50 protein-coding genes (1 of these 50 only partly in view) are annotated in these 57,087 nt (G+C 68.1%); 27 read left to right on the top strand and 23 right to left on the bottom strand.

The annotated features are described in order from the left end of the window. Together ACIBTM_RS34660 and ACIBTM_RS34655 are read left to right on the top strand one after the other, a co-directional pair. Positions 1-335, top strand: partial view of a winged helix-turn-helix transcriptional regulator gene (locus ACIBTM_RS34660; RefSeq protein ID WP_395881365.1) — the 3' portion only. It extends 55 nt beyond the left edge of the window; 335 of the gene's 390 nt are visible here — the last part of the coding sequence; its start codon lies off the left edge, out of view; it ends in the stop codon at positions 333-335. Between the two features lie 598 nt (positions 336-933). After that, a complete protein-coding gene (locus tag ACIBTM_RS34655; RefSeq protein WP_395881364.1) occupies positions 934-1,737 on the top strand; it encodes a DUF3050 domain-containing protein in 804 nt (267 codons plus the stop codon). Between the two features lie 54 nt (positions 1,738-1,791). Here ACIBTM_RS34655 and ACIBTM_RS34650 read toward each other — a convergent pair whose 3' ends face one another. The 3 genes from ACIBTM_RS34650 to ACIBTM_RS34640 form a co-directional block, all read right to left on the bottom strand. Then, a complete protein-coding gene (locus ACIBTM_RS34650) occupies positions 1,792-2,589 on the bottom strand; it encodes a hypothetical protein (RefSeq protein WP_395881363.1) in 798 nt (265 codons plus the stop codon). Positions 2,590-2,817: 228 nt separating this feature from the next. Next, complete coding sequence (locus ACIBTM_RS34645) at positions 2,818-3,243, bottom strand: hypothetical protein (RefSeq protein ID WP_395881362.1); 426 nt, start codon at positions 3,241-3,243, stop codon at positions 2,818-2,820. A 93-nt stretch (positions 3,244-3,336) separates the two neighbouring features. Next, positions 3,337-4,209 carry an aldo/keto reductase gene (locus ACIBTM_RS34640; RefSeq protein ID WP_395881361.1) on the bottom strand — a complete coding sequence of 291 codons (873 nt, stop codon included), beginning with the start codon at positions 4,207-4,209 and terminating at the stop codon, positions 3,337-3,339. 85 nt (positions 4,210-4,294) lie between these two features. On the opposite strand from ACIBTM_RS34640, the gene ACIBTM_RS34635 reads away from it, so the two are divergent. Together ACIBTM_RS34635 and ACIBTM_RS34630 are read left to right on the top strand one after the other, a co-directional pair. Further along, entirely contained in the window at positions 4,295-4,900 is a 606-nt protein-coding gene (locus ACIBTM_RS34635) for a TetR/AcrR family transcriptional regulator (protein ID WP_395881360.1), read from the top strand. 288 nt (positions 4,901-5,188) lie between these two features. Continuing rightward, complete coding sequence (locus ACIBTM_RS34630) at positions 5,189-6,250, top strand: family 43 glycosylhydrolase (protein ID WP_395881359.1); 1,062 nt, start codon at positions 5,189-5,191, stop codon at positions 6,248-6,250. 65 nt (positions 6,251-6,315) lie between these two features. Here ACIBTM_RS34630 and ACIBTM_RS34625 read toward each other — a convergent pair whose 3' ends face one another. Together ACIBTM_RS34625 and ACIBTM_RS34620 are read right to left on the bottom strand one after the other, a co-directional pair. Then, positions 6,316-6,774 (bottom strand): hypothetical protein, encoded by a 459-nt coding sequence (locus tag ACIBTM_RS34625; RefSeq protein WP_395881358.1) that lies wholly within the window; start codon positions 6,772-6,774, stop codon positions 6,316-6,318. A 29-nt stretch (positions 6,775-6,803) separates the two neighbouring features. Then, positions 6,804-7,427 (bottom strand): TetR/AcrR family transcriptional regulator, encoded by a 624-nt coding sequence (locus ACIBTM_RS34620; protein ID WP_395881357.1) that lies wholly within the window; start codon positions 7,425-7,427, stop codon positions 6,804-6,806. A 217-nt stretch (positions 7,428-7,644) separates the two neighbouring features. Here ACIBTM_RS34620 and ACIBTM_RS34615 point away from each other — a divergent pair, with 217 nt between their 5' ends. From ACIBTM_RS34615 to ACIBTM_RS34605, 3 genes are all read left to right on the top strand, one after another. Next, the gene (locus ACIBTM_RS34615; RefSeq protein ID WP_395881356.1) at positions 7,645-9,609 is read left to right on the top strand and encodes a vanadium-dependent haloperoxidase; all 1,965 of its coding nucleotides are present in this window, start codon (positions 7,645-7,647) and stop codon (positions 9,607-9,609) included. Between the two features lie 41 nt (positions 9,610-9,650). Then, entirely contained in the window at positions 9,651-10,256 is a 606-nt protein-coding gene (locus tag ACIBTM_RS34610; protein ID WP_395881355.1) for an SMI1/KNR4 family protein, read from the top strand. 97 nt (positions 10,257-10,353) lie between these two features. Further along, positions 10,354-11,142: a class I SAM-dependent methyltransferase gene (locus ACIBTM_RS34605; RefSeq protein ID WP_395881354.1), complete on the top strand. Its 789-nt coding sequence runs from the start codon at positions 10,354-10,356 to the stop codon at positions 11,140-11,142. A gap of 28 nt (positions 11,143-11,170) precedes the next feature. Here the strand turns inward: ACIBTM_RS34605 and ACIBTM_RS34600 are convergent, their stop codons facing one another. Further along, complete coding sequence (locus tag ACIBTM_RS34600) at positions 11,171-11,482, bottom strand: EthD family reductase (RefSeq protein ID WP_395881353.1); 312 nt, start codon at positions 11,480-11,482, stop codon at positions 11,171-11,173. Between the two features lie 132 nt (positions 11,483-11,614). Here ACIBTM_RS34600 and ACIBTM_RS34595 point away from each other — a divergent pair, with 132 nt between their 5' ends. The 4 genes from ACIBTM_RS34595 to ACIBTM_RS34580 all read left to right on the top strand — a co-directional run bounded on the left by ACIBTM_RS34595 (position 11,615) and on the right by ACIBTM_RS34580 (position 13,605). Continuing rightward, positions 11,615-11,854: a hypothetical protein gene (locus ACIBTM_RS34595; RefSeq protein ID WP_395881352.1), complete on the top strand. Its 240-nt coding sequence runs from the start codon at positions 11,615-11,617 to the stop codon at positions 11,852-11,854. 122 nt (positions 11,855-11,976) lie between these two features. After that, positions 11,977-12,147 (top strand): hypothetical protein, encoded by a 171-nt coding sequence (locus tag ACIBTM_RS34590; protein WP_395881351.1) that lies wholly within the window; start codon positions 11,977-11,979, stop codon positions 12,145-12,147. Next, positions 12,123-12,476 carry a permease-like cell division protein FtsX gene (locus ACIBTM_RS34585; protein ID WP_395881350.1) on the top strand — a complete coding sequence of 118 codons (354 nt, stop codon included), beginning with the start codon at positions 12,123-12,125 and terminating at the stop codon, positions 12,474-12,476. The genes ACIBTM_RS34590 and ACIBTM_RS34585 overlap by 25 nt, the downstream gene beginning before the upstream one ends. A gap of 454 nt (positions 12,477-12,930) precedes the next feature. Further along, a complete protein-coding gene (locus ACIBTM_RS34580; RefSeq protein WP_395881349.1) occupies positions 12,931-13,605 on the top strand; it encodes a hypothetical protein in 675 nt (224 codons plus the stop codon). Between the two features lie 332 nt (positions 13,606-13,937). Here the strand turns inward: ACIBTM_RS34580 and ACIBTM_RS34575 are convergent, their stop codons facing one another. After that, positions 13,938-14,495, bottom strand: a complete 558-nt coding sequence (locus tag ACIBTM_RS34575) for a hypothetical protein (protein WP_395881348.1) — start codon at positions 14,493-14,495, stop codon at positions 13,938-13,940. 124 nt (positions 14,496-14,619) lie between these two features. Further along, positions 14,620-15,084, bottom strand: a complete 465-nt coding sequence (locus tag ACIBTM_RS34570; RefSeq protein ID WP_395881347.1) for a VOC family protein — start codon at positions 15,082-15,084, stop codon at positions 14,620-14,622. Between the two features lie 324 nt (positions 15,085-15,408). Here ACIBTM_RS34570 and ACIBTM_RS34565 point away from each other — a divergent pair, with 324 nt between their 5' ends. Both ACIBTM_RS34565 and ACIBTM_RS34560 read left to right on the top strand, forming a co-directional pair. Continuing rightward, positions 15,409-19,512: a hypothetical protein gene (locus ACIBTM_RS34565; protein ID WP_395881346.1), complete on the top strand. Its 4,104-nt coding sequence runs from the start codon at positions 15,409-15,411 to the stop codon at positions 19,510-19,512. A gap of 122 nt (positions 19,513-19,634) precedes the next feature. Then, positions 19,635-20,237: a dihydrofolate reductase family protein gene (locus ACIBTM_RS34560; RefSeq protein WP_395881345.1), complete on the top strand. Its 603-nt coding sequence runs from the start codon at positions 19,635-19,637 to the stop codon at positions 20,235-20,237. A gap of 4 nt (positions 20,238-20,241) precedes the next feature. On the opposite strand, the gene ACIBTM_RS34555 is transcribed toward ACIBTM_RS34560, so the two are convergent. Beyond that, positions 20,242-21,327: a DUF5937 family protein gene (locus tag ACIBTM_RS34555; protein ID WP_395881344.1), complete on the bottom strand. Its 1,086-nt coding sequence runs from the start codon at positions 21,325-21,327 to the stop codon at positions 20,242-20,244. A 99-nt stretch (positions 21,328-21,426) separates the two neighbouring features. Between ACIBTM_RS34555 and ACIBTM_RS34550 the strand changes: the two genes are divergently transcribed. Then, complete coding sequence (locus ACIBTM_RS34550; RefSeq protein WP_395881343.1) at positions 21,427-22,629, top strand: MFS transporter; 1,203 nt, start codon at positions 21,427-21,429, stop codon at positions 22,627-22,629. Positions 22,630-22,783: 154 nt separating this feature from the next. Further along, on the top strand, positions 22,784-23,386 hold the full coding sequence (locus ACIBTM_RS34545) for a VOC family protein (RefSeq protein WP_395881342.1): 603 nt from the start codon (positions 22,784-22,786) through the stop codon (positions 23,384-23,386). Between the two features lie 296 nt (positions 23,387-23,682). On the opposite strand, the gene ACIBTM_RS34540 is transcribed toward ACIBTM_RS34545, so the two are convergent. Further along, positions 23,683-25,095 carry an MFS transporter gene (locus tag ACIBTM_RS34540; RefSeq protein WP_395881341.1) on the bottom strand — a complete coding sequence of 471 codons (1,413 nt, stop codon included), beginning with the start codon at positions 25,093-25,095 and terminating at the stop codon, positions 23,683-23,685. Between the two features lie 131 nt (positions 25,096-25,226). Here ACIBTM_RS34540 and ACIBTM_RS34535 point away from each other — a divergent pair, with 131 nt between their 5' ends. Next, positions 25,227-25,709 (top strand): SRPBCC family protein, encoded by a 483-nt coding sequence (locus tag ACIBTM_RS34535; RefSeq protein WP_395881340.1) that lies wholly within the window; start codon positions 25,227-25,229, stop codon positions 25,707-25,709. A gap of 16 nt (positions 25,710-25,725) precedes the next feature. Here the strand turns inward: ACIBTM_RS34535 and ACIBTM_RS34530 are convergent, their stop codons facing one another. Continuing rightward, complete coding sequence (locus ACIBTM_RS34530) at positions 25,726-26,187, bottom strand: DUF6292 family protein (protein WP_395881339.1); 462 nt, start codon at positions 26,185-26,187, stop codon at positions 25,726-25,728. Positions 26,188-26,446: 259 nt separating this feature from the next. Between ACIBTM_RS34530 and ACIBTM_RS34525 the strand changes: the two genes are divergently transcribed. From ACIBTM_RS34525 to ACIBTM_RS34510, 4 genes are all read left to right on the top strand, one after another. Beyond that, positions 26,447-27,841 (top strand): cytochrome ubiquinol oxidase subunit I, encoded by a 1,395-nt coding sequence (locus ACIBTM_RS34525; protein WP_395881338.1) that lies wholly within the window; start codon positions 26,447-26,449, stop codon positions 27,839-27,841. Positions 27,842-27,867: 26 nt separating this feature from the next. After that, on the top strand, positions 27,868-28,887 hold the full coding sequence (gene cydB, locus ACIBTM_RS34520; protein WP_395881337.1) for a cytochrome d ubiquinol oxidase subunit II: 1,020 nt from the start codon (positions 27,868-27,870) through the stop codon (positions 28,885-28,887). Next, positions 28,884-32,255 carry a thiol reductant ABC exporter subunit CydD gene (gene cydD / locus ACIBTM_RS34515; protein WP_395881336.1) on the top strand — a complete coding sequence of 1,124 codons (3,372 nt, stop codon included), beginning with the start codon at positions 28,884-28,886 and terminating at the stop codon, positions 32,253-32,255. Before cydB ends, cydD begins: the two co-directional genes overlap by 4 nt. A 104-nt stretch (positions 32,256-32,359) precedes the next feature. Continuing rightward, positions 32,360-32,740: a hypothetical protein gene (locus ACIBTM_RS34510; RefSeq protein ID WP_395881335.1), complete on the top strand. Its 381-nt coding sequence runs from the start codon at positions 32,360-32,362 to the stop codon at positions 32,738-32,740. Between the two features lie 59 nt (positions 32,741-32,799). Here ACIBTM_RS34510 and ACIBTM_RS34505 read toward each other — a convergent pair whose 3' ends face one another. Both ACIBTM_RS34505 and ACIBTM_RS34500 read right to left on the bottom strand, forming a co-directional pair. Beyond that, on the bottom strand, positions 32,800-33,429 hold the full coding sequence (locus tag ACIBTM_RS34505; RefSeq protein ID WP_395881334.1) for a DUF4291 domain-containing protein: 630 nt from the start codon (positions 33,427-33,429) through the stop codon (positions 32,800-32,802). Positions 33,430-33,491: 62 nt separating this feature from the next. Continuing rightward, positions 33,492-34,208: a gamma carbonic anhydrase family protein gene (locus ACIBTM_RS34500; protein ID WP_395881333.1), complete on the bottom strand. Its 717-nt coding sequence runs from the start codon at positions 34,206-34,208 to the stop codon at positions 33,492-33,494. A gap of 189 nt (positions 34,209-34,397) precedes the next feature. Between ACIBTM_RS34500 and ACIBTM_RS34495 the strand changes: the two genes are divergently transcribed. The 5 genes from ACIBTM_RS34495 to ACIBTM_RS34475 are packed head-to-tail and all read left to right on the top strand — an operon-like array spanning position 34,398 to position 38,390. Next, entirely contained in the window at positions 34,398-35,348 is a 951-nt protein-coding gene (locus ACIBTM_RS34495) for an ABC transporter ATP-binding protein (protein WP_395881332.1), read from the top strand. Beyond that, entirely contained in the window at positions 35,345-36,136 is a 792-nt protein-coding gene (locus tag ACIBTM_RS34490) for an ABC transporter permease (RefSeq protein WP_395881331.1), read from the top strand. The genes ACIBTM_RS34495 and ACIBTM_RS34490 overlap by 4 nt, the downstream gene beginning before the upstream one ends. Beyond that, on the top strand, positions 36,136-36,642 hold the full coding sequence (locus tag ACIBTM_RS34485; protein ID WP_395881330.1) for a hypothetical protein: 507 nt from the start codon (positions 36,136-36,138) through the stop codon (positions 36,640-36,642). The genes ACIBTM_RS34490 and ACIBTM_RS34485 overlap by 1 nt, the downstream gene beginning before the upstream one ends. Positions 36,643-36,646: 4 nt before the next feature. Continuing rightward, positions 36,647-37,336, top strand: a complete 690-nt coding sequence (locus tag ACIBTM_RS34480; RefSeq protein WP_395881329.1) for a response regulator transcription factor — start codon at positions 36,647-36,649, stop codon at positions 37,334-37,336. Further along, the gene (locus ACIBTM_RS34475) at positions 37,326-38,390 is read left to right on the top strand and encodes an ATP-binding protein (RefSeq protein ID WP_395881327.1); all 1,065 of its coding nucleotides are present in this window, start codon (positions 37,326-37,328) and stop codon (positions 38,388-38,390) included. The genes ACIBTM_RS34480 and ACIBTM_RS34475 overlap by 11 nt, the downstream gene beginning before the upstream one ends. Here ACIBTM_RS34475 and ACIBTM_RS34470 read toward each other — a convergent pair. The 3 genes from ACIBTM_RS34470 to ACIBTM_RS34460 are packed head-to-tail and all read right to left on the bottom strand — an operon-like array spanning position 38,377 to position 45,068. Continuing rightward, entirely contained in the window at positions 38,377-41,502 is a 3,126-nt protein-coding gene (locus tag ACIBTM_RS34470; protein ID WP_395881326.1) for an efflux RND transporter permease subunit, read from the bottom strand. The two genes, ACIBTM_RS34475 and ACIBTM_RS34470, sit on opposite strands and share 14 nt — an antisense overlap. A 19-nt stretch (positions 41,503-41,521) precedes the next feature. Further along, the gene (locus tag ACIBTM_RS34465; RefSeq protein ID WP_395881325.1) at positions 41,522-41,965 is read right to left on the bottom strand and encodes a hypothetical protein; all 444 of its coding nucleotides are present in this window, start codon (positions 41,963-41,965) and stop codon (positions 41,522-41,524) included. After that, entirely contained in the window at positions 41,949-45,068 is a 3,120-nt protein-coding gene (locus tag ACIBTM_RS34460; protein ID WP_395881324.1) for an efflux RND transporter permease subunit, read from the bottom strand. Before ACIBTM_RS34460 ends, ACIBTM_RS34465 begins: the two co-directional genes overlap by 17 nt. A 257-nt stretch (positions 45,069-45,325) precedes the next feature. Here ACIBTM_RS34460 and ACIBTM_RS34455 point away from each other — a divergent pair, with 257 nt between their 5' ends. Continuing rightward, the gene (locus tag ACIBTM_RS34455; RefSeq protein WP_395881323.1) at positions 45,326-48,202 is read left to right on the top strand and encodes a helix-turn-helix transcriptional regulator; all 2,877 of its coding nucleotides are present in this window, start codon (positions 45,326-45,328) and stop codon (positions 48,200-48,202) included. A gap of 21 nt (positions 48,203-48,223) precedes the next feature. On the opposite strand, the gene ACIBTM_RS34450 is transcribed toward ACIBTM_RS34455, so the two are convergent. Beyond that, positions 48,224-48,856 carry an MBL fold metallo-hydrolase gene (locus ACIBTM_RS34450; protein WP_395881322.1) on the bottom strand — a complete coding sequence of 211 codons (633 nt, stop codon included), beginning with the start codon at positions 48,854-48,856 and terminating at the stop codon, positions 48,224-48,226. Further along, the gene (locus ACIBTM_RS34445) at positions 48,853-49,938 is read right to left on the bottom strand and encodes an S-(hydroxymethyl)mycothiol dehydrogenase (protein ID WP_395881321.1); all 1,086 of its coding nucleotides are present in this window, start codon (positions 49,936-49,938) and stop codon (positions 48,853-48,855) included. The genes ACIBTM_RS34450 and ACIBTM_RS34445 overlap by 4 nt, the downstream gene beginning before the upstream one ends. Positions 49,939-50,082: 144 nt before the next feature. On the opposite strand from ACIBTM_RS34445, the gene ACIBTM_RS34440 reads away from it, so the two are divergent. Then, positions 50,083-51,348 carry a LuxR C-terminal-related transcriptional regulator gene (locus ACIBTM_RS34440; protein WP_395881320.1) on the top strand — a complete coding sequence of 422 codons (1,266 nt, stop codon included), beginning with the start codon at positions 50,083-50,085 and terminating at the stop codon, positions 51,346-51,348. A gap of 12 nt (positions 51,349-51,360) precedes the next feature. Here the strand turns inward: ACIBTM_RS34440 and ACIBTM_RS34435 are convergent, their stop codons facing one another. From ACIBTM_RS34435 to tkt, 5 genes are all read right to left on the bottom strand, one after another. Further along, complete coding sequence (locus ACIBTM_RS34435; RefSeq protein WP_395881319.1) at positions 51,361-51,591, bottom strand: hypothetical protein; 231 nt, start codon at positions 51,589-51,591, stop codon at positions 51,361-51,363. Between the two features lie 45 nt (positions 51,592-51,636). Beyond that, complete coding sequence (locus ACIBTM_RS34430; RefSeq protein WP_395881318.1) at positions 51,637-53,019, bottom strand: ATP-dependent 6-phosphofructokinase; 1,383 nt, start codon at positions 53,017-53,019, stop codon at positions 51,637-51,639. 35 nt (positions 53,020-53,054) lie between these two features. Next, entirely contained in the window at positions 53,055-54,023 is a 969-nt protein-coding gene (locus ACIBTM_RS34425; RefSeq protein WP_395881317.1) for a fructose-bisphosphatase class II family protein, read from the bottom strand. Between the two features lie 50 nt (positions 54,024-54,073). Next, the gene (gene hxlB, locus ACIBTM_RS34420; protein WP_395881316.1) at positions 54,074-54,661 is read right to left on the bottom strand and encodes a 6-phospho-3-hexuloisomerase; all 588 of its coding nucleotides are present in this window, start codon (positions 54,659-54,661) and stop codon (positions 54,074-54,076) included. 185 nt (positions 54,662-54,846) lie between these two features. Then, positions 54,847-56,952: a transketolase gene (gene tkt, locus ACIBTM_RS34415; protein ID WP_395881315.1), complete on the bottom strand. Its 2,106-nt coding sequence runs from the start codon at positions 56,950-56,952 to the stop codon at positions 54,847-54,849. Positions 56,953-57,087: the final 135 nt, after the last annotated feature.

Raw genomic sequence — 57,087 nt, 5'->3', positions numbered from 1 at the left:
AGGTCCTTCAGATCCTCGCGCTCATCGGCGACAAGTGGACCATCCTGGTCATCGGCCAACTACGCGACCGCACCCTCCGCTTCGGCGAGCTCCACCGCGCCGTCACCGGCATTTCCCAGCGCATGCTCACCCGAACGCTGCGGCAGCTCGAACGCGACGGCCTGCTGACCCGCGCCATCCACCCCAGCGTCCCCCCACGCGTCGAGTACACACTCACCGAACTCGGCGTCACGCTGCTGGACTCCCTCACCTACCTCGGCGACTGGGCCACCACACACCGGAAACGGATCACCACCAACCGCCGCGACTACGACACGGCCCATCAAGCCGACTGACCGGCGCCCGGGTCAGCTCGACCCAGTCACGGTGATTCGCCGCCGAGACGGAACGCACGGATCTAGTGTCCTGCGTCAGAGGTTCGCGTCGTTGTTTCTTCTGGTCTCGGGGTGGATGAAGGGACTTGCCACGAAATCTACGATTTGCCAACCCCCATACAGAACCAGGCAAAATGCCCAACTCGGGCGCGACTGTCTCGGGATCGGCCTTTAAGGGCAGTCAAGGACCCCACCTTCACCTCACGACCCGCCGTACCTGTCGACGCCGGGTTCTTGCTCTGACTGCCGCGAACCGACCAGGGAGAAAACGACTTGGACGGTGACGCGATGTTCAGTGGAGAACCGGTGCTCGGAAACTCCACCGTGCGTGTCCGGGAAACCCACCAGCGGCGCCGAATCCCTTGCGCCCGATCACACACCGCTCATCAGCGATGCCTGCATTCAGACGAGATCGGCACCCAGGCGGGTACTAACGTCGAACAGCTATTTCGGCAGGTTGCGTACGACACTACGTTCGGATTGGAATCGACCACGAATTACCTCGGTGCGATCTCGCACATACCACTGGACCACTACCACTCTTCAGACAGGAACCGCGATGTCGCGCTACGAATGGGAAGTCACCCACCCTGGAATCGACCTGGTCCGCGCCAAGAGCGAGCCCGAACGTGAAAAGGTGACCACTCACCGAATATATGACAGCTTCACGTCGACCTTCGACATCGCTGTCTTCATGGAACACCACGTGTTCGCCGTCTGGGATTTCATGTCCCTGCTCAAAACCCTCCAACGTCAGCTGACCTGCGTCGAAGTTCCCTGGATTCCGCAGGGGCACCCGACCAGCAGGCGACTCATCAACGACATCGTCCTGGTCGAAGAAAGCGACGAGCTCGATTCGGGATTCAGCAGCCATTTCGAACTCTACCGGGCGGCCATGGCCCAGGTCGGCGCGAACACCAGGGCCATCGACGAGTTCCTCGACGCCCTGCGGGTGGGGAAAACCGTGCCGGACGCGCTGGTCATCGCCGCCGTACCGCGGCCGTCGGCCGAATTCGTTTCGGCGACCTGGCGCATCATCACCGACGCTCCTGTGCATTGCCAAGCCGCCGCGTTCGCCTTCAGCCGGGAAGACCTCATCCCGGAAATGTTCGACAAGGTGATCACCGCCGAGCCGGCGGACGGCCGGCTCCAGCTGTTCCGCGGCTACCTCGAACGGCATATCGAGGTCGATGCCGACGAGCACACGCCGATGGCGATGCAAATGCTCGCCGATCTCTGCGGCGACGACGAGGTCAAATGGAATCAGAGTGTCGACACCGTCCGCACGGCGATGCACGCCAGGATCCGCTTTTGGGACGGCATCGTCTCGGCGATGGACACCGCACTGAGCGGTGCCCGGTGATGCCAGGCCCTGCCTTTCTCAAGCCGCGGCGATTTCGGCCAGAACTTTGACCACTCATGCCTTGCCGAACAGGTTTTGCTGCAGACGTTCGAATGGTTGCGGGGGGACGCTGAACTCGCCGAGGAACGGGTTGTCCATCGCGGCGATGAGGAAAATCATCATGGCGATGAAGACGGCGAACAGTCCGGAGATGACCAGATGTGGCGCGAGCCGCTCGACGGCGAGCATCGACGTGAGAAGCAGGTTGATCAGGGCACCGCCGACGAGCACCCACCAGAGCGCGCCGGGCAGGCTGGCCGACACCGAGTTGAGCACTTTCCGCCTGGCCTCGACGAACGAGTTGAACTGGCTGTATGCCTCGGCGTGCAGCACTTCCTGGCCGGGTGTCGTGGGCTCGAAGGTGGTCATCCTGCGCTGAATGACGTCGACCTGATCGGTTCCCTCGGTCGGTATCTCGCCTTGCTGCTGTTTCGGCCAGCTGACCTTGACGAGGTTGTCGACGTAGAACTCGATGTCAGCGCGGAGCTGGCTGCGAAACGGCTCCGGGTAGCCGGAGACGTCCCGGTAGAGCGCGGCGACCGCGGTGGCTTCGTTGGCGACGCTCGCCTCCGCTTCGGAATAGGTGGTGTAGGTGGCGGCCGCGATGAGCCCGAGCAGCAGGCCATAGAACAGCCCGGTTCCGCTGAGCACCAGATCCAGCAACGAGTTGCGCTGCTCGCGGTCTTCGCCGCCGAACAACCGATCCATGGCGGGGCGGAGAAGGATGACCGCACTCCAGCAGATGGCCAGTGCCACCGCCACGAACAGGAGAAACATGCCCCAGTTCGGCAAATCGTAGAGCCACGAGAACATGGGATTCCTTCACTTGTGAACGAGGAACTCACGTCAGTGAACCGCGTGTTCCGCACACAACGAAGGCCGGGCAAACGATCGAGGGACCGCCGACGACGAAACTCATGCTTCCAGGTGATGTGCGCATTGTATTTCGCGGAACACCGTGGCTATGTGCTCAGGCGTTGAAATCGACTGATTGTCGAGTCGACCGGGCCTTCCAGCCGACCGCGGTCTTGTAATCGCTGATCACGCCGCCGATCGCTCCTCCACTGGCCGGTGAAAGATCGCCACGAGGGCGAACCAGAACAAGATGCAGATGCCGGCCGGGGCCAGGAACGACTCGGGAAGCACGTCTCCCACGAAGGAGTACGAGGCGAGCCAGAGCCCCGTGATCGTGCCGACCACCATGACCGGCCAAGCCCTGCTGACCAAGGAACTCGACACGATCCACACACCGGCGAGCACATGGCCGCCGAGCCGGACCGCCCAAGCCGTGTCGTGCGGGACGTCGTTGATCATCAGAATGCCGGCGAGCACGTCCAAGGCCACCCATCCGTAGCCGGCGGCCTTGGCCCACGGTGCCGCCTCCAGGCGCGAGACGAGGAAGAACAGCACGAGGGGAAGAAGTGCCACCGCGCGCAGGCTGAGGTAGTGCCGTCGAGAATCGAGCATTGAGGAAGTCCTTACTCGCAGGTCTCGTCGCCCGGGATGAACCGATCCACGGCACAGCTGGGTTCCGTGCCGCCGGCCGCGGGCAGGGGCCGGTCAGCGGGTCGCGTCGAGGGTGGCGAGGGTCTGCGCGTCGAGGGTGATCGCGCCCGCTGCCAGGTTCGCTTCGAGGTGGGCGGCGGTGGCGGTGCCGGGGATGAGGAAGGTCTGGGGGCTGTGGTGCAGGAGCCAGGCCAGGCCGACCTGGGCCGGGCTGCACTCCAGTCGTTCGGCGGCGGCGATCACGGCGGGTACGTCGGTCACCTTGGCCATACCCGGGATCGCACCACCCAGCGGGAAGTAGGGCACCCAGGCGATCTGCTCCTCGGCGCAGAGCTTGAGCAGGTCCTCGTCGTCGCGGGCCACGAGGCTGTAGGAGTTCTGCACGCACACGATGCCCGCCGGCAGCGCCCGGCGCGTCACATCCGGGGAGACACTGCTCAGGCCGATAGCCCCGATCTTGCCCGCGTCGCGCAGTGCGGTCAGTTCCGCGAGCTGGTCGTCGAGGTCGACCTTCTGCTCGTCGGGGAAGGGGATGGTCATCCCGGCGTCCATACGGCGCAGGTTGACCACCGGGACCTGCTCCATCCCGAGCGAGGTGAGTTCCGCTTCGACACTGGCCCGCAGTTCCTCGGGGCGCTGGGCCATCCGCATCGGGAACGGTCCGTTGTGGTCGGTGACGGCGCCGACCTTGGTGACGACCAGCACGTCGTCCTCGGGCCGCAGCGCCTCGCGGATGAGGCCGTTGACGAAGCCGTCGCCGTAGAAGTGGGCGGTGTCCACGTGGTCGACACCGAGGTCGAACGCGTGACGCAGCAAAGCGATGGCCGCCGGACGGTCGTCATGCAGGCGCTCCAGCTGCATCGCGCCGTATCCGATGCGGGACACCGAGCGGCCGGCCAGCCGACCGGGAGTGGTTTCGAGGGGCATGGCTTCCTGCTCCTGTGAGAGACTGGGCGTATACGGAGGACCCTCCGTTACTTCTGACCATAGCACTAACGGAGGGCCCTCCGCTTTGCCTTCGTCGTCACACCCCCGAACCCCGGACCCTGCCGAGCCCGCCGGCCGGCCGGTCCGCCGTGATGCGCGGCGCAACCGCGAGAAGCTCATCGCCGTCGCCCAAGCCGCCTTCGCCGCCGCCGAGGGGCCGGTCTCCCTGGAAGGCATCGCCCGCCAGGCCGGCGTCGGCATCGGCACCCTCTACCGCCACTTCCCCACCCGCGAGGATCTCGTCGACGCCGTCTACGCCAGCGAACTCGACGCCGTGACCGCGAGCGCCCCCGACCTACTCGACCAGCACCCGGCCGACATCGCCCTCCGCGCCTGGATCGGCCGCTACGCCACCTTCGTCGCGACCAAACGCGGCATGATGGACACGCTGCGCACCGCCGTCGCCTCCGGGCGCATCGCGGCTCCCTCGCGCGAACGTGTCGCCGCCACCATCGCCACGATCCTCGGCCAGGGCGCCGCGACCGGCACTCTCCGCACGGACGTCGACCCCGATGACGTCGCCACACTGCTCGTCGGCGTGTTCGCGGCCATCATCGACGGCGCATCTCAAGAGCGGACCGATCGCCTGCTCGATCTCCTTGTCGATGCGGTGCGCCCGAAAACCGGTTAACTGATCACGATGTCCGATGTGGACGCGGCGGCTCCGAACGGCATCGCCGGATAGGCCGTACGGATGCATCGACCGGCAGTTTCCGCGCATTCGGTCGCGTCGGCGACTGGTGGCACATAGTTTGCAACTGGCGCACTTGTCCGTCCATAAGTAACCGGGGAGAGCGGCCGCTCACCCCGGCGAATCGTGCTCGGCAGGGGCTTGCCGCCTCGACCGTGGATGGCCAGGTGCTCCTTCTGACCGACGCCACTCTCCTTGCCCAGTAAGGGATTCAGCATGCGCAAGTGGATGACCAGATTACTCGTGGCGGGCGTGCTCGCCACGACCGCCGCGACCGCCGTCTCGGCGGTCGGCACGGCCGGTGCGGCCGACGGTGTCTCAACCGCGGCCGCCGAGTCGACGTTCCCGCTGGCCGACCCGGACACCGTCCAGGCGAAGGACGGCTCGTACGTCACTTACGGCACCACGGTCGGCGCCGGTGTCGGCGCCCGGTGCGGTGTGACCGGCAAGCTGTTCGTGCCGGTGCTCGTGCACGGCTCCGGCAATACCGTCGGTGTGGGTACCTGCGCGTCGGCCGACGCACTGCCCAACGGGCCGGGCAGCTGGGCGGAGGGCAACATCTGGGCACCCGGCGTCGTCCGCTTCGGCGACACCTACTTCATGTACTACACCGCGTCCAAGCGGGGCAGCGGCCAGAAATGTCTCGGCCGCGCCGTCTCGGGCAGCGCACGGGGGCCGTTCACCAACCCCGTCGAGTGGGCTTGCCCGGACAACGGCCGCTGGGCCATCGACGCGAACCCGTTCGTCGCGGGCGGCGCCATGTACGTCGCCTACCGGGACGACGCGATCACCTCGTACCCGGAGACCGGCATCTCGGTCGTGCGCACCCAGTCCAACGGCATGGCGGACTGGGCCACCCGTCGGGACGCGTTGAAGAGCACCGACATCGGCTGGGAGACCATCCGGATGAGCGGCGGCACGCACGTGATCGAGAACCCGTCGATGTTCAAGTCCGCCGACGGTTACTGGTACCTGGCCTATTCCGGCAACAACTGGGACAGCGCACGATATGCGACCGGCATCGCCAGGTGCGGCACCGGCCCGATCCCGTCGACGCGCTGCACACCGCGGCAGAACGGGGTCGAGCGGCCGTACTTCGGGTACACCGGCACCGGGGGCCTCAACCCCTACCGCGGCCTGCCCGGTAACCACCCCGGCCCGGGCGGGATGGACTTCTTCCAGGCAGCCGACGGCCAATATCACGCGGTCTACCACTGGTGGAACGGCACCAGCCGGTTCCCGATCGTGGCGGTGGTCCTCCGCAACGACGGCGGTTTCTACCTCAGTTAGCTGAAAGGGTTTTCCTTGTGGGTGAACGGCGCGTTCATGAACGCGCCGTTCACCCATGCCTGCGTTCACGGAGTCGCAGTTGCCGTTGGCTTCGGGGTGGTCGGTTTGGTGAACCATCCGGCGTAGGTGAGCAGCAGTCCCATCACGGCCAGAAGGCCGAAGAAGACGCGGGCCAGGATCACTCCGGTTGGCGAGAGCATGGTGGCTTCGGCGCCCGACTCGATCGTCGAGGGGACGACGATCAAAAGGAATCCTCGTAGGGCGACGAACCAGCCGAACAGTGACACGGTGACCGCGAGCGGTCCGCGCCAGCTGCGGTGGCCGCCGATGATGACCAGCCCGGCACCGAGCATGAGGGCGCCGAGCAGCAGAACCAAGGCGGGCTGGGCGAACAGGTTGTCGACGATGTCCAGCCCTTCGGGCAGACGGATCGCGTAGACGGTGGTGAAGGTTGCGACATAGGGCCCGATGACCCGGGCGAAGGTCCGCGTGCGTTGTTGCGCTTCGACGGTGGCGGTGGACACGGGTGCTCCTTGTCTTCGGGTACGCGGGGTTACCGGGTGCGGTCGACGGGCCGTCGCCGATCCGCGTCGGGGCGGTAGCCGATCTGGTGAAGCACGGCGCGCAGGAACTGCTCGACCTCGTCGGCCGTGCCGGTGTCCGGCCGGACGGCGAGGTGTTGCCAAACCGCGCCGGTGAGCAGGTCCAGCAGGACGTCCGGATCGCTGTCGGCAGGCAGTTGCCCGCGGTCGCGAGCGCGTTCGAGCACGTCCCGGCGGGCGTGGTCGCGGTGCCGGCCGAACTGGTCGTGGTACGCGCAGGCGAGCTCCGGATGGTCCTCGATCGCCCCGTAGAGACGGCGCAGGAGGCGGCGTTGTCGCGGGTCGGTGAGGACGAGAACCCACCCGGCCACCAACTGCTCCACGTCGCGGATCTCCGGGCTCTGCGGAGGATTGCCGTAAGCGGCCTCCACCGTGGCGATCAGGAGCCGGGTCTTGTCCGGGAACCGCCGGTAGACGGTGGCCCGGGTGACCCCGGCTCGTCGAGCGACCTGCTCGATGCTGGTCGCCTCCGCGCCGCGCTCGATCAACAGCTCCAGCGCGGCGCCCAGGATCGCCGCGTCGGCTTCCTTGCTCCGCGGACGGCCAGGTGCACGGTCTTCGGCTTCCACTCTCATTACAATACAGTACTGATCCGTATTGAAAAAGCCGGGACTTCCTGATGGCGAACGGACGCAAGACCGTCGTCTGTTCGGGTCTTGCCGGTGAGTGTGCGGTCAGCGACTGTGAGTACTGGTTGTTTCGGGTCGTGTGGTGTCGGGGACACGCGCTGACCTTCAGGGGGGCTCGTCGACGATGCGTCGCGTCACGGTGGTTTTCTGTCTTGCCCTGCTCATGAGCGTTTCCGCACCGTTCGCCGCGGCGAACGCGACTCCGCGCGATGTGGCGGCGCCGAGCATCGACCACGTCTTGTACTGGAACGAAGTACTGCTCGACGTCTTCCGGCGTCAGACCGGTGAGAGCGCGGCGCCGACACGGCTGGCCAGGTCGGCGGCCATGATGCACGGCGCCGTCTACGACGGGGCCAACTCGGCGCGGTGCGCGACCGCGACCGGATGCCTCGGGCAGCCGTATCTGACGCGGGTGCCCGTGCCGTCCGGTGCCGCTCCCGATCCGAGCAGCGCGATCGACCGCGCCGCCTACAAGATCCTCACCGGCCTCTACCCCGGCAGTCCGGTCGACTTCACCGCGAAGCTGGCGACGGCGCAGTCGACGATTCCCGACAGCGTCAGCCAAGAGCAGCGAGACCAAGGCGCCGCGATCGGCGAGCGGGCGGCGGCGGTCATGGTCGTGACCCGGGCGAACGACCACTCGAACGAAACCGTCCCCTACACCCCGGGCACCCGGCCCGGCGACTGGCGGCCGACCGGCTCCGGTGACGCGCTCAACCCGAACTGGGGTCTGGTCCGGCCGTTCACCATGGACACACCGAACCACTTCCGCCCATCACATCCCGAAGGGGCACAAGACATCGGCGAGCTGCTCGCCTCCCCGACCTACCAGGCGCACGTGGCTGAAGTCCGCGAAGTCGGCAAGCTGAACTCACCCTCACGCAGCGCTGACAAAACCCAGGCCGCACACTTCTGGGCCAACGATCTCGACGGCACCTACAAGCCACCTGGCCAGCTGCTCGAGCACACCGCGATCATCGCGCGGCTCCTGCCGGGACAGGATCAGTTCGGCAATGCCAAGCTGTTCGCCTTGGTGTCACTCGCCCTCGCCGACGCCGCGATCGCCGCCTGGGACGCGAAGTTCCGGACCGACATCGACCTCTGGCGTCCGGAAACCGCGATCAAGCTGGCCACGACCGATCCCGACCCGAACTGGCAGCCCGAGTCACGGCGGACCGACGGCACCACCTTCTCGCCACCGTTCCCCGCGTTCCTCTCGGGCCACGCCACCTTCGCCGGAGCGTGGGCCGGGGTCATGAAACGCTACGTCGGCACCGACAACTTCGGCTGGACGGCGACCACGGACGACCCGTTCGCGCAGGGCATCACCCGGTCCTTCGGCACGTTCAGCGACGCGGCCAGGGAGAACCAGCTCAGCCGGGTATGGCTGGGAGTCCACTACCGCTTCGACGGCGAGTACTCGTTGCCCACTGGCGACAAGATCGCCGACTGGGTGACGCGGAACTTCCTCGGCACTGATTCGACGCTCGGCCTGGACTCGTTCGCGCGGACGGTGACCGCCGGATTCGGCCCGGCCGAGGCCGGCGGCGATTGGTGGGTCGGCGGCCCCGCGACCGACTACGCCGTACGCGGCGGAGCCGGCCGGATCACGATGCCCTCGGCCGGCGCGGGACGCAGCGCGTACCTGAACCGGATCCGCTCGACCGACACCGACTTCGCCGCCAGGATCAGCACCGACAAGATCGCCACCGGTAACGGGACCTACATTTCCGCCGTGGGGCGGAAAGTGAATGACGCGGGCACCTATCGGGCCACGGTCGTCCTGCGCCCGGACGGCAGCGTCCGGCTCGGACTCCGCCGTTCCGACGGGACGGGCGCGGAAACACCACTCACCACCGACCAGCAGATCGCCGGGCTCACCTACCAACCCGACAGCATGCTGCGGATCAGGCTCCAGGTCACCGGCACCTCGCCGACCACCTTGCGTGCCAAGGTGTGGGCGAACGGAACGGCCGAACCCGGCTGGCAGGCAACCGTGACAGACCAGACCGCCGCGCTTCAGGGCGCCGGAAACGCCGGCCTGCTCACCAACCTTTCCGGCTCGGCCACCAACGCGCCGCTCACCGTCTCCGTGGACGACGTCTCCATCTTCCGCACGACCGGGTAAGTCCGGATACGATGCGGCTGCCGCGGAAACCAGGGGGAAAGATGTCAGGTCGCTCCGACATCGACGTGCTGCTGCGCATCATGCCCGACGATCACGGTGCCGACGAGCGCGTCGACTGGGCAGCGGCCGAGGCTCACCTGGGTACCTCCCTGCCCAGTGACTACCAGGCCTTCATGGCTGTCTACGGCGGTGGAGCCGTCGAGAACCTGGTCATCCTTCCGCCACTGTCCACAGGCGACAGCTGGTCGGGATCGATCGCCGAGCACACCAAGCAGTTGCGCGATCTATGGGACATCGAGGGAGGCGTCCCTGGTGCTCCCCCGGGCGCGGACCGGGTGCTGCCCTGGGGAACCGGATGCAACGGCGACGAGCTGGGGTGGCTGATGACCGACCCGAACCCGGACCGGTGGCCGGTGGCGGTCTGGCGCCGTCACGAATCACCGGCTTGGGCACTGTTCGAGTGCGGCATGGCCGGGTTCATCCGCAGGCTCATGACGGCCGATTTCGACAAGTGCCCGCTCAGCGATCTGTCGCTGTGGGGACGCGTGAGTTCCTTCGTCCACCATCAAGAGCAGCACCGGCGATTCCAAGCGGGCCTGGACCCGATGACCGGCGAGCCCGATCCCTACGCCGGCATGTTCGCTTGAACGGACATCGGCCGAAAACGTCGCTCGCGGGTTCTTTGTTTCACGCTGTGAGCTGAACCTCTGTCGCCGTAAGGTCCGCGGTGAGCAGACTGGAGAGATGGACCTGGGTTTTCGTGGTGAGGTGGCCGACTTCTATCACCGGTTTCGGCGTGGTTATCCGCCGGCCGTGATCGACTCACTGGTCGAGATGTTCGCGTTGACAACCGATGACGTTGTGGTGGATCTGGGGTGCGGAACCGGCCAGTTGACCCTGCCGATCGCCGAGCGGGTGCGGTCCGTGGTCGCCGTGGACCCGGAGCCGGACATGCTTCTCCGCGCTCGGCGCGCCGCGAGTGAGCATGAGGTGACCAACGTGAGCTGGATGGTCGGGTCGGACACCGATATTCCCACGCTGGGCACCCTGATCGGCGATGGACGCCTGGGGGCGGTGACCATCGGACAGGCACTGCACTGGATGCGCCACGAGGAGTTGTTCCGCGCGGTGGTTCCGTTTGCCCGGTCCGGTGGCGGTGTGGCCGTGGTGACCAACGGGACACCGTTGTGGCTGCAGGACACGGCGTGGTCCCGCGCTCTGTGTGGCTATCTGGAGGACTGGCTCGGCAGCAAACCGACCCGCACCTGCGGTACCGACGACGCCAGCCAGCGGCGATATCGCGACAGCTTGATCGCCGCAGGCTATGACACGGCGGTCGTCAGCGTCGACTACTCCGACGAGCTCAGCGCGGAACAGATCGTCGGTGGCGTTTATTCGGCGTTGCCCGTCGCCCGCATTCCTCCCGCGGAACAACGCCCGCGCTTCGCTGAGCGACTCGGCGAAGTACTCCAGCCCCACCAACCGTTTGTCGAGCAGATACAGGTGACGATCCTGATCGGCCGGATCCCGTGAGACAAGCGCGCCCACCTCAGTGCCAGGCTCAGCAGGCGCCGTTCTGCACCGGATAGTGGATGACTACCGCACCACCGGTGGCGTAGTTGGCGACATCGGCGGCCACCTGCCTGCCCTGCGGGGATTCCCTCGCCGCGGTCATTGCCGCGGCGTCAGCGAACTCGGCCTCGAAAACCGCGAAGTACGGCGCCTGTCCCTGCGTCGCCGCCACCTCGAAGCTGTAGCGCCACGCGAGCAGGCCGGGCATGCGCGTGACCAACGGGAGGTGGTTGTTCACGTAGTAGTCGCGGAAGTGGTCGGGATCGGCGGGCTCGGGATACAGGACCACCAACTTGTGCACAACAGCCTCCGTTCAGCAGCACCCCCAGGAGCGCGCGATCAACGCGAGGCGGACAGTAGATCAGACGCCACGCCAAGATCAAGTGCGATGCGGATGAGCCGATCGCCGGACCGGTGACCCCGCTCCGCCGGAATGGCCGCTGTCCAGGTGGCCGGTGGCGCACTCAAGAAGCTCCTCGCCGCAGAACGAGCGACCAAGGTCTCGCGCGCGATCGAACTCGCGGCGAAAAACGCCAAAGGTTGGCGTGCTTCGTTCGACGCGCTGCGCCAAGGCAAGAACAGCGGCGTCAAAACTGTGTCGACCGTCGCCGACCTGCGGACACTGTTCGACCATTGGACCGCAGGTGCGCAGCGGCTTCCGGGCCGGGGATAAGATTCCCGACGTGTTCACGCTGCAAGACGGCACGACGATGCAGTGGCGCCCGACGTCCAAGACTGGTGGCGAGACAATCGACATCTTCCCAAGCGGCAAGAATGCGTTGAGGGTGCGTCTCGATGGATGACCCGCGGGCGCGGGAGATGCGTGAGATCGAACGAGCCGTGGCGCCGACGCTCGACAGGGGGCTCGACGACTGGGTCCCGGTCGACACCCTGATCTGGAACTCGGCGACCGCGAACTCTGCGCCACCACCGTCACCGTTATGGCCAGAACCGATGACGACATGATGACCATCGCCGAGGCGCTGCGCGGCGATCTCCGGGTGATGCGGGTCTACACCGAGACCAAGCAGGAAGCCTATAAGCGCTTCAGCGCGCTATTCGCGAGTCAGCCGGAACTTCTGGAGCTGACAGGGCCGGAGGCCCTGCCGGCCGTGGTGACCGTCATACCGATGGACCAGACCGAGCCGGACGCTCTCGCCGACCAATTCCGCACTCAGTTCCCCGCCGCGCAGTCCGTCAAATCCAGTACTGAGTACCTCAGCAGACTTGGAGTGTCGCAGATCCCCGACCAGACCTGCCCGTCCAGCGGGGAGCGCCCCTGGCCGACCATCTGACCGATCACCCCGACAACCCGCACGTTGCCATCCACCGCTTACCGGGACGGGTCGTACCGGCTGTTCTGGGCGTCCCACCGCAGCGCCAGACGCACCTTGCTGAGCACATCCGCCCAGTACTGGACCTCTGACCACAGGTGTCGGGTTGCGGAGGAAGCTTGGTCGCGCCGTCGAGAACTTCGGTACCCGTCAGGCTGTCGTCGTAGAGCGTGAGCCCCGCCTCGCCTCCGCGGTCATCGAGGATGTCGGCGACATGGCTGCTGACCAGACGCGCGACAGCATCCGCTCAGCTCCATCGAGCGGGCGGTCGCGATAGTGACGCAGGTTGCCGAACAAGAAGCGCCCGCCATTCAGCGTTGCCGAAACCCCGCCGAAAGTCGACCCGGTACACCCCCCACCCCCGGAAAGCCCGGCTCACCGCCATGCGCGGCAAGACATGCGCGACACTTCCTGAGTGATCACGATGCAGCCCGTTCTGGAGGTTTACGCGACAGATGGCTTCGCCCTCTGGCCTGTCGCCGAGGTCGAATCGTTCGGCTATCTGGCGCTCAGCGGAGAGCTCACGCCCCTTGAGGTTGGGACAGCGGTGATGCACATCGCCGGCTGCAACGACATCGACCCTGAGGTCGACGGCCGCCCGCCCCGCCCCGCCGACCCGCTGAGGTCGTTCCTGCACGGTCTGCTCACCTATGACGCGCTCTTCGCGGCCGGCGGCTTGAAGGTGACAGATAGCGTGACGGGCGTGGCGTTCCTGCCGGGCTGCTGTAACGGTCTGGAGGATTGGCGCGAGTGGTACCAGGTTCTCGAGGGCGACGGGCTGGTCGGGTTCGGGCACGATCCTGATCCTTGTGCCGAGCGCCACGGCGAGACTGTCCGGCTGACCGTCGACGCTGAGCTGAGTGGCAGCCCGGTGATCGATTTGCCTGCCGCTGATGTCCGGCGTCTTCTCGCCGGAGTCGAGCACGACCTCGCCGGTTTCCTCGCGCTGGCAGCCGTCTGGGCCGGCCAGAACTTGCCCCGCCACGCCGTCCCGGTCATCGCGGCCCTCGCCCGTGCACTGGACCTCCCGCTACCCGCCGATGTGTCGGCCAGGAACCTGGAAGCGCACACCGACACTCACTTGACTTGACGCAGAGATATCGAGGCGCAAGACCGCTTCGGGGGCCCGTCCATCCCTTTCGGCGCCCCTGCCGAGCAGTACCTGACCTACCGGTCCCGTCTCGACTCACCTGCGGCCGGTTCGAACCCGCTTCTGGCCAGGGTCGATCCCGGTCACGAGCCCCGCGGCTCGGCAGAACGAGCGCGACGGACCGCACTGGAAGACCAGAGCACTCGTCGACTGGGCAGCGGGACGCCCGTTCGCCCCACGACAGGGCCTTGCCCCGCCCGAAGAGCCAGACCGAATGCGACGGCCATCTGCCAGTCGGCCGGGCGCCGTTCTCTCATGCCGCTGATCGGTCGTCACGGTGTGGTGGGGCGGTCAGGCGGGGGTTGGAGGGATTTCCATGTGAGTTCGGGGAGCGGGCCGCTGGTGATGTCGAGGTCCGCGCGGGCGTGGGCGTAGAACTCGTTGCGTAGTCGCATGGCGTTCCGGTAGGCGTTCGTGAACGTGGCTGTGTCGGGGTGTTCCTCGCGCAGGATGTGTTCCAGTTGCCACACCTGCTCGCTCCATGCTCGTGCGGCGGAGATCGTCGCCGGTTCGCCGAGGAGCAGGACGGTCTCCCATCGTGCGGCTCGTTCGGTCTCGCCCTCGGCGAGGTCGGTGAATGCGGAGTCGAGGTCGATGGGCTGGCCTGTGGGCAGCAGCTCTTGGGTCTCCGCGATCCGGCGGCACAGCCGGACCATGTGCTTGACCGCGTTGGCGTACTCCGAATATGCGAGCAGGCGCTTGTCGTCCCACCGGGCGGACTGCGTGCGCCGCCAACGGGCTCGCTCGGTGAGGGAGGTGACGACGAACGTGGCGGCTGAGCCGAGCAGGACACCGGCGATGGTCAACACCTGCGCAACGATCGGGTTCACAGATCACAGCCTGCCATCTCCCAGGACGTCCTACCTACCCATTCGGAGATGGCGACAACAGAGGCTCGCAGCCCCGCCGACCGGGCAGCGCACGCTCATGCCGGGCAGATGTTCGACGTGACCGTCACGGTCCGGCGGTTGGATCGTCGAGGTCGAGCGCCGGCATCGCCGCTATGTCCGGAGCCCAGGTGCCGCAGAACCCCGGCTGGACCGCGAGGTCCACCAACTCGATCCGGGCTCCGATGCTGTCGAGACGGTGGTAGGTGAAGGAACGACCGTAAGGGCAGGAGTCGAACTCGATCGGTGCGCCTCCAGCCACCAGGCGCTGGCTGTCCGCCGTGACGTCCTTGGACCAGTAGCCGATGTGGTCGAAGCGGGAACCGTCGGTCGCATCCCACGGACTACCGGCTGAGCCCTGGATAACCTCGAAGAACGGCGGCCCCTTGACGGAGAACACGATGCTGTAGTCCCAGTCCCCGAGAGTGCCCGCGCGGATTGGACTCCAAGCCACGCCCAGAGTGCGGGTGAGGTCTTCGGTCGCCCGTCCGATGTCCTGAACGACGAAGCACAGGTGGTAGAAGGAGTTCACCCGCCCTGTCTACCAACTCCGCGATGTACGTGACCGCCTCACCGAGACGCCGCCACATGTCCCGGTCATGCCGCTGATCGCACGCTCATCCCGATGAGTGCGCTACTGCTGGGGCGGGTTTCGCACTGAAGCGTTGTCGGTCGGATTCGAGGCGCTCGGCCAGTCGAAGGGTGTCTTCGATAGCGCTCGAAGGGGCGCTTCGATGCGGATCCGGCAGTGAACGTCAATCAGTTCACGCGAACGAGTGAAAGCTCTTCAGGCTCTGTGCGGCTGCCGGGACTATGGCGGCACCTTTGGCCGAGTGACGTGATCTGGGGAGTTTTCGTGTCGTCTGACGCACTGCACCGCACTGTTCTGGTGGTGGACGTGGAGCAATTCAGCGGCCGGAAGAATCCGGAACAGAGGAATGTACGCGACGCCGTCTATGCGGCCTTGGCTCATGCGCTCGGCTCGTACTGGAGCGCCTGTCGTCACGAAGACCGCGGTGACGGTGTGTTTCTTCTGGCGCCGGCGGATGTTCCGAAGCGGCTGTTCGTCGAGCAGGTGCCCGGTCGCCTGGTGAAAGCGTTGAACAGGCACAACCGGGCGCACGGGACCGGCGAGCGGATCCGGTTGAGGATGGCGGTACACGCCGGGGAAGTTCTGCTCGACGCGCACGGCGCGACCGGCGTCGCGATCAACCACACGTTCCGGTTGCTCGACGCGTCGCCGTTGAAGGAGGCCCTCGCCGGGTCGGCCGGTGTGCTCGCGGTGATCACCTCCGACTGGTTTTTCCGTGAAGTGGTCTGGCACAGCGCTGCTGATGAGACCCGCTATCGGCCCAAACGCATCCGGGTCAAGGAAACGGGGACGGTGGGGTGGATCTGCCTGCCGGACGACCCTTACCCGCCCGACGTCAGCCAGGCGGAGTGGCCGGAGGACGTCTGCCCCTATCCGGGTCTGCGTGCGTTTCAACCAGACCAAGCGCGGTGGTTCTTCGGCCGCGAGGCGACCTTGTCGGTGTTGATGGACAAGATCGATCACCGCAGCGGGCCGGTCTTCGTCGTCGCGCCGTCCGGTGTCGGCAAGTCGTCGCTGCTTCGGGCAGGCGTGATCACCGCGGTGGCCGACAGCGGGCGCCCGTGGTTGTTGCTCACCCCGGCAAAGGAGCCCTGCGAGACGCTGGCACAGCAGGTCGCGCAGCTCATCGACGGCAACGTGGATGGCGTGCTCTCGGCAGTCAGATCAGATCCTGCCCTGCTGGCAAGCATGCTGCCTGACGGGACTGTCGTCGTGGTGGACCAGTTCGAAGAGGTGTTCACCCTGTGCGCCGGCGAGGCCGAGCGGCGGCGTTTCATCGCCGCACTGATCGCGATACGTGCGGTTCTCGGGGTGCGGGGCGACTTCTACAACCACTGCCTCGCTGACGATCAGCTCGCGACGTTCCTGCCGGCAAGCCAGTTCAACCTCCAGGCGATGACTCCGGCCGGGTTGCGAGCGGCCATCGAGCGGCCGGCTCGGCAGATCGGCGTCGACGTCGAGCCGGGTCTGGTCGAGATCCTCCTGCACGAGATCGGGACGGACGCGGGCGGGCTCCCACTGCTGGCACACGCATTGGCCGTCACCTGGCAACGGCGTACGGGCGACAAGCTGACCTTGGCGGATTATGACCGGGCCGGGCGGATCCAAGGCGCGATCGTGGCCACCGCGGACGAGGCCTACGCGCGTTGTTCCACGGCCGAGCAGCGTGTGATCTTCCAGCACATCCTCATGCACTTGGTCGTGGTCAGGCACGACGCGCCGCCTGCCAGGCGGCGCGCGGATCCGGCCGAACTTGTCAAGGGTTTCGACGCACCGCGGACCGCTGAGACAGTTCTCGGCTGGCTGATCGAGAAACGTCTGGTCACGCTGGACGACAACGCCGTCGAGCTTTCCCACGAAGTGTTGCTGCGGGCGTGGCCGCAGCTCGGCACCTGGATCGAGACGGGCCGCAACGATCAGGTCATCCGGCAGCAGTTGATCGAGGCCGCCGAACAGTGGGAGCGGGAAGGGAAACCGGTCGGATCGCTGTATCGCGGCGGTCGGCTGGCCATCGCAAGGGGCTGGCAGTCCAGGAGTGAGCACCGCGCCGCCCTCACGCCGCTCGGAGCGGCCTTCCTCAGCGCGTCGATCCGGCACGAAAGCCGGCGGGCCGGAGTTCGTCGAACCGCGGTCACCATGTTGGCCGTTCTCGGCCTTGTCGCGTCCAGTGCCGCTGTCTACGCCTTCCAGCAACGCGACATCGCCCATGAACAACGTGACGCCGCGATCTTCAACAAGGTCACCGCCGAGGCGAACCGGATACGGGGCATTGACGTGTCGCTGGCGGCCCAGCTCGATCTCGTCGCCCACCGGATGCGCCCGGCCGATCTGGATACGGGCACCCACTTGATCGTCGACGCGAACGCGCCGCTGTCCGCCACGTTGCCCTCGGGCGCCAAGGAAGTCAGCGTGGTGGCGTTCAGTCCCGATGGGCGAACGCTGGCCACCGGCAGCGGCAGCGGTGACCGACTCGTGCGGTTGTGGAACGTCGCCGATCTGACCCGCCCGGTGCTGCTGAGCGAAACCATCAGTCACGGCGAAGCAACCCGTGCGCTGGCGTTCAGCCCGGACGGACGCACTCTGGGCACTGGCGGCGCTGACCACACGGTGCGGCTGTGGAACGTCACCGACCCAGCCCGCCCTGGAGCGCTCGGCCTGCCGATCACGGGGCACACCAAGACGATCTGGTCGTTGGCGTTCAGTCCTGACGGGCGGACGTTGGCCAGCGCGGGCGACGATCGGACCGTACGGCTGTGGAACGTCACCGACCTCGCCCAGCCCACGGCACTCGGCCCACCGATAACCGGGCACACCGACTCCGTCTACTCCGTGGCGTTCAGTCCTGATGGCCGGACTCTGGCGACCGTCGGCGATGACCGGACAATGCGGCTGTGGGACATCGCCGCGCCGGACCGAGCCAAACCCCTCGGGCCACCGTTGACCGGACATGTTGGGGCAGTCCATTCGCTGGCGTTCAGTCCCGATGGACGGACGCTGGCGAGTGCGAGCAACGACCGGACGGTGCGGCTGTGGAACGTTGCCGACCCGGCTCGCCCGGTGGCGCTGGGCCGGCCGATCACGGGGCATGCCACCGCAATCCGGTCGTTGGCGTTCGGGCCCGACGGGCGGACGCTGGCCACCGGCGGCGATGACTACACCGTGCGGCTGTGGGACGTCAGCGATCCAGCCCGCCCGGCGCGCATCGGTGCGCCGATCACCGGGCATGCCGACGGCGTCCGGTCGATGGCGTTCAGCCCGGATGGCCGCATCCTGGCCACCGCCAGTGGCGACCGGGCGGTAAGGCTGTGGAACATACCCAACACTGTCCTAACCGGACATACGAGAGAAGTCAACGCGTTGGCGTTCAGCCCGGACGGGCGCATCCTGGCCACCGGCGGCGGCGACCGGACCGTCCGGCTGTGGACGCCGGCCGATCGGCGGCAGCTGGGCCTGCCGCTCACCGGCCACCAAGACGACATCAAGGCCTTGGCGTTCAGCCCGAATGGCCGCGTGCTGGCCACCGGCGGCCTCGACCGGACCGTGCGACTGTGGGACGTCACCGATCCAGCCCGCCCGGCGCCCATCGGCGCGCCGATCACCGGGCATGCCGACGGCGTCCGATCGATGGCGTTCAGCCCGGACGGCCGCATCCTGGTCACCGGCGGCGATGTGAAGGACGAGAACACCGCGCGGTTGTGGGACGTCGCCGACCCGGCCAAACCCGTGCTGCTGACCCGGATCGTGATCGGACCGGACGCCAACGCCTTGGCGGTGGCGTTCAGCCCGAACGGAAGAACTCTGGCGACGGGCACCGAATACAGCGACGTCTCGGTGTGGTTGTGGAACATTTCCGATCCGGCCAAACCCACGTTGCTGGCCGGCCCCCTCAAAGGGCACCAGGACGATATACGCCGGGTCGCGTTCAGCCCGGATGGGCGGACATTGGCCAGCGGCGGCAACGACGAGCAGGTGCGGCTGTGGGACGTCACCGATCCCGCGCACGCCACACCGCTCGGCGAACCCCTTGCCGGCCACACCAACCCCGTCTTGGGGGTGGCGTTCAGCCCGGATGGGCACACGGTGGCCAGCAGCAGCGGCGACAACACCGTGCGGCTCTGGCGGACAGCCGACCGGACACAGGTGGGTCAGCCGCTCACCGGACACCAGGCCGCCGTCAAGACGGTGGCGTTCAGCCCCGATGGCGCCACCCTCGCCAGCGGCAGCGATGACCACACCGTGCGGCTGTGGAACATGACCGTGCCCCAAGCCATACACAGCATCTGTGCCATCACGGGGAACACACTCACTCGCGAGATGTGGGACAAGCTCGTGTCGGCTGAGCTGCCATACAGCCCGCCGTGTTCCTGAGACAGGTGGCGGGTACACCATTTCGCCACGGAAGAGCACGGGAGAAGTGGACGACGACCGGCCACGGTGCCAGTGTCGAGCGGTCGAGAAGTCTCGATTCATTGCGCTAGAAGGGATTTCTCATGCCGAAGGTGGCGACTCAAGCGTCCGTGTCGCTGGACGGTTTCATCGCCGGTCCGGAGAACGGAGGGTTTGAGTACCTTTTCGCGTGGTGCCGCGCCGGCGATGTCGAAGTGCCCACCGCGATGCCGGGCCGGTCGTACCAGGTCTCCGAGGCGTCCGCCGACTATGTCCGTGACATGATCGACGGCTATGGGGCCCTGGTGGTCGGGCGAAACCAGTTCGACGGCATGGACGGGTGGGGCGGACAACACCCCATGCGCGTGCAGGTCTTCGTGGTCACTCATTCGGTGCCTGAAGGCTGGGCTCCCGAAAGCGCCGAGTTCGTCTTCGTGACCGAGGGCGGCGTCAAGGCCGCCATCGACCAGGCCAAGGCGGTCGCCGGTGACAAGACCGTCGGCGTGGGCCCGGGCGTGGTAGCCCGCGAAGCGCTGGAAGAGGGATTGCTCGACGAGGTCCGCATCGACCTCGTGCCGTTCATGCTCGGCGATGGAGTCCGTTTCGTGGACGCCCTCGGCGCCGCTCCCATGAAGTTCGGCGATCCCCAGGTCATTCAGGGCACGAGGGTCACGCACCTCATCTATCCCGTGGAGACCAACGGATAGCCACTCAGCGAAGTATGGCCGCCACCAGGTCGGACCCCAGCTCCGTCAGGCTGGGCAGATTGGCGGTGTAACGGACATATCGGCCCCTCCGTCTGGCCGTGAGCAAGCCCGCGCGACGCAGGGCGGCGAGGTGGCGTGAAACCTCCGGGGACGAAAGTCCCCAGGCGTGGGCCAGTTCGCCGGTGGTGTGCGGGCCGCGGGCCAGGGTGCGCAGCAGCCGCAGTCGTACCGGATGCGCGAGTGCCTCCAGCCGTAGCGTGACCACTTCCAGCGACACCGGCTCCGATGGACTCGCCTCGGCGACGGGGTATTGCACCACCGGCTGCCACCCGGGCGCGTGCACCACCACCAGATGCGGGCGGCCGAAGACGCTGGGGACGAAGGTGACCCCTGAGCCGCGGGCGGCGGTCGCGTTGTCCTGCAGTTTGTCCACGACGATGCACCTACCGTCCGGCGCCAGGGTCACGGCGCCGGAGACCGACGCGAGTGCCGCCCCGATGCCCTGGCGCTTCAGCAGGTCGCTCTTCAGTCGCAGGTCGGTGGCGAGCCGTGCGGCGACGCCCGTCCAGGCCGCGTCGAAGAAGGCCTCAGCGCACTGCTCGAGGGTGTCGCGCACCCGCGCCCGCACGGCGGCCGGATCCGCGAGCAGCCGTTCCGCGAAGGCTTCTTGGAGCGCGCCGCGTGCTTGGGCCAGGTCCAGGGCCCGCTCGCGCGCCGTCGCGTCGGCGAGCGGCGACGGCGCGGCGAAGTGGACCCTGTTGCTGCCGCACGTGGTTACGAGCGCGGCGGTCACATAGGTTTCGTCGTCGATCTGGTCCACCTCGTCCAGCTCCTCGGCGAGGGTCGGCCGGGGACGAGCGGGGACCAAGAAGTCGGCTCGTGAGGAACGCCAGAGGAACTCCGCCTCCCTGAGCCGTTCGGCCAGTTCCGGCCGCAGCCCTGCCCAGACATCCCCGGCCCAGCCGGCGAGCTGCGGGTGATGCCCGGGTTCGGCCAGCACGTGGAGCATCGCGGTCAGCTCGGCCAGCGGCGAGGCGGCGAACCGCAGTCGCTCGGGCGGCAGGCCGTCGATGTCGATCCTCAACGTCATCCCCTCATCATCGTCGGCCGGATCACCGGCGACCGCGTCGGTTGACGGTGTCCGTCAACCGACGCGGCGACCCAGGCGGCCGACCGCACCGTTGACGCCATGGCAACCACCACCAAGATCCGGCCCCGCGCCCTCGTCCGGGCTTCCGGAGGCCCCCGCTACGCCATCGCCCTGGCGGTGGACGCGCTCGGCACCGGCCTGCTGCGGCCCTTTCTCCTGCTTTATGGGGTGACGGTGCTGGGCCTGTCCGCACCGGCGACCGGTATCGCCATGACCGTCGGCATCGTGGTGGGCCTGGTGTGCATGCCCGCGGTGGGCCGATGGCTGGACCAGGGCGCGCGCAGCACGGTCGTGGCCGCGTCGATGCTGGTACGGGTGCTGGGTGTCGCGCTGCTGCTCGCCACACCCGCGGGTCACGTCTGGCTGTTCGCGACGGCGGCGCTCTTCCTCGGCATCGGCAACCAGGCCTGGCCTGCCGCCCACGCGGCTCTCGTGGCCACGGTCGCTCACGGCCGGGAACGCGACGCCGCTCTCGCGGCAGGCCGCGCTCTGCGCAACGCCGGCCTGGGGGTGGGTGCGCTCCTCGCCACCGCTTGTCTGGCGGGCGGCACCACCGCGTTGCAGGCGCTGGCAGCCGTCACCGGGCTCGCCTATCTCGCGGCGGCGACGTTGGCGTGGTCGGTCCACGTGCACGCGTATCCGGCCGCTCCCCCGGCCGAAGACAGCGACGACGGGACCGCACCCCGGATGCGCGCCCTGTTGGGCGCCAACGTGATCTATGTCTTCTGCCTCAACATCCCCGAAATCGCGCTCCCCCTGGTCCTGGTGACCCAGTTGCACGCCTCCCCGGTGTGGTCCGCGGCCATCTTCGTCGCGAACACGGTGCTGGTGGTCACCCTGCAGGTTCCGGTCACCGTCCTGTTGTCCCGTTTCTCCCGGCGGACCGTGCTGGCTCTCGCCGGCGTGGTGCTCACCGCGTCCTACCTCGGTTTCCTCGCGGCCACCTCGCTAGGCGACGGCTGGGGTGCTCCGGCCGTCGCCGCGGTGTCCGTGGTCTGCACCCTCGGCGAGATCATCTACGCCGGCAGCGCCACCGCGCTCGTCACCGCCCTCGCCCCGGTCCCTGTCCTGGGACGCGCGCTCGCCCGCTTCCAGCTTTCCACGGGCTTCGGCCTCGCCGTCTCGCCCGCGGTCATCACCGCTCTCGCGCCCCACGGTTCCGCCGCTCTCTGGGGCAGCCTCGCCGCCGCGACGCTCCTCTCCGCCTTCGCCGTTGCCGTCGAAGGACGAAGTTCCCCTTGACCGCCGACAAGTCAAGGGGCTGGTCGGGGTGCTCTCTGATGGGCGGCGGTGGCCGTTCCCGGCAGAGTTGATCTTGTCAGCAAGATGCCCAACCGCCGTGGCACACCTCGAAAACGCCGTTTGGTGTGCCGGGCCGAACGGCTATGTTCGCCGGATGAACTTCCTTGATCATGTCCTTCTGGGAGTGCGCGATCTCGACGCGGCGGCGGACCGGTTCCGTCGCGAGTGGGGCCTGGGAACCGTGCCTGGCGGATCCCCGGTTCCGGGAGTCGCCAACGCGGTTGTTCCTCTCGCGCCACCGGTTTATCTGGAACTCGTCACCGCCACCGACGCCGACGCGAGTGAGGCCGCGGCGCGATTGGCGGCCCTCACCGCGGCGGGAGACCGGCTCTTCACCTGGGCGATCGAGCCGGACGATCTCGACGCTCTCGCAACGGGTTTGGCGGTCGAGCCGTTGAGCGGCGGCGGAGACACGGGGCGGTGGCGCTCGCTTGGCGAGGTCGAACAGGGCCGGCCGTTCTTCATCGAATACGACATCGCTCGCGCAGACCGCGTCGAGGGATGGCAACGCGCGTATGCCAAGGCGGCGCATGACTGTGCGCCTGGCCGAGTGACGTATCTGGAGGTCGGCGGCGACGAGTCCGAGATGCGGCACTGGGTGGGCGAGGTCGATGTGCCGCTGCGTGTGGTGGGTGGCGAACCACGTCTTGTGGCAGCGGGGATCGCCACCGCACGAGGGGAAATCCTGCTGCGCTGAGCCGGTGGACGGGCTTTCGGCACTCGCGACCGGGGACGAAGTGCCCATGGCGCCGGGGCGCAGGCCCCTGAACACGAAGGTAGACGGCGTCTACGTTCGGTGGTGAGACCGAGAGGACTTTCGCCGAAGGAGACGGAAACATGGCAGCTCACCCCTCGCCCCGCGAACGCCTCGAAATCCGGTGGCGAAAGCCCACTCGTGACCATCCACAACCTCGGTCGTACCGTCCTCAATGGACGGATCCGGCGACGACGTCGCCCGCATGACCGGCACACGGTGAATCGAACCGCGCGTGTTCACAGAACATCGGGCTCGTCGTTGCCGACCGCCCGGATCGCCCGGCGGACCGGCACGAACGAGATCAGCACCAGCCCCGCGAAGAAGAACACCACCAACGAGATGATCGCGTACCGATAAGACCCGGTGGCTTGGGCCATACCCGCGAACAGGAGCGGGCCGAGCCACGACGTCGCCCGCTCACCGACCTCGTAGACCGAGAAGTACTGCGCCTCCCGGCCTGGCGGGATCATCTGGCTGAACAACGATCGGGACAGCGCGTTCGTCCCGCCGAGCACCAGCCCGATCCCCGCGGCCAGCAGGAGGTACTGCACCACCTGGCCCGGCTGGACGAAATACGCCGAAGCGACCACGAGCACCCAGACGGCCAAGCTCGCCATGATGGTCTTCTTCGCGCCCAGCCGCTTCGCGACCAGCCCGTGCAGCACCCCGCCCGCGAACGCGACGAACTGGACCACCAGGATCGTCGCGATCAACACCGTGTCGGAGAACCGAAGCTGCTCACTGCCGTACTGGGCCGAAACGTTGGCCACCGTGGAGATCCCGTCGGTGTACACCAGATAGGTCCCGAGGAACGCCAGCGTCAACGGGAACTTCTTCGCCGCCCGCAAGGTGCGCCCGAGTTCGCGGAACCCGGCGGTGAACACCGAGCCCTGCTCGTGGCGCGGCGGCGCCGCACGGCCGCGCAAGGCCCGCAGCGGGATTATCGTGAACAACGCCCACCACAACCCGGAAGTCGCGAAGGCGATCTGCGCGGAGTTGGCCGTGCTCAACCCGAGCGCGTCGTGGAAGACGTACACGCCCAGCTGCAACGCCAGCGCCAGCCCGCCGCCGAGGTAACCGAACGCCCAGCCGCGGGTGGACACGCCGTCTCGCTCGTCGGCCGTGGCGATCTCGGGCAGGAACGAGTAGTAGATCACCACCGACGTCCCGTACCCGATGTTCCCGAGCACGAACAGCACCACTCCGAGCTGCCAGTTCGCATCGGCGACGAACGCCATCCCGGTCGTCGCCGCCGCTCCGCCGAACGCGAAGACGGCCAGCATCCGCCGCTTGGCCTGAGCGCGGTCCGCGAACGCGCCCATGATCGGCAGCACCAGCACCTGGATCACCGTCGCCACCGAAAGGAGATAACCCCAGAGGGAACCGGCGGGGAAGTTCAGCCCGAACACCCCGATCGCGCAGTCTCGCAGCTTGTCCCTGGTCCCCTGGGCGTCGGCCGGGCAGGGGTTCGGGCCGTTGAGGGCGGTGTCGCGCAGCGCCGCCTCGGCCGCCACCGAGGTCAGGTAGAGCGCCCCGAACACCGTCGTGACCGACGTCGGGAACACCGAGTTGGCCCAGTCGTACCAGACCCAGCCCCGTTGCTCGCGCCGTCGGACCGCGTCACGTCCGGTCTCGTCCACCGTGGCCATCGTTCCTCCGCGAACTCGTCCGGGGTTCCCGAAAGAATGGGTCGCCGGAGGTCACCTGGATAGGGACGTTGTGGCCCCAAAGCCGACGACTTTCGGCAGTTACGCATTGTGGCGATGGAAGGGAGAACGACATGGTCAGCAGCGCTGTCTTGACCTTCGACCTGTCCGTGGAGATTCGACGGCCACCGGCGACGGTGTTCGCGTTGCTCGCCGATATCCAGGACTTCGAGCCGATCCCGCGTGACGCCGTCGTGACGCTGGTGAAGGAGCCGAGCGGACCGACCGAAGTGGGCACGCGCTGGCACGAGAGAGTCAGGCTGGCCCCGCACATATGGCTCCACGTGGAGAATCTCGTGTCCGAAGCCGATGCACCGCATCGCCTCACGATCGACGCCCGCAGCTCCTGGATGACCGCACATTTGACGTACGAAATCGAGCCCGTCGCTGACGGAAGTGTTCTGCGTCAACACGAAACCCTTCGCCTGCGCGCACTTCCGCGGTGGCTCGGCCCGTACATCGAACGCCGCCTGCGGCCACGGCTGCACCGACGGCTCAGCGACATCAAGGCGATCCTGGAAGCTCCGCCCAGCTCCGGAACGCCCTCGACGGCCTGACGAACACGGCGCGGGATCAGCCGGCCAACCGCAGGGGCGGCACGCCCGCGGCCCAAGTGTCACGCTTGTACCGCAGCAGCCGCTCTTTCAGGTCCTCGTGATCGGTTTGCCGATCCGGTGGAACGGGCGCGGCGAGCGGCCCGGCCGCGGACTCGATCGCGGCCACGAACCGGGCGACCTCGGCGGGCGACGGCACGAGGTCACCACCGAGGTAGGCAAGCACCAGCAGGTCTTCCCCTGAGTGGGTTTCCATGGCGAAGGCCCAGCCGTGCCCCTCGTCCCACAGGAGGGCCGTGTCCCGGCCAGGACGCCCGGGCAACCGCACGTCCAAGGCGACATACGCCGACGCGGGGTGATCGAGATCCACCGCGCAGGACTCCACCCCCACCCCGACCGCGACGCTCACAGCGGCCAGGTAGCCGGCCAGCCCGCACCGCAGGTCGTGGTCGGCCTCGATTCCGGTAAGCAACGAGATCACCTCTGTCGGGATCGGGACGTCGACCGGTCGCTTCGATCCGGCCTCTCGGCCCAGACCGTATGAGTCGGCGACGGTCGCAGGATGGCGCCGTACGGCCCTCGACCGAAGGACTTTCGTCCCCCTCTCGAGATCGCCGGCGCCGAAACGTTCCCGTCGGGACCCGTGGCTGTCTCGGACGGGACCAAGGACCCTCTCGCCGACCGGCCCGCGGATCGGATGCTGCCTTGGTCAACATCGTCCGCGCGAGCAGGAGAACCGGATGAATGCCCTGGACCTGGCCCGATGGCAATTCGGGATCACCACCGTGTACCACTTCATCTTCGTCCCGTTGACCATCGGACTGTCCTTTCTGGTCGCCGGGATGCAGACGGTCTGGGTCCGCACAGGGGACGACCGCTACCGGCGGATGACGAAGTTCTGGGGGAAGCTCTTCCTCATCAACTTCGCCATGGGCGTGGCGACCGGCATCGTGCAGGAGTTCCAGTTCGGCATGAACTGGTCCGACTACAGCACCTTCGTCGGCGACATCTTCGGCGCGCCCCTCGCGATCGAGGGTCTGCTGGCGTTCTTCATGGAGTCGACGTTCCTCGGCCTCTGGATCTTCGGCTGGGACAAGCTGCCGAAGAAACTCCACCTGGCCACCATCTGGATCGCCTCGATCGGCACGGTGCTCTCGGCGTACTTCATCCTGGCCGCGAACTCCTGGATGCAGCACCCGGTCGGCTACGAGGTCAACCCCGTCACCGGCCGCGCGGAGCTGAAGGATTTCGGCGCCGTACTCACCAACTCGACCGCCGTCGGCGCGTTCGCGCACACCATCACCGCGTGCTTCCTCACCGCCGGCATGTTCGTCGTCGGGATCAGCGCCTGGCAGCTCAAGCGACGGCGCGACACCGACGTCTATCGACCGTCGATGAGGATCGCGCTGATCACGGTGCTGATCGCCGGTTTCGGGGTCGTCCTCACCGGCGACCTCCAGGCCCGGCTGATGACCGAGCAACAGCCGATGAAGATGGCCGCCGCCGAGGCGCTTTACGACACCGTCGCCCCGGCCTCGTTCTCGTTGTTCACCATCGGCTCGCTCGACGGATCCGAGGAGAAGTTCAGTATCCGGGTGCCCGGCCTGCTCTCCTTCATGGCCACCGGGAGTTTCGACGGCCGCGTAGAGGGGATCAACGACCTTCAGGCCACCGAGCAACAGCAGTACGGTCCCGGTGAGTACCGGCCGAACATCCCGGTCAGCTATTGGACGTTCCGCCTGATGATCGGCTTCGGCTTCCTCTGCATGCTCCTCGCGATCGCCGGCCTCTGGCTCTTCCGCCGCGGCCGGACACCGCGAGCCCGCTGGTTCTTCCCCGCCGCGACCGCCGCGATCGCCCTGCCCTTCCTGGCCAACAGCGTCGGCTGGATCTTCACCGAAATGGGCAGGCAGCCCTGGTCGGTGTTCGGAGTGCTCAAAACCGCCGACTCGGTGTCCCCGACGGTCTCCGCGGGCGCCGTGCTGACCTCGCTGATCGTCTTCACCGTGCTCTACGGCCTGCTCGCGGTCGTCGACGGCTATCTGATGGTGCGCTACGCCAAGGCCGGCCCGCCCCCGCCCGCCGCGCCGGAAACCGATTCCGACGAGCCGCGCCCCGCGGCCTTCGCCTACTGAAGCCGCCCCGGACCTGGAGACCTGTCATGGCCCTCACCGATATCTGGTTCCTGCTCATCGCGGTCCTCTGGACCGGCTACTTCGTGCTCGAAGGCTTCGACTTCGGCGTCGGAACGCTGCTGCGCGTCCTCGGTCGCGACGACATCGACCGACGCGTGCTGATCAATACGATCGGCCCGGTCTGGGACGGCAACGAGGTCTGGCTGCTCGTCGCGGGCGGCGCCACCTTCGCCGCCTTCCCGCTCTGGTATTCGAGTCTGTTCTCCGGCTTCTACATGGCGCTCTTGCTGGTGCTCGTCGCGCTGATCCTGCGCGGGGTGGCGTTCGAGTTCCGCAGCAAGATCGACAGCCTTCGCTGGCGGAACACCTGGGACTGGATCATCGTCGTCGCGTCGGCGGCTCCAGCCCTGCTGTGGGGTGTCGCCTTCGGCAACATCGTGCACGGTGTCCCGCTCGACGCCCAACACCACTTCACCGGATCGTTCTTCACCCTTCTCAATCCGTACGCACTGCTCGGCGGACTGGCCACGCTGACGCTGTTCACCTTCCACGGCGCGGTCTTCCTCACGCTCAAGACGACGGACGCGCTGCGAGACCGGGCCCGCAATCTCGCCAGGGCGCTCGGCGCCGCGGCGATCGTCTTCGGCGGCGGATTCCTCGGCTTCACCGCGTTGGAGCACGGCGGATGGGCGTGGCTCTCCTCCGCCGTCGCGGCCGTTCTGCTGGCCGCGAGCGTCCTGTTCGCCACCACCGAACGGGATGGGGCCGCGTTCGCGAGCACCACGGGCGCGATCATCGCCGTCACCTTCACGCTGTTCTGGTCGCTCTACCCGAACGTGCTGCCGTCGACCACGGACGCGGCGTTCAGCCTGACCACGACCAACGCCTCGTCCACGCCGTACACGCTGGAGATCATGACCTGGGTCGCCGCCATCTTCACCCCGGTCGTGCTCGCCTACCAGGCCTGGACGTACTGGGTGTTCCGCAAGCGGATCACCCGCGCCTCGATCCCGGCGGGCGGCGGGCTTCCCGTGGAGCGCCGATGAAGCCGCTCGACCCGCGGCTGCTCCGCCACGCGAGCGCGGTCCGGCCGTTCATCGTGGCCTGCGCCGTCCTGGGCGTGCTCACCGCGGCGCTGGTGATCGCCCAGGCGGAGCTGCTGGCGACGACGATCACCCGGGTGTTCCTCGACGGCGAGTCGCCGGGTGCCCTGCTGATCCCGCTCGGGCTGCTGCTGCTCGTCGTGCTCGCCCGGGCAGGGATCGCCTGGCTCTCCGAGACGACGGCGCACCGCGCCGCCGCCCGGGCGCTCTCCCAGCTGAGGGAAACCGTGATCGCGGCGGCGCTGCGGATCGGACCCCGGCGAGCGGAGCGCTCCCCCGCGGAGATCGCCGCGCTGGCCACCCACGGCGTCGACCGGTTGGACGGCTACTTCTCGCGGTACCTGCCGCAGCTGCTGATCGCGTCGGTGGTGCCGCTGGTGATCGGCGTGCGGATACTGGCGGCCGACTGGGTGGCCGCGGTGATCGTCGGCCTCACCGTGCCGCTGATCCCGGTCTTCATGATCCTCATCGGCCTCTACACCCAGCGCGACGTCCGAAAGCAGTGGAAGGCGCTTTCGGTGCTGGGCAACCACTTCCTCGACCTCGTCGCCGGGCTCGCCGAACTGACCGCGTTCGGCCGCGCCCGCGCGCAGCTCCGCTCGCTGCGGGAGACCGCCGAGAACTACCGCACCCGGACACTGCGGACCCTGCGCGTCGCGTTTCTTTCGGCGCTCGCGCTCGAATTGCTGGCGACTCTGTCGGTCGCGGTCGTCGCCGTGTCGATCGGGCTCCGCCTGCTCGGCGGTGAACTCGACCTGCGGACCGCGCTGGTCGTGCTCATCCTCGCGCCCGAGGTGTATTTGCCGCTCCGGGCGGTCGGCGCACGGTTCCACGACAGCACGGAGGGCCTCGCCGCGGCGGAAGAGATCATCGCGCTCGCCGGCACCCCGTCCGGGGACACCGGCACCCGTCCGGCACCCGACCTCACGGCTCTGCCGGTCAGCTGCGAGAACGTCACGATCGAGGGCCGCTCCGGACCGATCCTCGACGGATTCACCCTGCGCGTGACGCCGGGCGAGGTCATCGGGATCACCGGCCCCAGCGGAGCGGGCAAGTCGACGCTGCTCGACCTGCTGCTCGGCTGGCGACGGCCCGACAGCGGCCGGGTCATGGCCGGCGACGTCGACCTGGCCGACATCGGCCGGGCGACTTGGCATCGGCGTCTCGCCTGGGTACCGCAGCAGCCCCACCTGGTCGCCGGAACCGTGGCGGGGAACATCAGGCTGGGTTCCCCCGATGCGACCGAAGACGCGATACGCGCCGCAGCTCACTCCGCCGCCCTCGATGTCCCGCTGGACACCGTCGTCGGCGAACTCGGCGCCGGACTGTCCACCGGGCAGCGCAGGCGCGTCGCGCTCGCCAGGGCGATCCTGCTCGACAGGCCCTTGCTCCTCCTCGACGAGCCCACCGAAGGAGTCGACGCGGAGACCGAGGCCGCGATCCTCGACCGGCTGCCCCAAGTGCTCGCCGGGCGGACCGCGGTGATCGTCAGCCACCACCCGGCGGTCCTGGCCCGCTGCGACCGGGTCGTCACCTTGGGCACCCCGGCCCGGGCGGTGAAAACCGAGACGGAGCCGACGGAGAAGCCCACGATTGCTCGCCCGGCTCCGGCCGTCCCGGAGATCGAACCCACCACAGTGGACGGTTCGGCCCCGAAATGGAAACCACTGCTGGACGCCGTACGACCGCATCGGTGGCGGCTGGTTTTGGCTTGTCTGGCGGCGACTGCCGCGCTCGGCAGCGGGATCGCGCTGACCGCGACCTCATCGTGGCTCATCGCGAGCGCCGCCTTGCACCCACCGGTGCTCAGCCTGATGGTCGCGATCGTCGCGGTGCGGACTTTCGGCCTGGCCAAAGGGATCCTCCGCTACATCGAACGGCTGCTTTCGCACGATGTCGCCTTGCGAGTGCTGACCGAACTCCGGATACGAGTGTGGGCACAGCTAGTCCGGATCGGTCCGGCGAACGGCGCCCGGCTGCGCCGTGGAGATCTTCTGCACCGCCTGGTATCCGATGTGGACAGTCAGCAGGACCTCCTGATACGGGGCCTGGTCCCCGGGATTTCGACCTTCGTGGTCCTCGCGGGCACCGCCGTCACACTCGGGGTGATCCTGCCGGCGGCCGGGCTCGCGGCCGCCATCGGCCTGTTCACCGCGGGAGTGCTCGCTCCACTCGCGGCGGCCTGGACGGCCGGCCGGGCCCAGCGGGACACAGCCCGGCTGCGCGCGGACCTGACCACCGGAACCGTCGAGCTCTTGCAGGCTTCGGCGGACCTCATCGCACACGACGCCGCCGTCCGGCGGCACCTGCGGCTACGCGAACTCGATGCCCGGTTGACGGCACTCTCCCGTCGATCCGCGCTCCGACGCGGGCTGGGCACCGGAATCTCCACGGTCGCGGTCGGCCTCACGTCCTTGGCTTGTCTCGTCATCGGCGCCCTCGCGGTACGGGCCGGCCTGATCCCCGGCCCCGCGCTGGCCGTGCTCGCGCTGACCCCGCTCGCGACCGCCGAACTCGTGTCGGGACTGCCGGAGGCGGCACAACGGCTGCTCGGCGCGGGACACTCCGCGCGACGGCTCAGCGAACTGGACGCGATCCCGGCGGCGTGGACGGAACCCGCTCTCGCCGCGACAGCCCCGGCCGCCGTGGAGCTGGCGGCTGAGCGCCTGTCCATCCGCTGGCCACAGGCGCGGCGGGACACCGTCCACAACGTCGATCTCCGGGTCACCGGCGGACACCGCCTCGCCCTCACCGGCCGATCCGGATCGGGCAAGAGCACGGTCATCGCGGCACTGATGCGCTACCTCGCACCCTCCGGAGGCCGCGTCCTGCTCGATGGCGTGGACACGCGGGCTTACGACGACGACTCCGTCCGGGAACAGATCGCCTGGTGCGGCCCGGACACTCATCTGTTCGACAGCACACTCAGGGAGAACCTGCGGCTCGCCAAGCCGTCCGCGAACGACGACGACCTGCTGACGGCACTCGGGTCGGCGCAGCTCGGCCCTTGGCTCGCCTCCCTCCCCGACGGTCTCGACACGGCGTTGGGCACGCACGGGACACCGGTCTCCGGCGGGGAGCGGCAACGTATCGGCGTGGCACGCGCACTGCTTTCCGATCGTCCGATCCTGCTGCTCGACGAACCGACCGCCCACCTCGACGCACCGACCGCCACGGCGCTGGCCACGGACATCCTGACGGCGACCGAGGGAAGACCCGCGGTGGTGGTCACCCACCGGCCCGCGGAGTTCCCGGCCCTCCCCTCGCTGAACTTGACGCCACGTCGGAGAGAACCACTGATGGGTCCATAAAGGTTTGCGCCTCAGCGCAAACATGTTGTCTCACCGAACAGCGGAAGTCATTCTCCGACGGTGCTCAACGGGTGAGCACAGGATCGAACACCGAGGAGGACTTCATGGCCAACAAGATTCTGCTGCGGGGGACAGTCGCTGTCGCGGTACTGGGAACCACTCTGCTCGCTCCGGTGACCGCGTCCGCCACAACGGCCTACGAGACGCTCAACGAGGTGTGGACGAACAACCGGGACGGGCAAGCCATCTTCAAGCCGCACGGCGAGCACCTCTACGCCTGCGACTGGGCGTTGGACGGCGACACGATCGTGGCGTATGCGAAGGCGGGCGGAAAGGTGGTGGCGAAGGCGGTCGACACCAATGGCTACCCCGACCCCTGCGGCCACGACAACTTTTCCCTCCCCGAAGGTACGCCCGTGGAGATCAAGGTGTGCCACAAGGAGGACGGCTACTGCACCGATTGGAAGAAGGTGCAGGACGCCTGAGGGCTCGTGGGTGCCCCACAGGGCACGGCGAGCCCGCTGGAGCAGTGGACGATGGGCACTCAGCCGCCTGAGGAAAGGCGGTTCTCCAGTGCCCGAGGCAGCGGGTAGGCGCGCTCTGCGGGGAACAGCCGCTGGGCTTTTGCGGCATGCCCGGTCTGTGTCAGGGAAGCAGCCTTGCGGACCTGCGAGGTGAGATCGGTGAGACTCACAATCCAGTCGTCGGTGAACGAGCGGATCAGCTGGCGGCCAATGCCGACCTGGATGCTGTAGTGGTTGAGTGCCGCCCCGCGCGGCGAGCGCTCCGGGTCCCACTGGACATGGACGGCCGCCTCGGCGACGGCCGCCGGGTCTGCGGTCGTGAGCACGGCCCGGGACAGAGCCTCCTCCCAGCCCTCTCGCGTTATCCGCACCGCGAGAACGCGCTCTTGACCGGGTTTGCGGGCCCAGTTGCTGCGGTGCATCAGCCACCTGAATGACGGCTTGATCCACGTCATCCTGCGGAATGAAAACGGCGCGACGAAGCGGCCCGCCCGCAGTGCCGCGTCGGCGATGGCAGGCGTGTACGCCTGGTAGACCACGATCGTGCGGGCGTCGTAGTCGGCACGAATCTGATATCGGGGTGCCATGCGCCGCACCCTGCCATCCGCCCCATGAGCCTCGCGAGCCGTTTTCTCGCCCTTGCCGGACATGGTCAGCCTTGTCAGAGAGGGTGCAACGCAGACCACGACGCCGCAGATAGGCTGATGCGGCGCTAGCCGAGAGGCAGAACCTCGTCGTCCGCGTGCGTGCCGAACTCGGCGACGCGCACCTCCGCGATGTGCTCGTACCGGCTGATCCGGTCGGTCCACTCCGTGTCGACGCCGAACGCCGCCTGCGCGAAGCCCACCCGACCGATGGCCTCGGCCAGGCCAGGATCACCAGGGGCCAGCAGCCGCAACGGCTCGTCAAGCGCCACGGTGTGCGGCGGTATGAAGTACTCGTCCGGTACAACGGTGCGCGCATGGACGAGCGCGCCGACAGCGACAACCGAGCCGGGCCCCAACCGTGCGCACTGCAGAACCGTCGCCGCGGTCGCCACATAGACACACCTGCCGACCTCGCAGCCCAGCAGCGTGGCATGCGGCCCCACGAAAACGTGGTCGCCGACAAGCACCGGCTGATCGCCGGCGACCGCGGATCCGCGCAACACCGCGTTCTCGCAGATCACCGACGCCTCCCCGACCTCGATACGAGCCCCCTCGGCATCGAGCACCGCGCCGTACATCACCCGCGCCCTCGGCCCCACGCGGACATCACCGACGAGCGTGGCCGTCGGAGCGACGTAGGCGGTGGGATGGACCTGAGGTTCCTTCCCGCGGTGCCGGATACGGATTCCCTGCGCTTCAGCGATCATCAGCAGATACTCGCCCGGCCGGCCGCGCGCATGCTGGCGGATTTCGGACATCGCGTTCGCCGGGACCTGCGCCATCCGCGATCCCAGCGCTGGTCGGGGTCCGCCGGATCACGCGTGTCGTCCATCGGATCACGCGTGTCGTCCATCGGATCACGCGTGTCGTCCATCGGATCACGCGTGTCGTCCATCGGATCACGCGTGTCGTCCGCCCAGTCGGCCGCCCGTTCTTACCGATTTCTCATCCACGTCTGGTCGGCTGATGCCATGGACGACGTGGCCTTGGCGGTCGAGCGGATCACCAGGTTCTTCGGGAAGCGCGCCGCGCTGCGGGACTTGAGCTTCACGGCACGGCGCGGGGACGTCGTCGGTCTGCTCGGTCCCAACGGCGCGGGCAAGACCACGGCGATCCGGTTGCTCAGCACGGTGTTGTCGCCCACCGGCGGGCGGTTCACCGTCGCCGGGGTCCCGCATACCCGCCCACTCGAAATCCGGCGGCGGATCGGCGTGCTCCCGGAGAGCGCGGGCTACCCGGGGCACGACACCGGACGCGAGTACCTGCGGTTCCACGCCCGGCTGTCCGGGCTGACCAGGACGGCCGCGGACCGGACCGCGAGCCGGATGCTGGCCGAGGTGGGCCTGACCGAACGGGGTTCGTCCCGGATCTCCTCCTACAGCCGGGGAATGCGCCAGCGCCTCGGTATCGCCCGCGCCTTGCTGACCGAGCCGGCGGTGATCTTCCTGGACGAGCCGACACTGGGGCTCGACCCGGCCGGGCAGCAGGAGGTCCGGGGAATCGTCCGGAGGATCGCGTCCGAGAACGGGACGGCGGTCGTGCTGTCCACCCATATCCTGCCCGAAGTCGAGGAATCGTGTTCCGCCGTGGTCATCCTCGATCGTGGGACGGTTCGCCTCACCGGAACCGTGGCCGAGGTGATGAAGGCGGCCGGTATGCGACGGTCCGCCAGGCTGCGGGTACCGGCCGACCTGATCGGCCGCGCCGGGACGGCGCTGAACGGAATGGCGGGAGTCACGCTCGAAGCCGCCAACGACGGAAGCGGTGTACTCACCCTCTCGACGGATGAACGTGATGACGAGGTGATGAACCTCGTGCTGCGCCGGGTACTGGCCGCACACGTGCCCATCCTGGGCTTCGAGGTGGACGGCGCTGGTCTCGGGACCGCGTTCCTGGCCTTGACCGATGGGGAGATCCGATGAGCGAGCGGCCGGGTCGAGGCCCGTGGGTGATCGCCGCACACGAGATCCGCGACCTGTGGTCGAGCGGGCGCGGCCCCTTGCTGGTCTTCGCGTTCAGCGTGCTGTTGAGCGCCGTCACCTACCTCGCGGCCACCAACCAGGTCCTGGACTACCTCGCCCAGCGGGACGCCGTCGATCTCATCCTCCAGGTCGTCATGGCCGTCGGCGGCCTGGTGACCCTGGTGGTGAGCGCGGACGGGATCAGCGGCGAACGCGAACGGGGAACGCTGGAAAGCCTGCTGCTCGCGCCGATCTCGCGCAGGGACATCGTGCTGGGAAAGCTTTCGGCCGCGCTGACTCTGTGGTTCGCCACGTTCCTCGTCGGCGTGCTCTACATATGGGTGCTCGGCAGGTTCGCCCCGATCGTCGGCACGGCCGTGCTGCTCGGTCTCGTGATCGGCACGTTGCTGGCGTTCGCCCTCTCCGCCACGGGTTTGCTCATCAGCGCCGTCGCGAGCTCGAACCGGGTGAGCCTGTCGGTCAGCCTCTTCCTCCTGCTGGCCTTGTACGCCCTGACCCGGCTGCCCGCCACTCCTGGCCAGAGCCTCACGGCCGAGTTGCTCGTGCGGGTCAACCCGATCGGCGCCGGCCTGCACTACGTGTCCGGGATTCTGGTCCGCGGCACCGGCTGGACCACGGAGCTCTCCTACCTCGCCGCGCCGGTACTGGCCGCGGCGATCGCGGGCGGAGCCTTGACGATCACGGCACCCGAAATCGTCCGGCTGACCAATGGGGTGAGTGCCAGGTGATGCTCTTCGCGGTACTCGCGACGCTGGCGGGCTTGTCGGCCCCGGTGGATGTCGCGGTGACCTTGGACCAGGACAAGGTGACCATCGCCCGCGGCGAGAAGTTCACGGTCCGGTCCCGGATCGTCAACCAGGGCACGGCACCACTCGCTCCGGCCAAGGCGCATGTGAACGTCGCGAGCCTGACCGGTGCGGTGTCCGTGGACCCCGAGGATTGGTCGGGCAGCCCGATCGTCGACCTCCCGGCGCTGGCACCCGGGGAAAGCACCTCGTTGTCGTGGGAACTCAAGGCCGGTGACATCGGCGGCTTCGCGCTCTACGTCGTCGTCCTGCCCGCGGATGCGCGTGTTCCCGGCACGGCCGTCAAGGCGAGCGCTCCGGCTCATGTCGAGGCGTTCGCACGCGAAACGGTCGACGCCGCCGCGACGTTGCCTTACGTGGTGGGGATCCCCGTGGTGCTCGGGGCCGCCGCGGGCGCAGCCAGATGGCGCTTGCGGCGCGTACGGTAGGACGATGCCGGCGGCACGGGTTCTCCTGGTCGAGGACGAGGCGGTACTCGCCACCGCGCTCACCGACGGGCTGAAGCAGGACGGGTTCGCCGTCGAGACCGCGGCTGACGGGCTGGCCGCCTTGGACCTCGGCATGGCCGGGCCGTTCGACGTCATCGTCCTGGACCTGATGCTCCCCGGACTGGGTGGCCTCGACCTGTGCGCCCGGCTGCGCGACGCGGGCGTCGACACCCCCGTACTCGTGCTCACCGCCCGCACAACCGAACGTGACCAGCTTTCCGCGCTGCGTCTCGGCGCCGACGACTACCTGACGAAGCCGTTTTCCTACCGGATTCTGGTGGCCAGGCTGCACGCCCTGCTGCGCCGGACCGGTGTCCGCCGCGGCACGGTACTGACGGCGGGCGACCTGACCCTCGATCGGGCATCGCGGCGATGCCGCCGAGGCGAAGCCGACATCGATCTGACACCGCGCGAGTTCAGCCTGCTCGAACTGCTCATGTCCCGGCCGGGCCAGGTCGTGTCGAAACGGCACGCGCTCGACGAAGTGTGGGACTTCGCGTTGTCCGACACCGAATCCAACGTGCTGGAGGTGTACATCTCCTATCTGCGGCGCAAGATCGACCTGCCGTTCGGGCGCACCGCGATCGGTACCGTGCGGAGCGTCGGATACCGGCTCGATCCCGATGGCGGTTAAAGAGCGGCTCGCCAGGCTGGCCACCGTCCGCGTGCGGCTGACCGTTCTCGCGGTACTCGTCGTGGGCGCCGGCGTGAGCGCCGGGGGGATCATGGTGCTGGCGCTGGTCCGAAGTGACCTGATGGCGACCGCACGGGACGCCGAACAGGTCGACGAGGGCGTGGAAGCCACGGCGTACGCCCTGCTGCTCGCCGTTCCCGGGTTGCTCGCCGGTATCGCCGCCATCGCGTGGGTGCTCGTCGGGAGGGCGCTGCGACCGGTGGAGATCATCCGGGCCCGGGTCGCCGAGATCACCGCCAGCGAGCTCGACAATCGCGTGCCCGAACCGTCCACTCAGGACGAACTGGGCCGGTTGGCCAAGACCATGAACGAGATGCTGGAGAGGCTGCAGGTGGCGCACGAGCGCCAGCGCCGGTTCGTCGGGGACGCCGCGCACGAGTTGCGCAGTCCCTTGGCGGCCATGACGACCCGGATCGAGGTCGGCCTGGCGCATCCGGACGGCACCGACTGGGTCGAGCTCGGGCGCCAGGTACACCACCAGGCCGCGAGGCTCACCGCTCTCGCCGAGGCCTTGCTCATCCTGGCGCGTACCGATTCCGGTGTGGATGACCGGGAATGGGTCGACCTCGACGAAGTGGTACTGGCGGAGGCGGAATCCGTTCGAGCCCGTGCCCGGGTCTCCGTGGAGCTTTCCCCGTTCTCCGCGGTCCGTGTTCGCGGCAGGCCGCACGATCTTCGTGCCGTGGTCCGGAATCTGCTGGACAACGCGGAACGGCACGCGCGGCGGTCGATCGTCGTCGGTCTGCGCCGTGCCGACGGGCACGCCGAACTGGTCGTGTCCGACGACGGCGACGGGATCCCGGCAGCGGACCGGGAGCGCGTCTTCGAACGATTCCTGCGCCTGCACGACGCCCGCGACCGTGACCGCGGCGGCGCCGGGCTGGGCCTGGCCATCGTGCGTGACGTCGCCACCGGTCACGGCGGGCGGGCCTGGGTCGCCGATACCGACCACGGCGCCGAACTGCATGTGCGGCTCCCGCTCACTGGGCCGTGACCGCCGTCTTCCGCTCACGCGGCTTTCCGAACCGCAGGTACAGCGACGGCACGACCAGCAGGTTGAGCAGGGTCGACGTGACCAGGCCGCCGAGGATCACCAAAGCCATCGGGTGTTCGATCTCGTGGCCGGGGATACTGCCCATGACCACCAGCGGCACCAGTGCGAGACCGGTGGCCAGCGTGGTCATCAGGATCGGGGTGAGCCGTTCCCGGGACCCGCGCAGCACCAGTTCCGGGCCGAACGCCACGCCCTCCTCCCGTTCGAGGTGCCGGTAATGGCTGATCAGCAGGATCCCGTTGCGGGCGGCGATGCCGAGCACCGTCAGGAATCCGACGAGTGAGCCGAGCGAAAGGACTCCCCCGCCCGCGTACGCCGCGAGGACTCCGCCGACCAGTGCGGACGGCAGGGTGAAGAAGGACAGCGTCGCCAGCCGCAAACTGCCGAAGGACACCTGCAGGAGCAGGAAGATCACGATCACCGCGGCGATTGCGAAGATCAGGATCCGCGTCTGCGCGTCCTGCCGTTCGGCGTACTCGCCGAGCAGTTCGGCGTGATGTCCTTGCGGGAACTGGATTCCCGCCAGCTTGCCTTCGAGTTCGGAGACCACCGCGCCGAGGTCGCGCCCGCTGACGTTGGCTCCGATGTCGATGCTGCGTGAGCCGCCGTCGTGTTCGATCACGTTCGGCGTCGGCCTGATCCGTACGTCGGCGACGTCCCCGAGGCGTACCGATGCCCCGGTCGGTGTGCCGATCGGGAGGTCTCGCAAGGCATTGACGCTGTTTCGGGTCTCCGGCGTGCTCCAGACGAACACCCCGTACGCCTTGCCGTCCCGGTACACCTCGTTGACCTCTTCGCTCGCCACCATGGTGCCCGCGGCCCGGCGGACGTCGCCCGGTTTGATGCCGTGTTGCTGTGCCTTGGCGAGGTCGACCTCCACCTCGATCTGCGGGATCTCCACCTGCAGGTCCACGTGTTCCTCGATCACGCCGTCGATCCCCGAGAGGACCTGTTTGACCTCGGCGGCCTTCTCCCGCATGGTCTTCAGATCCTGGCCGTACACGCGTACGACGATCGCCTCGCTCGCCCCGGACAGCACCTCCCTGATCCGTTCCTTCAGATAGGTCTGGACGTCCCGGCGCAGCCCGGGGTACCCGTCCACCACCTTCTGGATCGCGGCCACCGTCTTGTCGTAGTCGTACGCGGGATCGACGCTGATCCAGTTCTCCCCGAAGTAGATGCCGACCACCTCGTCGGCCTGCAGCGCTTGGCCGATGTGCGCGCCGAAGTTGCGGACGCCGGGAATCTGCCGCAACTCCTTGCTGGCCTGTTCGGTGATCCGGGCCATCTCCTCCTGTGAGGTGCCGGGATTGGCCACCCAGTGCATGAGGAAGTCGCGTTCCTTGAACTCCGGCAGCAGCGACTGGCCCAGTCCTGGCAGGGCGAGGATGCCGCCCAGCACCACTACCCCCGCCGCGGCGTAGATCTTGCGCGGTTTGCGGAGGATCCTGGTCAGCAGGGCTTGGTAGCCGCGCTGCAGGGAACGCGCGACCGGCGATCCACGACGCTCCAGCGGCGCCTTCCGCAGCAGGATGAGCGCGAGCGCCGGGGTGAGGGTCAGCGCGACCACCATCGACACCCCGACGGCCAGGGTGTAGGACAAGGCGAGCGGCCCGAAGAACGAGCCGGTCAGGCCGTCCAGGAAGAAGACCGGGACTGCGGCGGCGATGATGATCAGCGTGGCGTAGACGATCGGGCCCCGCACCTCCAGCGAGGCTTCCAGGATGATCGAGGCCGTCGACCGGGTACTGCCTTCCTGACGGGCCTGTCTGAGGCGGCGCATGATGTTCTCGATGTCGATGATCGCGTCGTCGACCACCACCCCGACCGCGATCACCAATCCCGCCAGCACCATCGTGTTCACCGTGGCGCCGCGCAGATAGAGCACCACGCCCGCGGCGATCAGCGACAGCGGGATGGCCACCAGGCTGATCAGGGCGGTGCGCCACTCGAACAGGAAGACGATCAGCACCAGGATGACCAGCAGGCACCCCAGCAGCAGGGCGAGGGTGAGGTTGTCGAGCGCCGTGTCGATGAAGGTGGCGGGCCGGAAGATCGTCGTGTCGATCTCGATACCGGGCAGGGCGGGCCGCAGCGAGTTGAGTGCCTCCTCCACTCCTCGCGTCACTTCCAGGGTGTTGCCCCACGGGAGTTTCTCCACGATGAGCATCAGCCCGGCGCCGTCGTTGATGACCGCGTCGCCTTCCAGTTGCTGGTGATCGACGACGACGTCGGCGACGTCGCCCATCCGCACCTGCTGCCCGCCGGCGCCCTGCCCGAGGTTCACCTTGGCGAGTTCGGGCGCCGAAACCACCGGCAGCACGTGTTCGATACCGAGTCGCTGGCTGGGTGATTCGACGAAACCGCCGGTTCCGACCACCGCCCCGGAGGAGAACCTCAGCAGCCCGGTCTCCAGCGAGTCGGACGTGGCCTGCATGACCCGGTTCAACGTGAGGTTGTGCTCACGCAGCCGCGCCGCGTCCACCTCGACGTTGAGGTTCTCCAGCCGCTCACCCCAGATGGCGACGTTGGCCACGCCCGGCACCCGCAGCAGCCGATGCCGGACCTTGTACTTGGCCAGGGTGGACATCTCGATCAGCGGCATCGTGGCGGACGACAGGCCGATCTTCATCACCCTGCTCGTCGCCGACAGGGGCTGGATCATGGTCGGCGGCCGGGCCCACGACGGCAGCCCGGGCGCGACCGTCGCCACGCGTTCCGACACCAGCTGGCGAGCGTCGAGCAGGTCGACGCCGGGTTTGAAGATCAGCTCGACGGACGAGAGCTGGGGCACCGACTTGGATCGCATGACGTCCAGCCCGGCCACGCCGTTGAGGGCCTCCTCGAGCGGAACGGTGACCAGCGACTCGACCTCGGCGGCGGACAGGCCGATGCATTTGGTCTGTATTTCCACCCGTGGCGGAGCGAACTCGGGAAAAACGTCGACCGGGGTGTCCTTCAACTGCCCGACGCCGATGGCCATGATTCCGGCGGCGACGGCGACGACGAGAAATCGGAACCGCAAGGCCGAGCGGACGATCCAGCGAATCATGGCGCACGCCCCTAATCAGTTATTTTCCGACACCGAGTTCTGCGCCGTACAATTCGGCCGCGCCTATCGTGACGACATTCACCCCGGCCGCCGGTCCACTGGTCAGTACCGCCGTGTCACCGGCTATCCGTTCGACGGAAATACGCTGCCGGACGTAGGTCAGCGATTGCGGATTGGTGAATGTCCACGCCTGCCCCTTGGCGTCGTAGAGGACCGCCGCATAGGGAATGGTCTTCCGTTGCTGATCGTCCCGCACCACGGCGGTCTTGATGTCGAGTCGTTTCGCCGCCTGCTCGGTCAGCTTCACCGTGGCGGTCTCCGCACCACTCGCCTTCTCCACCTTGGCGGGCTTCTCCCCACCTGCCGGGCCGGCCTGCGGGCCGCAGGCGGCGAGGGCGAGGCAGGCGACGAGAACGAGCGCCGCCGAGGGGCTGGGCCGTGTCGTCCTAGGCCGATTCCACATTGGACTCTCCTCTTGGCGCGAACCTCAGGTACAGGGCCGGAAGGACGAACACGGTGACCAGTGTCGAAGTGACGAGGCCGCCGAGGATCACGATGGCGAGCGGGGCCACCAGCTCAAGCCCGGTCACGCTGCCCATGACGGCGAACGGAAGCAGCACCAGTGCGATGGCGAGGTTGGCCGTCACGATCGAGCCGATCCGCTCCCGAACACCACGCAGGACCAGATCCGTCCCGAACTCCTCTTCTTCGCGGAGCCGCTGATAGTGGCCGAACAGGGCCATCCCCTGCCGCACGGCGACCGCCAGGATCGCCAGGAAGCCGACCATCGTGCCGAAGGTCGTGACGCCACCGGTGAACGCCGCCGCCAGCGCTCCGCCCGCCAGCGCCCCCGGCAACGTCAAGAAGAGCACGGAGGCCAGCCGCCAGCTCGAGAACGCGGCCTGCAGCAGCAGGAAGATCCCGATCAGTGCGGCGATCGCGAGAATCCAGGCCAGTCGCCACTCGTCCTGCTTCTGCGTGTACTTGCCCAGCACCTCGGCGTGATGCTCCACCGGGAAGCCGATCCGCTGCACGCGGGCTTGGACGTCCTGGATCACCGAGTCGAGATCCCGGCCCTGCACGTCGGCGATCACGTCGACGCGCCGCTGGACCGCGTCCCGCTTGATCACCACGGGATAGGGCGCCACCCGGACCTCGGCGAGTTCACCCAGCCGGACCCGCCCGCCGTTCGGGGTGTCCACCAGCACGTTCTGGACGTCGGTCAGGCTGTGCCGGGTCTCCGGCGACCCCCACACCACCACGTCGAAGACCTTCTGCTCTTCGAACAGGCTGCCCACCTCGACCCCGGACAGGAACGTGGCCGCGGCACGCCGTACGTCACCCGGTTTGATGCCGTTGCGGTGCGCGGCTTCGAGGTCGACCTCGACCTCGACGGTCGGTTCTTCGGCGGGCAGGTCGACTCTGGGCTCGCCGACCCCGTCGACGTCCGCGATAGCCCGTCGCACCTCTTCAGCCTTGCCGCGCAGCACGTCCGGGCTCTGGCCGTAGAGGCGAACCACCAGCGAGCCGTCGGCTTCGGCACGCACGTCGTTCATCCGCGCCTCCGGGTAGGTCAGCACCTGGCTGGACAATCCGGGATAGCCGCCCGCGACGTCGCGGATCGCGGCCAGTGTCGAGTCGTACGGCGCGTCCGGATCGAGGCTGACCCACAGTTGCCCGGAGTTGATGTTGACCACCTGGTCGGAGGTGACCGCACGCCCGACATGGGCGGCGACGTTGCGCACGCCGGGAAGGGCGCGCAGTTCCTGTCCCGCCCGTTGGGTGATCCGGTTCATCTCCGCCCGCGAAGTGCCCGGTGCGGCGTCCCACTGCACCACCAGCGTGCGGTCCTGCAACGCGGGAAGCGTGGCGCCGGCCCCGAGCAGGGTGGGCAGGCCGGCGATCCCGACGGCGAGGACGACGGCGATCGCCACGTAGACGGTCCGCTTCCCGGCGACGAACCGGGCGAGCAGCGCGCCGTGTACCCGCTGAAGCAGGCGCACCACGGGTGGATCGTCACGGCGCGGGTCGCCACGGCGGAGCAGCACACTGGCGAGCGCGGGCGTCACGATCAGCGCGACCGCCATCGACGCCAGCAAGGCGATCGCGTAGGCCAGCCCGAACGAGGAGAAGAACGCGCCGGTCAGTCCGCCGAAGAACAGGAAGGGGACGATGGCCAGCAACAGGATCACGGTGGCGTAGACGAGCGGGGTCCGGATCCGCACCGACGCCTTGACGATCTCGGCCGCGGTGGAGCCGTCCGCACCGTCTTCTTGGCTTCTCTGCCGCAGTCTTCGCCTTATGTGGTCGATGTCGACCACCGCGTCGTCGACGACGACCGTGAGGGCTATCGCGAACCCGGCCAAGGCGACGGCGTTGAAACCGGCGCCCAGGAAGGACAGGACCAGGCCCGCCACGAGCAGCGACAACGGGACGACCACGGCGCTGACCAGTGCGACCCGCCAGCTGAAGAACATCGACCCGAGCAGCACCAGCAGCAGGAGCAGCCCGATCAGCAGGGCGAGGCCGAGATTTCCGGTGGCCTGCTCGATGAACGTCGCGGGCCGGTACACGGTGGTGTCGACGGTGACGCCGGAAAGCCCGGGCTGCAACGCTTTCAACGCGTTCTCGACGCCTTTGGTCACTTCACCCGTATTGAAGCCGGGGAACGTCTCGACCACGAGCATCAGGCTCGGCTCGTCGTTGACCAGCGAGTCACCGATCAGTGGCTGATGATCCTCGACCACGTTGGCGACGTCGGACAGGCGCAGCTTCCGGCCGGCCGGGTCCTCGATGGTGACCTGGGACAAGGCTTGCGGCGTGCTGATCGGCAGCACGTGCTGGACGCCCATACGTTGCTGCGGGCTCTCCACGAACCCGCCGCTGCCGGGTGTGGACGCCTCCAGGAAACTCAGCGGGGACACCCACAACGCGTTGCCCGTCGTGCGGATGACCTGGCTGACCGGTACGCCGTGCTGTCGCATCTTCTCCGGATCCAGGTGCACCTGAAGCTGGCGCTCACGCTGACCGAAGATGGCGACGTTGGCCACGCCGGGCACACCGAGCAGCCGCGGCTTGATCTTCCAGCGGGCGAGCACCGACATTTCGATCAGCGAGACGTCCTTCGACGACAACCCGACCATCATCAGCCGGCTCGTGGACGACAGCGGCTGCATGATGACCGGCGGTTTGGACACGTTGGGCATGTCACCCGCCTGCACCAGCCGCTCCTGGACCATCTGCCGAGCGTCGAGGATGTCGGTGCCCGGCTCGAAGATCATTTCGATGGAGGACAGGCCGGGCACCGATTCCGACCGGATCTCGTCGATCCACGCCACCTGGTTGAGCAGGTCGGCCTCCAGCGGCGCCGTGATCAACTGCTCGACCTCACCGGCCGACAGGCCGAGCGCCTCGGCCTGGATCTCCACCCGTGGCGGGGTGAACTCCGGCAACACCTCGACGGGAGTATCGCGCAGCTGGAATGCGCCGAAGACCATCGCCACGAGAGCAATCGGAAGAACCAGCAGCCGGAACTTAATGCTCGAACCCGCGAACCAGTGCAACATTGGCAGCGACCTCCCAGGAATTGCTCCAAAAGGTTTCTATCCGATCGCCCGTTCGGTCTCGCCTACTACATCTTCCGCGTCATCACAGGCCATTAATACCCGCCCGGCGTCCGCTCCACATTGAGTGCTTCGGACTCGCGACGGAACCGACTGCACGAAAATTGCGGTATTTATACCTATTCATGCCTTCTGTGCCGTAACATGTATTTGTTTCAAGGTCGAATCCCGGTTGGAAACGTTTTCTCATTAGGGGTGAAGTGGCACCGCTCGTAGGGCGCTGCGAAGAGATACTGCGTCTTCGGCATGCCCTCGCCATCGTGGACAAGGGCGGCGGAGTCGCGATCGCGATCACCGGCGAGCCGGGTATGGGCAAGAGCCGTCTGCTCGACCACCTCGCGAGCATCGCCGGGGAGGGACCGGTGGCCAGGACCGTACTCTCCGCGCAGGCGGCCGAGTTCGGGCGAACCGAGCCGTTCGGCGTGCTGATCGAGGCGCTGGACGACGCCGTCGAATCGGCGCTGGCCGCCGATCCCGGTCTGCTCGACGGACATGCCAGGAAGCTGCTCACCCCGATCCTGCCTGCCCTACTGCGCCGAGACGGCATCGGAGATCGGCACTCGTACCCCGGCGATCGCGCCAGGCGGTGTCACGAGCTCCGCAGGCTGCTGCGAACGCTGGCGGCGGGGCGGCCGGTCGTGCTCATCCTCGACGACGTGCACTGGGTCGATCGAAGTTCGGCCGAGTTCCTCGGGCACCTGTTGCGCCATCCCGCGATCCCTCGCCTGCTGATCGCACTCGCCTACCGGCCGGTGCAGATGCCTGCCCTGCTGGCACAGGACATCGAGCGCACCGAACGCACCAGCAGGCTCGAGGTGATCGAGCTCCCGCCGCTGACCATCCGCGAAGCGGCCGAACTCCTCACACCCGTGGTACCGAGTTCGAGGCTCAACGCGGTGTACGCGGCCAGTGAGGGCAACCCGTTGTATCTCAAGGCGGTCTGGCGCCGCCACACCGAACGGAGCGTGCCGTCCGACGGCGCCGACCCGGCGCTGCGAGTGTTGCTGAACGCGGAACTTCCGGCGATCTCCACGGCCGGACTGCACTTGCTGCGGGCCGCGGCGGTGCTGGGCGATCCCTTCGATCTGCTGCACGCGGCGGCGCTGGCCGGGCTGACCGGCCGGGCGGCGGATATCGCGCTCGAAGGTCTCGTCGAGCGAGACCTGGTGCGTCCGACGAGTTCGGTGCGGGTATTCCGGTTTCGGCACACGCTCATCCGTGACGCGGTTTACGCACTGACCGAACGAGGGTGGCTGGTCGCCGCCCATCGGCGTGCGATCGAGCAGCTTCGAGGACGCGGCGCGGGCGTCGTCGACATCGCCCGTCACGTCGCCCAGGTCGCGGAACACGGCGACATGGAAGCGGTGACGATACTCGAAGAAGCCGCACACGCGCTGCTGACCCAGGCGCCGGCCACCGCCGCCGGTTGGCTTGCCGACGCGGAGCGGCTGTTGCCGCACAACGGCATCGAGACGGATCTGCGCCGGATTCGTTTGCTCGGCGAGCTCGCCGACGCGCTCCTGCGGTCCGGCAAGCTCATCGACGGCAATCGACGACTTCGGGACCTGCTCAAGCTCGTGCCTCCCGACCATCACGAGATCCGGGTGCGCTACGTGTGCGAGAGCGCGGAATCGGACCAGCTCACCGGCCGGTTCGACCGCGCCGAAACCCTGGTGCGGGCCCAGCTGCGGGAACTCTCACAAGATCGCCCCCAGGAACGGGCGACCCTGCTGGTCGCCCTGGCCACGGGGGGATTCCTGCGTGGCGCACTGGCGGACGCGCTGAGCCATGCACGCCAGGCGAACGCGCTCATCACCGGCGATGCCGCCCCGGACCGGCGGCTGGCCGCCTTGAGCACACTCGCGATCACGGCTGTGGCCGGCGGGGAAGTACTGGTCGCCGCGGAAGCGAGCGCGCAGGCCGCGACCCTGTTCAATTCCCTGGACGACGAGCCGGCGGCGAACCAGCTGGTCCACCTCGCGGGACTGGCGTGGGCCGACTACTACCTCGGCTGGCACGACCAGGCGTTGCGAGTGGCACGCCAGGCCACCCAGCTCGCCCAGCGCACCGGTCACCTGTCGACACTCCCGTTGCTGCTCCTGTGTGTGAACAGGGCGCACCTGCACGCCGGCCGGCTTCGGCAGGCGCTCGATGTGGCCGGGCAGGCCGAGGAGATCGCCCGATCCAACGAGAGCGACGACCATCTGTCCATGGCACTCGCGGCGAAGGCCGAGGCCGTCCTCTGGCTCGACGGCTCGACCGCCCCCGCGACCCGCCTCGCCGTCGAGGCCTTGGCCGCGGCAGGCTGGCGAACCGGCCTGGCCGGTCGCAAGGCCGCCTTCGTACTCGTGGAGACGGCTCTCACCACCGGTAGCCCACAGCACAGCGTGCGTCAGCTGCTCTCGGCAGGCGGCGGTCCCGCCTTGCCTGCCTGGCCGCACACCTGCCGCCCGAAGGTGTTCGAACTGCTGACCCGCGCCGCACTGGCCTCCGGCGACCTCGACCAGGCGGAGCGCTGGGCGGCCAACGCGGAACGGGCCGCGACCCACACGGAGTTCGGCGGGCCGAGTTATGCCCGGCTCGCCCGGGCCCGGCTCTTCATGGCTCACGGCGATCCCAAGATGGCCGCCGGTCTCGCGCTGACCGCGGCCGACGGATTCGGCAACGAGGGATTCCTGATCGAGGAAGGACGTTCCCGTGCGGTCGCCGCGTATGTGCTCGCCCAGGCGGGCGCCGGCCGCGACGCGGTACCGCAGATCCGCAAGATCATGCGGATCGCGCGTGACTGCGAATCCACCCGCCTCGCCGTCATGGCCGAGCACGCGACCGTCACGGTGCCCGGCACGAATGCCGGGCAACCGACCCATCGCGACCCCTACGCACCGCTATCCCGCCGAGAACGGGAAGTCGCGGCACTGCTCGCCACCGGGATGACCAACCGGGAGATCGCGAATCGGCTGGACGTCACCATCCGGACCGTCGACGCGCATGTCAGCCGCATCCTGCGCAAACTCGGCGTCCCGTCGCGCGCCGCCGTCGTCGGCCTCCAGCTTCCCGAGGGGACGACGTCGGGCTGACTTGGCGATCGGGTCCGGATCTCAGTGTCCGCGAGCGATCCATTCGGCCAGGTGTGGCGCTTCGGTGCCGATCGTGGTGGGGTCGCCGTGTCCGGTGTGGACCTTGGTGTCCTCGGGCAAGGCGAAAAGCCGTTCCTTGATCGAGGAAATGATCGTCGGGAAATCCGAGAACGAGCGTCCCGTCGCGCCGGGCCCGCCCGAGAAGAGCGTGTCCCCGGAGAAGAGCGCGTTGGCCTCGGGCAGGTGCAGGCAGACCGATCCGGGCGAGTGCCCCGGCGTGTGGATGACCTCGAACTCCGTGCCCGCGACTGCGATCCGCTCGCCGTCCTCCGTAGGCCGGAAACGGCCACCGGGGTGGGTCATCTCCCACAGCTCCCGGTCCCCCGGATGCAGAACGGCAGGCGCGTGCAGGTGTTCGCTCAGCAGCGGGGCGACGGTGACATGGTCGTTGTGCCCGTGGGTGCAGACGATGGCGACGACGTCACGGCCGCCAACGGCCTCGGTGATGGTCTTCTCGTCGTGCGCGGCGTCCACGATCACGACCTCGTCGTCGTCTCCGACGAGCCAGACGTTGTTGTCGACGTCCCAGCTCCCGCCGTCGAGTTCGAAGACCCCGGCGGTGACGACGCGCTCGATCCGCAGGTTCCCGCTCACAGGATCACCACCGAACGCAGCACTTCGCCGGCGTGCATGGCGTGGAACGCCTTCTCGACGCCGTCGAGCGAGATCCGCTCGGTCACGAACCGCTCCAGCGGCAACCGGCCCTGGAGGTACAGGTCGATCAGCATCGGGAAGTCCCGCTCCGGCAGGCAATCGCCGTACCAAGACGACTTCAGCGAGCCACCGCGGGAGAAGAAGTCGATCAGCGGCATCTCCAGGCGCATGTCCGGTGTCGGGACGCCGACCAGCACCACGGTGCCGGCCAGGTCACGGGCGTAGAACGCCGCTTTCCACGTCTCCGGACGGCCGACCGCGTCGATGACGACGTCGGCGCCGAAACCGCCGGTCAGTTCCTGGATCGCGGCGACCGTGTCGGTATCGCTCGCGTCGACGGTGTGGGTCGCGCCGAGCTCACGGGCCCACGCGAGTTTCCGTTCGTCCCGGTCGACCGCGATGATCGTGCCCGCGCCGGCCAGCCGGGCCCCGGCGATGGCGGCGTCACCCACTCCCCCACAGCCGATGACCGCGACCGAGTCCCCGCGGCCGACGGCACCGGTGTTGACCGCCGCGCCGAGCCCCGCCATCACGCCGCAGCCGAGCAGGCCCGCTACGGCCGGGTCCGCGGCGGGATCGACCTTGGTGCACTGTCCGGCGTGGACGAGTGTCTTGTCCACGAACGCGCCGATGCCCAGGGCCGGGGTCAGCTCGGTGCCATCGGTCAGGGTCATCTTCCGCGTCGCGTTGAAGGTGTCGAAGCAGTACTGCGGACGTCCGCGCTTGCAGGCCCGGCACTGCCCGCACACGGCGCGCCAGTTGAGGACGACGAAGTCCCCTGGCTGTACGGAATGCACGCCCTCTCCGACGCTTTCCACGGTGCCCGCGGCCTCGTGGCCGAGCAGGAACGGGAACTCGTCGTTGATGCCGCCGTCGCGGTAGGTCAGATCCGTGTGGCAGACCCCGCAGGCCGCGATCGACACGACGACCTCACCGGGTCCCGGGTCCGGGATCACGATGTCCGTCAGCTCCACCGGAGCGTTCCGGGACCGGGCGATCACCCCGCGCACCTGCTGTGGCATTCCCTGTTTCCTCCACCGTTCGGCGATATAGGCATGCGGATGAGCGCATGCTTCACGTGAGGTTAGGCCGGAAACGCGCGGCGGCGACCTGGCCATCGGTCCAGTGGATCCTGTCCTTTCGACCAGGCAAGCTAGGCTCGCCCGATGCCGGATCCAGCCGACCTGACCGCACTGCGCGACGTCATCGAAGGCCCGCTACGTGAAATCGCCGACCGGTTCTCGCGTTTCCTCGCCGACGGCTGGCCGCACCAGGCTCTGGTCATCTTCACCCGGGAGTGCACCGGGCGGCCTCGCAAGGTCACCGGCGCCCGGGAGATCACCGACAAGGTCACCATCGCCGAACTCGAAGCACTCAAAGCGAGCGTTCCTCCCGGCCATCAGCTGACCACGACGGCCACGCTCGGCGGCACCACCCGGACGGTCTGGGCCGTGCAGGACCCGATCGGCACCCTGCTCGTCCTCGTCCCCCGGTCGGCCCGGACCCGTTTCCCGCAGCCCGCCCGCCTGGCGGAGGTCTTCGGCATCGTCGCGACCTCGATCCGCCAACAGGTGACCCAGGCCAGCCCGGACTACCTCGCCGAATCCCGCGCGGCCTCCAGCGAACGCGCCCGGACGATCGCCGAGATGGCCGCGGCGCACGAAACCGCGCTCGTCACCGTCCTCACCACCCTGCGGTCGACCCGGCTGGACGACCACCGCGCCCGGCTCGCCGCGACCGACTCCGCCTCGGCCGCGCTGGTCGCGCTCCGAGCCGCCCGGGAAACCGATCTCGCGCGATCCGAAGAGCCCGCGTATGCCGCCTTCGGCAGGGTACGGCGGGAAATCCGGCAGATGCTGCGCCACCACGACGCGGAGCTGGAGTTCACGGCCCCGGCGAAGAACGGACAGCCGGTACCGGGCGAGGTCGCCCACGCCGCCAGGGCGATGACGTGTGCGGCGGTCCTGGCCTTCACCGGCCAGCCGGATCTGACCCGCCTCCGGATCGCCTGGTCGAGCGACAGCACCGCGCTGCACGTCGACATCCGAGATCAGGAATCCGGGAACCTCGACGTCCACGGCCTGCGATCGCAGCTCGACGGACGTGCGAAAACGCTGGGGGCCACCGTCGAGATCGACGCCGTCGCCGACTGGGGCAGCCGCGTCACGATCGACCTCCCGTTCGAGCCGGCCGCGGGCAGGGTCGACGAGATCCAACTGACGGGCCTCAACCCTCGCGAACTCGAAGTGCTACGGCTGGTGGCACAAGGACAACGCAACAAATCCATCGCCGCCGCGCTCGGCATCACCGAAAGCACGGTCAAGTTCCACGTCGCAGGCCTCATGAAGAAGCTGAACGTCACCTCGCGCGGTGAAGCCGCGGCCTTGGCCCTGAGCGCCGGAGTCCCCGGCACTCAGGGCGCCACGCCATGATCGGCGATCCGGCTACCAATACCGCACGGAACAGATGGAGCACGGTGCCGTGGTCTCGTCGTGTTCACACAGGACGTAGCGGGCGGCCCGCGAACGCCGGAAGTCCTTCAGCCGCCCGCACAGCCATTCGAGCGGGGTCAGCGGCCGGTAGCCGGGTAGCTCCTGGGGAACGGCGTCGCGTTTGCGCTGAGACCACATCTCGGTCGCCCATCCTGGTGTCGGCCCCCGGGAACTGAACGGCATCTCGTGTCGGTCGAGTGGCCGACACCGTACCCCGGACCCCGCCGATCAGCAGAAGCCCGCACGAGCCTTCTCACGGTCCGGTGCCACCCCGAATTCAGCGGGCTGGCAGGTGGTTTCGAGCACCGACATCCACAGGTCGCCGTCGGGGTCGACCTGGTTGCGGCGACTGGTCATCAGGGAGAACGGGACGTGCACGAAGCGGCGGCGCCAGCGCGCGACCGCGGCTTCGGTACGACCGGCCATGGCGGCGTGCACCGCGGCGTGGGCGAGACGAAGGCAGTAAACGCTGTCGTAAGCGTTCGCCGCGACGCTGCGCACCGCGTAGCTCGGGTCGATGTAGCGCATCGTGGGGGCCAGGCCGGCCGCGGCCAGGTGTCCGGCGATGCTCGCTTTGAGCAGTTCGCCGATGTTGCCGAGTCTGATGTTGCCCGAGGCGTCGGTGCCGTGCCCGTTGTGCTCGGGCAGACCGTGTTCTTCGAGAAGGTCTTGGCCCGCACCCTCCGCCAGGACGATCACCACGTGGCCTTTGGCTCGCACGTGCTGCTCGACGTGGGCCAGCAGACCGTCCGCTCCCCCGAGGCTGAACGGGATTTCGGGGATCAGGACGATGTCCGCGGCGTTCGCGGCCAGCGCGGCATAGCTGGCGATGAACCCGGAATGCCGGCCCATCAGCTTCACGATCCCGACGCCGTTCGGGCTGGCCGCGGCTTCGACGGAGACCGCGGAGATGAAGTCGGTGGCCCGCGCGAACGCGCTCTGGAACCCGAACGACTGATCGGTGAAGGGCAAGTCGTTGTCGATCGTCTTCGGCACTCCGATGACGGCGATGTCGAGGTCGCGTGCCCTGATCGCCTTACCGAGGAACGTCGCGGCGCGCATTCCTCCGTCACCGCCGATGACGAACATGACGTCGATGCCGCGCTGGACGAGGCTGTCGACCATTTCGTCGGCGTCCTGGCCGCCTCGGGAGCTGCCGAGGATGGTGCCGCCGGCGTTGTGGATGTCGCGGACGCGCTCGGGTGTCAGTTCGACGGTGTCGTGGCGGTGTTCGGCCGTCAGCCCCTGGAGGCCGTTCCGGAAACCCAGGATCCGCTTGACCTTGTAGTGCACGGCGAGTTCCTGGACGAGACCGCGGATGACGTTGTTGAGACCGGGACACAGTCCACCGCAGGTGACGATGCCGGCGGTCACGCGCGCGGGGTCGAAGTAGATCTTGCGGCGCGGCCCGGCGGCTTCGAAACTCGGGGCCGCGCCGGACGGGAGGTCGTGGCCGGCCAGCATGGACACGGTGTCCTCGAGCAGGACGCGGTCGCCCTCCGCGACGTAATGCGGCGAGGTCTGCTTGGTGGAGAGCATCTCGGAGAACGGCGAATCGAAACGGCACTCGCCGAGGCGGCGAACGCGGAGGTCGTCCAGGTGCAACGTCACCGAATCTCCTTGATCGTAGGTGCTTTCCGGGGTGGTTATCCGAAGATCGTGTGCGTGATGTGCCGAACCTGGCCCCTGGAGATCAGGAGTGATTCGACGATGGTCCCGCCGTCGCCTTTTCTCGGCCGTCCGACGAGTGGCCCGCCGCTGACGCCGGTGGCGACGAAGAAGGCACTGCCCGCCACGAGCTCGTCACGTTCATAGACGCGGTCGACGGACATTCCTGCCGCACGGATCGCCGCCGCCTCCTCGTCACGTTGCGGGACCAGGCGGCCCAGCATGCCTCCGCCCAGCGCGCGGACCGCCGCGGCGGTCATCACCCCTTCCGGAGTGCCGCCGACGCCTAGGAGCAGATCGACGTCGAGACTCGGCAGGAGCACTGCCAGACTCCCTCCGACATCGCCTCCGGCCGGTGTCTGCACCGCCGCGCCCGCGTCGACCACCCGGGCGATCAAGTCCTTGTGCCGCGGCTTGTCCATGATGACGACGCGAAGCTCGGAGACCTTCTTGCCGAGCGCCCGGGCGACCTTGCTCAAGGTGTGCTCGGGAGAGTCGTCGAGATCGATGATGTCCTTCGCCTGGGGCGGCACCACGATCTTGTCCATGTAGAACCCCGGTCCGGGTGACCACAAAGTGCCGGCCTCGCCGAACGCGATCGTCGCCAGGGAACCGGGAAGGTCCTTGGCACAGAAGGAAGTTCCTTCGAGCGGGTCCACCGCGATGTCGAAATCCGGTCCCCGGCCGTCGCCGACGATCTCCCCGTTGAACAACATCGGGGCGTCGTCCTTCTCCCCCTCCCCGATGACGACGGTTCCCCGGCCGGGCGCGTCGGCCAGGGCTTCCCGCATGGCCGTGGTCGCCGCCGCGTCCGCGGCCTTCTGATCGTGCCGTCCCACCCAGGCGTAGCTGGCCACCGCGGCACGGCAGGTGGCGGCCAGCGCCACCGCCTCCAGGGTGTGGATGTCGACAGTGCTCCGCGGTGCGACCTCGTTCCGGCGCTGCATCTTGGACTCCTCTACTCGGACGTGGCATCAGGACGAGATCGCGGCACCGGTCACTCGAGATTCGCGTGCAGGCGCCACAGTTCGCGGGCCTGGGTACCGCCGGACTTCCACAGCGTGTGGAACAACGCGTCGGTGATCAGCAGGACGGACTGTTCGAACAGGCTTCCGGCGTACTGGACGGACGCGGTTCCGTCGAAATCCTGCTTGTCCGCTGCCGGGACGACGAGGACCTCGGTCGCGATCTTCGCCAGCGGCGAAGATGCGGCCGTGGTCAGCGCGATCACGTCCGCGCCCTGGTCGCGCGCGGTCTGTGCGGCCCGGACCACCCGTGCCGTCGTCCCCGAGCCCGACGCCGCCACCAGCACGTCGCGCGCGCCGATCGCCGGCGCGGTCACCTCACCGACGACGTGGGTGGGGAGTCCGAGGTGCATGAAGCGCATCGCGGCCATCTGGAGGGCCAGCCCGCTTCGCCCGGTACCGATCGTGAACACCTTCGGCGCCTTCAGCAACAAGGCGCCCGCCCTCGTCCAGGCCGGGAAGTGTACCCCGGCGCTCACCTTGTCCACTTCTCCGACGACCGCACGCGTCGCGTCCGAGAAAAGACCGGGATCGAGGTTCTTCGAAATCGATTGCGTCACCGAAATCTTCCTCCATTTCGCGGGACTCGCTTCATTGAGAAGAAATAATTGCCCACCGGTGCGACGTCCCTCAAGACATCCGGCATTGGGAACCGCTATCCCCTGATCACGAAAACGAATGAACACCGAGAGCAGCGTGAGACAGGCGGCCCCGGCTTCGCGCCGGGGCCGCCGATACGGGCTGGTCAGCCCTGCCGCGCGAACCGCACGCTTCGCAGTGCCGCTTCGACGACGGCCTCGGCGGTGATGCCGAACTGGCTGAACAGCGTCTTGCAGTCCGCCGAAGCACCGAAATGCTCCAGCGACACGATTTCGCCCGCGTCACCGGCGAACCGGTGCCAGGGCTGCGCCACACCCGCTTCGACGATCACCCTGGCACGCACCGAGACGGGCAGCACTTCGTCCCGATAGGACCGATCCTGCCGGTCGAACCACTCCACGCACGGCATCGACACCACCCGGGTGGCCAAGCCTTGTGATTCCAGGATCTTCCTGGCTTCCACGGCCAGCTGGACCTCGGAACCGGTGCCGACGAGCACCACGTCGGGTTTGCCCGAGGATGCCTCGGCGAGGACATAGCCGCCGCGGGACACCCCCTCGGCGGAGGTGCCTTCCAAGGTCGGCACGTCCTGGCGGGTGAGCGCCAGCCCTGCCGGTCCGCCGGTGTCCTCCAGCACGGCTTTCCAGGCGTGCGCCGTCTCGTTCGCGTCCGCCGGGCGCACCACCGACAGCCCGGGGATGGCGCGCAGCGACGCCAGCTGCTCCACGGGCTGGTGGGTCGGTCCGTCCTCACCGAGTCCGATCGAGTCGTGCGTCCACACGTAGATGGCGGGCAGCCGCATCAACGCGGCCAGCCGCACCGCCGGGCGCATGTAGTCGCTGAAGATGAGGAAAGTGCCGCCGTACGGCCGGGTTCCACCGTGCAGCGCGATGCCGTTGAGGATCGATCCCATCGCGTGCTCACGGATGCCGAAGTGCAGCGTGCGACCGTAGGGCTGAGCCGTCCAGGCCTCGGTGGAGATCTCGGCCGGACCGAACGAGTCCGCGCCCTTGATCGTGGTGTTGTTGCTCTCGGCCAAATCCGCCGAACCACCCCAGAGCTCGGGCAGCGTCTTGCCGAGTTCGGCCAGCACCGCGGCCGACGCCTTTCGCGTGGCGACGCCCTTTTCGGACGGCTCCCAGACGGGGAGGTCGCCGTCCCATCCGGCGGGCAGCTCACGGCGGGCCATGCGGTCCAGCAACGCCTTGCGCTCCGGGTTGGCCTGCGCCCAGGCGTCGAACTCGAGCTGCCACTTCTCGTGGTCCGCCCGGCCGCGGCCGGCCACTTCGCGGGCATGGTGCAGGACCTCGTCGTCGACCTGGAAGCTGCGCCGCGGGTCGAAGCCGACGGCGCTCTTGACGGCGGCGAGTTCCTCGGCGCCGAGCGCGGCACCATGCACCTTGCCGGTGTTCATCTTGGTCGGCGCCGGGTAGCCGATCACGGTGCGGAGCACGATCAGGGTGGGGCGCGCGGTCTCCGCCCTTGCCTGCTCGACGGCGTCCAGGAAGCCCGCCACGTCCTCACCGCCGTGGACCGTGAGAACCTGCCAGCCGTACGCCTCGTAGCGTTTGGCGGTGTCCTCGGAGAGAGCGATGCGGGTGTCGTCCTCGATGGAGATCTCGTTGCTGTCGTAGACCACCGTGAGGTTGCCGAGCCGCTGGGTTCCGGCCAGCGACGAGGCCTCGGAGGTGACACCCTCCTCGATGTCGCCGTCCGAAGCGATCACGTAGACCTGGTGGTCGAACACGCTCCGGCCCGGCTCGGCGTCCGGGTCGAACAGTCCCCGCTCACGACGGGCGGCCATGGCCATGCCGACCGCGTTCGCCAGGCCCTGGCCGAGGGGGCCCGTGGTCGTCTCCACTCCGACAGTGTGCCCGTACTCGGGGTGCCCCGGCGTCAGCGAATCCCACTTGCGCAGGGCCTTCAGGTCGTCGAGTTCCAAACCGTAGCCGGAGAGGAACAGCTGGATGTACAGGGTGAGGCTCGAATGCCCGGCCGAGAGCACGAACCGGTCCCGTCCGATCCAGCGCGCGTCGCCGGGGTCGTGCCGCATGACCCGCTGGAAAAGCGCGTAAGCGACGGGAGCGAGGCTCATGGCCGTGCCGGGGTGCCCGCTCCCGCAGTGTTCGACCGCGTCCGCGGCCAGCACGCGCGCGGTGTCCACCGCGCGCCGGTCCAGCTCCGTCCAGTCTTCGGGGAGCCGCCTGGTGGTCAAGCGGGCGAGCTCGCCGATCGATTCGTTTGCTGCCATGAACGCGCTCTCCTGATTCGCCGCGTGCCGGATCGGTGGGGGTGTTATCGGGTGGCGCGTTGTTTGAGTTCTTTGGCCGCGGCGGCGGGGTCGGTGGCGTTGTAGATCGCGCCTCCGGCCACGGCGACTTTCGCT

Source organism: Amycolatopsis sp. NPDC049868 (genome assembly GCF_044461365.1).
Classification (GTDB): domain Bacteria; phylum Actinomycetota; class Actinomycetes; order Mycobacteriales; family Pseudonocardiaceae; genus Amycolatopsis.
This window is presented reverse-complemented; position numbering and strand designations above follow the sequence as displayed.

Bases quoted from the DNA above. Each gene is read 5' to 3' on its own strand.
- ACIBTM_RS34585 (WP_395881350.1), top strand. From the start codon at position 12,123: ATGGCCAGAACCGATGACGACATGATGACCATCGCCGAGGCGCTGCGC.
- ACIBTM_RS34425 (WP_395881317.1), bottom strand. From the start codon at position 54,023: ATGCAGCGCCGGAACGAGGTCGCACCGCGGAGCACTGTCGACATCCAC.
- ACIBTM_RS34445 (WP_395881321.1), bottom strand. From the start codon at position 49,938: ATGCCACAGCAGGTGCGCGGGGTGATCGCCCGGTCCCGGAACGCTCCG.
- ACIBTM_RS34595 (WP_395881352.1), top strand. From the start codon at position 11,615: ATGGCCGCTGTCCAGGTGGCCGGTGGCGCACTCAAGAAGCTCCTCGCC.
- ACIBTM_RS34540 (WP_395881341.1), bottom strand. From the start codon at position 25,095: ATGGCCACGGTGGACGAGACCGGACGTGACGCGGTCCGACGGCGCGAG.
- tkt (WP_395881315.1), bottom strand. From the start codon at position 56,952: ATGGCAGCAAACGAATCGATCGGCGAGCTCGCCCGCTTGACCACCAGG.
- ACIBTM_RS34655 (WP_395881364.1), top strand. From the start codon at position 934: ATGTCGCGCTACGAATGGGAAGTCACCCACCCTGGAATCGACCTGGTC.
- ACIBTM_RS34630 (WP_395881359.1), top strand. From the start codon at position 5,189: ATGACCAGATTACTCGTGGCGGGCGTGCTCGCCACGACCGCCGCGACC.
- ACIBTM_RS34610 (WP_395881355.1), top strand. From the start codon at position 9,651: ATGTCAGGTCGCTCCGACATCGACGTGCTGCTGCGCATCATGCCCGAC.
- ACIBTM_RS34435 (WP_395881319.1), bottom strand. From the start codon at position 51,591: ATGCCGTTCAGTTCCCGGGGGCCGACACCAGGATGGGCGACCGAGATG.
- ACIBTM_RS34645 (WP_395881362.1), bottom strand. From the start codon at position 3,243: ATGCTCGATTCTCGACGGCACTACCTCAGCCTGCGCGCGGTGGCACTT.
- ACIBTM_RS34490 (WP_395881331.1), top strand. From the start codon at position 35,345: ATGAGCGAGCGGCCGGGTCGAGGCCCGTGGGTGATCGCCGCACACGAG.
- cydD (WP_395881336.1), top strand. From the start codon at position 28,884: ATGAAGCCGCTCGACCCGCGGCTGCTCCGCCACGCGAGCGCGGTCCGG.
- ACIBTM_RS34500 (WP_395881333.1), bottom strand. From the start codon at position 34,208: ATGGCGCAGGTCCCGGCGAACGCGATGTCCGAAATCCGCCAGCATGCG.
- ACIBTM_RS34485 (WP_395881330.1), top strand. From the start codon at position 36,136: ATGCTCTTCGCGGTACTCGCGACGCTGGCGGGCTTGTCGGCCCCGGTG.
- ACIBTM_RS34560 (WP_395881345.1), top strand. From the start codon at position 19,635: ATGCCGAAGGTGGCGACTCAAGCGTCCGTGTCGCTGGACGGTTTCATC.
- ACIBTM_RS34465 (WP_395881325.1), bottom strand. From the start codon at position 41,965: ATGTGGAATCGGCCTAGGACGACACGGCCCAGCCCCTCGGCGGCGCTC.
- ACIBTM_RS34620 (WP_395881357.1), bottom strand. From the start codon at position 7,427: ATGAGAGTGGAAGCCGAAGACCGTGCACCTGGCCGTCCGCGGAGCAAG.
- ACIBTM_RS34470 (WP_395881326.1), bottom strand. From the start codon at position 41,502: ATGATTCGCTGGATCGTCCGCTCGGCCTTGCGGTTCCGATTTCTCGTC.
- ACIBTM_RS34535 (WP_395881340.1), top strand. From the start codon at position 25,227: ATGGTCAGCAGCGCTGTCTTGACCTTCGACCTGTCCGTGGAGATTCGA.
- ACIBTM_RS34440 (WP_395881320.1), top strand. From the start codon at position 50,083: ATGCCGGATCCAGCCGACCTGACCGCACTGCGCGACGTCATCGAAGGC.
- ACIBTM_RS34525 (WP_395881338.1), top strand. From the start codon at position 26,447: ATGAATGCCCTGGACCTGGCCCGATGGCAATTCGGGATCACCACCGTG.
- ACIBTM_RS34505 (WP_395881334.1), bottom strand. From the start codon at position 33,429: ATGTCCGGCAAGGGCGAGAAAACGGCTCGCGAGGCTCATGGGGCGGAT.
- ACIBTM_RS34650 (WP_395881363.1), bottom strand. From the start codon at position 2,589: ATGTTCTCGTGGCTCTACGATTTGCCGAACTGGGGCATGTTTCTCCTG.
- ACIBTM_RS34550 (WP_395881343.1), top strand. From the start codon at position 21,427: ATGGCAACCACCACCAAGATCCGGCCCCGCGCCCTCGTCCGGGCTTCC.
- ACIBTM_RS34545 (WP_395881342.1), top strand. From the start codon at position 22,784: ATGAACTTCCTTGATCATGTCCTTCTGGGAGTGCGCGATCTCGACGCG.
- ACIBTM_RS34615 (WP_395881356.1), top strand. From the start codon at position 7,645: ATGAGCGTTTCCGCACCGTTCGCCGCGGCGAACGCGACTCCGCGCGAT.
- ACIBTM_RS34460 (WP_395881324.1), bottom strand. From the start codon at position 45,068: ATGTTGCACTGGTTCGCGGGTTCGAGCATTAAGTTCCGGCTGCTGGTT.
- ACIBTM_RS34480 (WP_395881329.1), top strand. From the start codon at position 36,647: ATGCCGGCGGCACGGGTTCTCCTGGTCGAGGACGAGGCGGTACTCGCC.
- ACIBTM_RS34555 (WP_395881344.1), bottom strand. From the start codon at position 21,327: ATGACGTTGAGGATCGACATCGACGGCCTGCCGCCCGAGCGACTGCGG.
- cydB (WP_395881337.1), top strand. From the start codon at position 27,868: ATGGCCCTCACCGATATCTGGTTCCTGCTCATCGCGGTCCTCTGGACC.
- ACIBTM_RS34495 (WP_395881332.1), top strand. From the start codon at position 34,398: ATGGACGACGTGGCCTTGGCGGTCGAGCGGATCACCAGGTTCTTCGGG.
- ACIBTM_RS34510 (WP_395881335.1), top strand. From the start codon at position 32,360: ATGGCCAACAAGATTCTGCTGCGGGGGACAGTCGCTGTCGCGGTACTG.
- ACIBTM_RS34605 (WP_395881354.1), top strand. From the start codon at position 10,354: ATGGACCTGGGTTTTCGTGGTGAGGTGGCCGACTTCTATCACCGGTTT.
- ACIBTM_RS34640 (WP_395881361.1), bottom strand. From the start codon at position 4,209: ATGCCCCTCGAAACCACTCCCGGTCGGCTGGCCGGCCGCTCGGTGTCC.
- ACIBTM_RS34475 (WP_395881327.1), top strand. From the start codon at position 37,326: ATGGCGGTTAAAGAGCGGCTCGCCAGGCTGGCCACCGTCCGCGTGCGG.
- ACIBTM_RS34590 (WP_395881351.1), top strand. From the start codon at position 11,977: ATGGATGACCCGCGGGCGCGGGAGATGCGTGAGATCGAACGAGCCGTG.